This is a genomic window from Gynuella sp. (assembly GCF_050297175.1).
In the GTDB taxonomy this organism is placed as follows: Bacteria; Pseudomonadota; Gammaproteobacteria; order Pseudomonadales; family Natronospirillaceae; genus Gynuella.
In genome coordinates this window covers 230,687-281,261 of record NZ_JBNKSF010000027.1, presented here as the reverse complement: position 1 = coordinate 281,261, position 50,575 = coordinate 230,687, and the positions used below count along the sequence as shown (strand labels likewise).

Annotated in this window: 49 protein-coding genes and 1 riboswitch (1 of these 50 only partly in view); of the genes, 25 read left to right on the top strand and 24 right to left on the bottom strand. The window is 47.2% G+C overall.

Features of this window, described 5'->3' with window-relative positions; genetic code table 11:
• The coding region (locus ACQY6I_RS11075; protein WP_428241551.1) for a nucleotidyltransferase domain-containing protein at nucleotides 1-413 on the bottom strand (413 nt) is incomplete at its 3' end.
• Between the two features lie 455 nt (nucleotides 414-868).
• Between ACQY6I_RS11075 and ACQY6I_RS11070 the strand changes: the two genes are divergently transcribed.
• The 11 genes from ACQY6I_RS11070 to ACQY6I_RS11020 all read left to right on the top strand — a co-directional run bounded on the left by ACQY6I_RS11070 (nucleotide 869) and on the right by ACQY6I_RS11020 (nucleotide 8,098).
• The gene (locus ACQY6I_RS11070) at nucleotides 869-1,642 is read left to right on the top strand and encodes an HNH endonuclease (RefSeq protein ID WP_428241550.1); all 774 of its coding nucleotides are present in this window, start codon (nucleotides 869-871) and stop codon (nucleotides 1,640-1,642) included.
• A gap of 290 nt (nucleotides 1,643-1,932) precedes the next feature.
• Nucleotides 1,933-2,373 carry a hypothetical protein gene (locus ACQY6I_RS11065; RefSeq protein ID WP_428241549.1) on the top strand — a complete coding sequence of 147 codons (441 nt, stop codon included), beginning with the start codon at nucleotides 1,933-1,935 and terminating at the stop codon, nucleotides 2,371-2,373.
• Between the two features lie 98 nt (nucleotides 2,374-2,471).
• Nucleotides 2,472-3,044: a hypothetical protein gene (locus ACQY6I_RS11060; protein WP_428241548.1), complete on the top strand. Its 573-nt coding sequence runs from the start codon at nucleotides 2,472-2,474 to the stop codon at nucleotides 3,042-3,044.
• Between the two features lie 118 nt (nucleotides 3,045-3,162).
• Complete coding sequence (locus ACQY6I_RS11055; RefSeq protein WP_428241547.1) at nucleotides 3,163-3,579, top strand: hypothetical protein; 417 nt, start codon at nucleotides 3,163-3,165, stop codon at nucleotides 3,577-3,579.
• Between the two features lie 93 nt (nucleotides 3,580-3,672).
• A complete protein-coding gene (locus ACQY6I_RS11050; RefSeq protein ID WP_428241546.1) occupies nucleotides 3,673-4,767 on the top strand; it encodes a DUF4238 domain-containing protein in 1,095 nt (364 codons plus the stop codon).
• Between the two features lie 207 nt (nucleotides 4,768-4,974).
• Nucleotides 4,975-5,262 (top strand): hypothetical protein, encoded by a 288-nt coding sequence (locus tag ACQY6I_RS11045; RefSeq protein ID WP_428241545.1) that lies wholly within the window; start codon nucleotides 4,975-4,977, stop codon nucleotides 5,260-5,262.
• 189 nt (nucleotides 5,263-5,451) lie between these two features.
• Complete coding sequence (locus tag ACQY6I_RS11040; RefSeq protein WP_428241544.1) at nucleotides 5,452-5,892, top strand: hypothetical protein; 441 nt, start codon at nucleotides 5,452-5,454, stop codon at nucleotides 5,890-5,892.
• A 95-nt stretch (nucleotides 5,893-5,987) separates the two neighbouring features.
• Nucleotides 5,988-6,536: a hypothetical protein gene (locus ACQY6I_RS11035; RefSeq protein WP_428241543.1), complete on the top strand. Its 549-nt coding sequence runs from the start codon at nucleotides 5,988-5,990 to the stop codon at nucleotides 6,534-6,536.
• A gap of 337 nt (nucleotides 6,537-6,873) precedes the next feature.
• Entirely contained in the window at nucleotides 6,874-7,323 is a 450-nt protein-coding gene (locus ACQY6I_RS11030; protein ID WP_428241542.1) for a hypothetical protein, read from the top strand.
• Nucleotides 7,324-7,353: 30 nt separating this feature from the next.
• The gene (locus ACQY6I_RS11025) at nucleotides 7,354-7,608 is read left to right on the top strand and encodes a hypothetical protein (protein ID WP_428241541.1); all 255 of its coding nucleotides are present in this window, start codon (nucleotides 7,354-7,356) and stop codon (nucleotides 7,606-7,608) included.
• 106 nt (nucleotides 7,609-7,714) lie between these two features.
• The gene (locus ACQY6I_RS11020; RefSeq protein ID WP_428241540.1) at nucleotides 7,715-8,098 is read left to right on the top strand and encodes a cytochrome c oxidase assembly factor Coa1 family protein; all 384 of its coding nucleotides are present in this window, start codon (nucleotides 7,715-7,717) and stop codon (nucleotides 8,096-8,098) included.
• Nucleotides 8,099-8,679: 581 nt separating this feature from the next.
• On the opposite strand, the gene ACQY6I_RS11015 is transcribed toward ACQY6I_RS11020, so the two are convergent.
• Together ACQY6I_RS11015 and ACQY6I_RS11010 are read right to left on the bottom strand one after the other, a co-directional pair.
• Nucleotides 8,680-10,266 carry a sensor histidine kinase gene (locus ACQY6I_RS11015; RefSeq protein WP_428241539.1) on the bottom strand — a complete coding sequence of 529 codons (1,587 nt, stop codon included), beginning with the start codon at nucleotides 10,264-10,266 and terminating at the stop codon, nucleotides 8,680-8,682.
• Nucleotides 10,263-11,051, bottom strand: coding sequence for a response regulator transcription factor (locus tag ACQY6I_RS11010; RefSeq protein WP_428241538.1), 789 nt, complete (start codon nucleotides 11,049-11,051; stop codon nucleotides 10,263-10,265). The genes ACQY6I_RS11015 and ACQY6I_RS11010 overlap by 4 nt, the downstream gene beginning before the upstream one ends.
• 757 nt (nucleotides 11,052-11,808) lie before the next feature.
• On the opposite strand from ACQY6I_RS11010, the gene ACQY6I_RS11005 reads away from it, so the two are divergent.
• On the top strand, nucleotides 11,809-12,903 hold the full coding sequence (locus ACQY6I_RS11005) for a cell adhesion protein (protein ID WP_428241537.1): 1,095 nt from the start codon (nucleotides 11,809-11,811) through the stop codon (nucleotides 12,901-12,903).
• Between the two features lie 226 nt (nucleotides 12,904-13,129).
• Nucleotides 13,130-13,417: a hypothetical protein gene (locus ACQY6I_RS11000; protein ID WP_428241536.1), complete on the top strand. Its 288-nt coding sequence runs from the start codon at nucleotides 13,130-13,132 to the stop codon at nucleotides 13,415-13,417.
• Nucleotides 13,418-13,470: 53 nt separating this feature from the next.
• On the opposite strand, the gene ACQY6I_RS10995 is transcribed toward ACQY6I_RS11000, so the two are convergent.
• The 10 genes from ACQY6I_RS10995 to ACQY6I_RS10950 form a co-directional block, all read right to left on the bottom strand.
• The gene (locus ACQY6I_RS10995; RefSeq protein WP_428241535.1) at nucleotides 13,471-14,568 is read right to left on the bottom strand and encodes a BMP family ABC transporter substrate-binding protein; all 1,098 of its coding nucleotides are present in this window, start codon (nucleotides 14,566-14,568) and stop codon (nucleotides 13,471-13,473) included.
• 653 nt (nucleotides 14,569-15,221) lie between these two features.
• Nucleotides 15,222-15,851 carry a uracil phosphoribosyltransferase gene (upp, locus tag ACQY6I_RS10990; protein WP_428241534.1) on the bottom strand — a complete coding sequence of 210 codons (630 nt, stop codon included), beginning with the start codon at nucleotides 15,849-15,851 and terminating at the stop codon, nucleotides 15,222-15,224.
• A gap of 18 nt (nucleotides 15,852-15,869) precedes the next feature.
• Complete coding sequence (gene rdgB / locus ACQY6I_RS10985; protein WP_428241533.1) at nucleotides 15,870-16,475, bottom strand: RdgB/HAM1 family non-canonical purine NTP pyrophosphatase; 606 nt, start codon at nucleotides 16,473-16,475, stop codon at nucleotides 15,870-15,872.
• A gap of 7 nt (nucleotides 16,476-16,482) precedes the next feature.
• Entirely contained in the window at nucleotides 16,483-16,929 is a 447-nt protein-coding gene (locus tag ACQY6I_RS10980) for a DUF4426 domain-containing protein (RefSeq protein WP_428241532.1), read from the bottom strand.
• On the bottom strand, nucleotides 16,926-17,519 hold the full coding sequence (metW, locus tag ACQY6I_RS10975; RefSeq protein WP_428241531.1) for a methionine biosynthesis protein MetW: 594 nt from the start codon (nucleotides 17,517-17,519) through the stop codon (nucleotides 16,926-16,928). The genes ACQY6I_RS10980 and metW overlap by 4 nt, the downstream gene beginning before the upstream one ends.
• Nucleotides 17,519-18,667: a homoserine O-succinyltransferase MetX gene (gene metX, locus ACQY6I_RS10970; protein ID WP_428241530.1), complete on the bottom strand. Its 1,149-nt coding sequence runs from the start codon at nucleotides 18,665-18,667 to the stop codon at nucleotides 17,519-17,521. Before metX ends, metW begins: the two co-directional genes overlap by 1 nt.
• 14 nt (nucleotides 18,668-18,681) lie before the next feature.
• On the bottom strand, nucleotides 18,682-18,990 hold the full coding sequence (locus ACQY6I_RS10965) for a DUF167 family protein (protein WP_428241529.1): 309 nt from the start codon (nucleotides 18,988-18,990) through the stop codon (nucleotides 18,682-18,684).
• Complete coding sequence (locus ACQY6I_RS10960; RefSeq protein WP_428241528.1) at nucleotides 18,987-19,574, bottom strand: YggT family protein; 588 nt, start codon at nucleotides 19,572-19,574, stop codon at nucleotides 18,987-18,989. The genes ACQY6I_RS10965 and ACQY6I_RS10960 overlap by 4 nt, the downstream gene beginning before the upstream one ends.
• On the bottom strand, nucleotides 19,574-20,404 hold the full coding sequence (gene proC, locus ACQY6I_RS10955; protein ID WP_428241527.1) for a pyrroline-5-carboxylate reductase: 831 nt from the start codon (nucleotides 20,402-20,404) through the stop codon (nucleotides 19,574-19,576). The genes ACQY6I_RS10960 and proC overlap by 1 nt, the downstream gene beginning before the upstream one ends.
• 19 nt (nucleotides 20,405-20,423) lie before the next feature.
• Nucleotides 20,424-21,113, bottom strand: coding sequence for a YggS family pyridoxal phosphate-dependent enzyme (locus ACQY6I_RS10950; protein ID WP_428241526.1), 690 nt, complete (start codon nucleotides 21,111-21,113; stop codon nucleotides 20,424-20,426).
• Nucleotides 21,114-21,274: 161 nt separating this feature from the next.
• Between ACQY6I_RS10950 and ACQY6I_RS10945 the strand changes: the two genes are divergently transcribed.
• From ACQY6I_RS10945 to ACQY6I_RS10935, 3 genes are all read left to right on the top strand, one after another.
• Nucleotides 21,275-22,309, top strand: coding sequence for a type IV pilus twitching motility protein PilT (locus tag ACQY6I_RS10945; protein WP_428241525.1), 1,035 nt, complete (start codon nucleotides 21,275-21,277; stop codon nucleotides 22,307-22,309).
• A 38-nt stretch (nucleotides 22,310-22,347) separates the two neighbouring features.
• Nucleotides 22,348-23,475, top strand: a complete 1,128-nt coding sequence (locus ACQY6I_RS10940) for a PilT/PilU family type 4a pilus ATPase (protein WP_428241524.1) — start codon at nucleotides 22,348-22,350, stop codon at nucleotides 23,473-23,475.
• Between the two features lie 439 nt (nucleotides 23,476-23,914).
• On the top strand, nucleotides 23,915-24,349 hold the full coding sequence (locus ACQY6I_RS10935; RefSeq protein WP_428241523.1) for a hypothetical protein: 435 nt from the start codon (nucleotides 23,915-23,917) through the stop codon (nucleotides 24,347-24,349).
• Nucleotides 24,350-24,395: 46 nt separating this feature from the next.
• Here ACQY6I_RS10935 and hemH read toward each other — a convergent pair whose 3' ends face one another.
• The 3 genes from hemH to glpE form a co-directional block, all read right to left on the bottom strand.
• A complete protein-coding gene (gene hemH / locus ACQY6I_RS10930; RefSeq protein WP_428241522.1) occupies nucleotides 24,396-25,427 on the bottom strand; it encodes a ferrochelatase in 1,032 nt (343 codons plus the stop codon).
• 93 nt (nucleotides 25,428-25,520) lie between these two features.
• The gene (locus ACQY6I_RS10925) at nucleotides 25,521-26,144 is read right to left on the bottom strand and encodes a LysE family translocator (RefSeq protein WP_428241521.1); all 624 of its coding nucleotides are present in this window, start codon (nucleotides 26,142-26,144) and stop codon (nucleotides 25,521-25,523) included.
• Entirely contained in the window at nucleotides 26,141-26,437 is a 297-nt protein-coding gene (gene glpE / locus ACQY6I_RS10920; protein WP_428241520.1) for a thiosulfate sulfurtransferase GlpE, read from the bottom strand. Before glpE ends, ACQY6I_RS10925 begins: the two co-directional genes overlap by 4 nt.
• Nucleotides 26,438-26,605: 168 nt before the next feature.
• Between glpE and ACQY6I_RS10915 the strand changes: the two genes are divergently transcribed.
• Entirely contained in the window at nucleotides 26,606-29,452 is a 2,847-nt protein-coding gene (locus ACQY6I_RS10915) for a TolB family protein (RefSeq protein WP_428241519.1), read from the top strand.
• Between the two features lie 57 nt (nucleotides 29,453-29,509).
• On the opposite strand, the gene ppnN is transcribed toward ACQY6I_RS10915, so the two are convergent.
• Together ppnN and ACQY6I_RS10905 are read right to left on the bottom strand one after the other, a co-directional pair.
• Entirely contained in the window at nucleotides 29,510-30,886 is a 1,377-nt protein-coding gene (gene ppnN, locus ACQY6I_RS10910; protein ID WP_428241518.1) for a nucleotide 5'-monophosphate nucleosidase PpnN, read from the bottom strand.
• A gap of 15 nt (nucleotides 30,887-30,901) precedes the next feature.
• The gene (locus ACQY6I_RS10905; protein WP_428241517.1) at nucleotides 30,902-31,729 is read right to left on the bottom strand and encodes an NAD-dependent epimerase/dehydratase family protein; all 828 of its coding nucleotides are present in this window, start codon (nucleotides 31,727-31,729) and stop codon (nucleotides 30,902-30,904) included.
• 113 nt (nucleotides 31,730-31,842) lie between these two features.
• On the opposite strand from ACQY6I_RS10905, the gene ACQY6I_RS10900 reads away from it, so the two are divergent.
• From ACQY6I_RS10900 to ACQY6I_RS10885, 4 genes are all read left to right on the top strand, one after another.
• Complete coding sequence (locus tag ACQY6I_RS10900; RefSeq protein WP_428241516.1) at nucleotides 31,843-32,757, top strand: hydrogen peroxide-inducible genes activator; 915 nt, start codon at nucleotides 31,843-31,845, stop codon at nucleotides 32,755-32,757.
• Entirely contained in the window at nucleotides 32,729-34,807 is a 2,079-nt protein-coding gene (recG, locus tag ACQY6I_RS10895) for an ATP-dependent DNA helicase RecG (protein ID WP_428241515.1), read from the top strand. The genes ACQY6I_RS10900 and recG overlap by 29 nt, the downstream gene beginning before the upstream one ends.
• A 47-nt stretch (nucleotides 34,808-34,854) precedes the next feature.
• Nucleotides 34,855-36,231 carry an HDOD domain-containing protein gene (locus ACQY6I_RS10890; protein ID WP_428241514.1) on the top strand — a complete coding sequence of 459 codons (1,377 nt, stop codon included), beginning with the start codon at nucleotides 34,855-34,857 and terminating at the stop codon, nucleotides 36,229-36,231.
• A 271-nt stretch (nucleotides 36,232-36,502) separates the two neighbouring features.
• Nucleotides 36,503-36,733, top strand: a complete 231-nt coding sequence (locus ACQY6I_RS10885) for a hypothetical protein (RefSeq protein WP_428241513.1) — start codon at nucleotides 36,503-36,505, stop codon at nucleotides 36,731-36,733.
• 50 nt (nucleotides 36,734-36,783) lie between these two features.
• Here ACQY6I_RS10885 and ACQY6I_RS10880 read toward each other — a convergent pair whose 3' ends face one another.
• From ACQY6I_RS10880 to ACQY6I_RS10865, 4 genes are all read right to left on the bottom strand, one after another.
• Nucleotides 36,784-37,551, bottom strand: coding sequence for an amino acid ABC transporter ATP-binding protein (locus ACQY6I_RS10880; RefSeq protein WP_428241512.1), 768 nt, complete (start codon nucleotides 37,549-37,551; stop codon nucleotides 36,784-36,786).
• A 13-nt stretch (nucleotides 37,552-37,564) separates the two neighbouring features.
• Entirely contained in the window at nucleotides 37,565-38,677 is a 1,113-nt protein-coding gene (locus ACQY6I_RS10875; RefSeq protein WP_428241511.1) for an amino acid ABC transporter permease, read from the bottom strand.
• Complete coding sequence (locus ACQY6I_RS10870; RefSeq protein ID WP_428241555.1) at nucleotides 38,678-39,796, bottom strand: amino acid ABC transporter permease; 1,119 nt, start codon at nucleotides 39,794-39,796, stop codon at nucleotides 38,678-38,680.
• A gap of 307 nt (nucleotides 39,797-40,103) precedes the next feature.
• Nucleotides 40,104-41,117, bottom strand: coding sequence for an amino acid ABC transporter substrate-binding protein (locus ACQY6I_RS10865; RefSeq protein WP_428241510.1), 1,014 nt, complete (start codon nucleotides 41,115-41,117; stop codon nucleotides 40,104-40,106).
• A gap of 467 nt (nucleotides 41,118-41,584) precedes the next feature.
• Between ACQY6I_RS10865 and ACQY6I_RS10860 the strand changes: the two genes are divergently transcribed.
• Nucleotides 41,585-42,721: an amino acid ABC transporter substrate-binding protein gene (locus tag ACQY6I_RS10860; protein WP_428241509.1), complete on the top strand. Its 1,137-nt coding sequence runs from the start codon at nucleotides 41,585-41,587 to the stop codon at nucleotides 42,719-42,721.
• 3 nt (nucleotides 42,722-42,724) lie between these two features.
• On the opposite strand, the gene ACQY6I_RS10855 is transcribed toward ACQY6I_RS10860, so the two are convergent.
• Nucleotides 42,725-43,657, bottom strand: a complete 933-nt coding sequence (locus ACQY6I_RS10855; protein ID WP_428241508.1) for a DMT family transporter — start codon at nucleotides 43,655-43,657, stop codon at nucleotides 42,725-42,727.
• 204 nt (nucleotides 43,658-43,861) lie between these two features.
• Nucleotides 43,862-44,024, bottom strand: a riboswitch (FMN riboswitch).
• Nucleotides 44,025-44,101: 77 nt separating this feature from the next.
• On the opposite strand from ACQY6I_RS10855, the gene ACQY6I_RS10850 reads away from it, so the two are divergent.
• The 3 genes from ACQY6I_RS10850 to ACQY6I_RS10840 all read left to right on the top strand — a co-directional run bounded on the left by ACQY6I_RS10850 (nucleotide 44,102) and on the right by ACQY6I_RS10840 (nucleotide 50,442).
• Nucleotides 44,102-46,408 carry a 7TM diverse intracellular signaling domain-containing protein gene (locus tag ACQY6I_RS10850; protein WP_428241507.1) on the top strand — a complete coding sequence of 769 codons (2,307 nt, stop codon included), beginning with the start codon at nucleotides 44,102-44,104 and terminating at the stop codon, nucleotides 46,406-46,408.
• Nucleotides 46,409-46,488: 80 nt separating this feature from the next.
• On the top strand, nucleotides 46,489-47,802 hold the full coding sequence (locus ACQY6I_RS10845) for a bifunctional lysine ketoglutarate reductase /saccharopine dehydrogenase family protein (RefSeq protein ID WP_428241506.1): 1,314 nt from the start codon (nucleotides 46,489-46,491) through the stop codon (nucleotides 47,800-47,802).
• 708 nt (nucleotides 47,803-48,510) lie between these two features.
• Nucleotides 48,511-50,442, top strand: a complete 1,932-nt coding sequence (locus tag ACQY6I_RS10840; RefSeq protein ID WP_428241505.1) for a DUF6055 domain-containing protein — start codon at nucleotides 48,511-48,513, stop codon at nucleotides 50,440-50,442.
• Nucleotides 50,443-50,572: 130 nt separating this feature from the next.
• On the opposite strand, the gene ACQY6I_RS10835 is transcribed toward ACQY6I_RS10840, so the two are convergent.
• On the bottom strand, nucleotides 50,573-50,575 hold the end of the coding sequence (locus ACQY6I_RS10835) for a GGDEF domain-containing protein (protein ID WP_428241504.1). It continues 1,512 nt past the right edge of the window; the window shows 3 of its 1,515 coding nt (coding positions 1,513-1,515); its start codon lies beyond the right edge, outside the window; the stop codon is at nucleotides 50,573-50,575.

Here is a 50,575-nt window from a genome sequence, read left to right as displayed (position 1 = left end):
GTTGCTGCAAACAACTCAATGCCTTCCTCCCGGATATCCTTAAAGAAATAATGACCCTGAATCAGCCGGTTATTCACATCTTCAAGGTCATGCACAATCAACCCAAGCGGCGCAGAGGTGACCTTTCGGCCGATCTGCTCTTCTGCCCGTTGCCAGACAATATCCTCATCCACAAGAGCCGACTTGTTCACAATCACCAGAATATCGTAATCACTGATATAGCCATTCTCAGGATCGTTCACCCAGGTACCTTTGGCATGGCTGCCAAAGAGAATGATTTTCAAAATCCGGTATTCGGTTTTACTCCCGGTCTTGCCTTGCAGGTAATCCTCCAGGGTATCGCGCAGGATGGTTGAGATACACTGGAGCTCGTGCTGTTTGGCTTCCGGTAGATGATCAAGGCTGGTTTTCATGGTGATAACGACGGATTCTAAAATGCATTTGGGAGGCTTAGTTTGAGGGTTGACCGCTGGAATGTCCATAGACTGGCTGTGAGTGGAAAACCCTGGTTCGTAGGGGAGTCGTGGAGACCAAAACCAGTGATTGAGCCCGTGACAAATCACAGCGCTGTTAATTGTTTTTCGGGTATCGATTGTTTGCCTTTTACACGTCCCTGTCAGCATTATTTCAAGACACAGTATTCATAAACAGTCTGCATAAAATAACACCTGTTTCGTGTAATGAACGCCACAAAAAATCATGCTTTAAGACTCAGTATCCAGCGAGCGAAATTGACAGAAATGGGCGGCTTGCCTATGTTGATGGGGAGTTGATGAGACTGAGTGAGTTTGGCGTCTCAGGAAAAAGCGTCTTCTGGATATTTTGTCAGTGGATGTGGAATAACTGTAGGCACACAATAGGAAAGTTCGTGGATAGGCAACCAATTCCGAAAGGAATACGTTTTGAGGTATTTAAAAGAGACAGCTTTAAATGCCAATATTGTGGCGCAAGTGCTCCCGATGTCTTATTGCATATTGACCACATTAAACCGGCTGCAAAAGGCGGAACCAATGATATTACTAATTTGGTTACTGCTTGCGAAGGCTGCAATCTAGGGAAGAGTGACAAATTACTCAGCGACAATGCTGCTGTCAATAAGTCAAGAAATCAGCTGGAGGTTCTGCAAGAGCGAAGAGACCAGCTCGAAATGATGATGGAATGGCAAGAGGGCTTGCAATCCTTAAAAGAAACTGTGATTCAAAAGGTCATATCAAAATGGGAGAGTGTAGCACCAGGTTTTAGTGTAAATGAAAACGGGCAAAAGCGAATTAAGAAAATCGTCAGGAATTATCCGATTGACGAAATATTCGAGGCTATAGGTATTGCTGCTGAGCAATATTTGGAATATGAAGATGATGGCTCGGTTACGGATGAATCGTGGGAAAAAGGATTTAAGAAAATTGAAGGTATTTGTAGAGTTAGGAAAAATCAGGAAGAAAAACCTTATCTAAAAGATCTCTACTATGCGCGTGGGATATTGCGAAATCGTGTGTACGTCGACGAAAAATACGTTATGGAAATGATGGAGAACGCTGTAATGGCAGGGGCTGAAACTCAATGGATAATTCAAGAGGCGAGAAATTGTAGAAATTGGACGCAATTTCGGGAAGAAATGCATGATTTTATTGAAAGAAATGCCTAACAAACGGCTCTACGCAGACGCCCAAACCTACGCAGTTTTTGTGGTTTCGCTAACACAAAAACCACTCCAGTCTGGCCGCTGGTGAGCCGGGCGTTATGTCTGAGAAGCCGCAAACTGGGTAGGTAATTATGCCAAATTGTGATTGGGGTCGGCCTTGCATCTGTAGTGACTGTAGGACTCGATATCGAACAGAGACTTGTCCTAGTTGCGGCTTCGAAAATGTTGTTGAACTGGAAGGTGCTGGAGAGATACGAACAGATCGAAAGGGTTTATCTTATGCCGACATGATAATGCCAACGGGAGACCCAAAAGAATTGATTTGTTTTAAATGCGGACATGTAATTCCAAGCGTTGAATTCTATACAAGAGTTTCTGTTCATTCGTGCAGGGAAAAAATACAGCAAGAAGAAATTGAAAAGACTTCAACGCCTTGCGATGGTTGCAACGAGAAAATAGAACGCACGATTGAAGGATATGCTCCGGTAAAGCTAACTGAATATGGCGGTCAGAATTTTTGCAAGAAATGCCTTTCAGAACTAGTAAAGAATAATAGCCCTGACCCATCAAATGAAAACGAAAAATATATTTTCAACAATCAAGAACTAAAGTGGGTTATCTCGAAAGAGCGTCTTAAATGTGAGGTCTGTGGAAAGCCTCGCTGGCTTAATTATGAAAACCGCTGGAAGCCAATGTGCTTGGCATGCTACAAAAATGACATAACAAGGCCGTAAACTCGGACGCATTTTTCGTTCGCTGCGCTTACTACAAATGCGCCGGTTACGGCTGGCGTTATGCTATCAATCATAAATAACCCCTCAAGGAGGATTAAATGAAAAAACTATTAGTTGCCGCATCTCTATGTGTGTTGGTTTCAATGCCTGCTTTAGCGCAAAACCTTGAGGACGCTGTGCCAGAAGCCAAAACAAAATTGGAACAGTTTAGCACTAAAACTGGCGTGGTTATTATTCGAGGATTTCACAAAATAGGATCAGTTCAGGGTTTATACGGCACCTCAGTCAATATTGAAGCCAAAGAGTTTACGAACGTAACTGATGGAAAAAAACAATACGGAATAACCATTGAATCTTTTAAAGAGGATGGCCGTTACGATAACAAGCATACATCTTTTATAGATTATGATGAGATTGATTCCCTGATAAAGGGCATTGAATACATTTCCAAAGTAAAATCCAGTGTAACTAAGCTTGAAGACTTTCAAGCAGATTATTCGACTAGAGGCGACTTGAAAATATCAACATTTAGCTCTGGAGATAGAATTATGGCAGCTGTAACGAGCGGCAATATTGGCGGTGTTGCTGCTTACTTTAATATCGAAGATTTAGAAAAGGTCAAAAACCTCATAAAACAGGCAAAAGCAAAAATCGACGAAATAAGAGCATAACAAACAGCTGCACTGGACTCCGCAAACTGTCGCGCTTTTTGCATACGCAAAAATACGCGCCAACTTGCTCAACCAGTGAGCTGGGCGTTATGTGTAAATAAAATGCTACGGAGATAACATGGCGATATTTGGGATTGGTGCTTACTACGATGAAGATGTAAGTGAGAAATTTATTAAAAATTCTATCGCAGGTCCTGGGTGGAATAAGGAAAAAGCGCCTGAATTATTTCAGTATATGGCTTCGTTAAAAGTAGGTGATATTGTCTATATCAAGTCTTGCCCAGCAAGTAGCAAAGACATTCATGTTAAAGGTATTGGCTTCGTTTCCGATCATGAGTTACTGACGGAATTAAAAGACACGAATAACTTAGTTAGTGTAGGAAGGCGTATAAACTGGATAAATACTGAAAAGTTCACAATCCCTAAGCCACAAGAAAAAAACAATGTGCGCTCCAATACTTTATATGAGGAGTTTCACCCAGAAATTCAGAAAGTGATAATGGGTAAGGTCATTGGTGTAATCAAAAACACATAACAATCAGCTCCACAGGATTCGCTCCCTTCGTTCGCTCTCCTGTGAGGTGGGGCGTTAGGCTTACGAAGCTTTGAACTGATTTAAAGGAAATCTATGGCGACAAACAAAAACCAGCATTATGTCCCAAGATCCTATTTGAAAGCGTTTACGTATAATTCGGAGGGGAAAGCTATCAATGTTTTTAATCTTGATAGAAGCAAATGCATATCCATGGCGCCAGTCAGAAACCAATGTTCTAGAGACTACTTTTATGGGAATGATGATAAATTAGAAAGCGCGATTCAGCTTGTCGAGCAAGCCTATGCATCTACATCAAGCGCATTGCTCGAATCTCCTCGAGCATTAAGTAAAAAGCATGAGATTGTTTTGAAACGATTTTGGCTTCTTCAATATTTAAGAACAGAAGCAGCATCTAGGCGTTCAGTCGAAATGTCAAATGGCATTGGTGAAGCAGCAGGTATTAGTGCGACAGAGTATAATCTAGGCATTAAAGAAGCCGTTCTAATGGCAATGAAAACTTATGCCGAGTGCATGGATGTCGTTGATGATTTAAAATTATGCTTGGTGCTTAATAAAACAGAGTACCCGTTCATATCTTCAGATGATCCAGCTGTTTTATCAAATAGGTGGCATTTAAATGATCCGAGAACTAAGTTTAGATCATTTGGCTTGAGAACATCTGGAAATCTATTATTTCTACCTCTCAGCCCAAAGCTAATGTGCCTACTATATGATGGCAGCGTTTATAGTGTCAGTCATAAAAATGGCTTAGTGAGTGTTACTAGAAAAGATGATGTGATGAGCTTCAATCAACATCAAATTTTAAATTGTAGAGCTAATGTTTTTCTCAAAGACATAGAGCATGAAGCATTTGTTAGTGAATCTATAACTGAATGTAAAGCCAATAGGCTTGTCGAAAGGCATCGAACAACCTATGCAATTCTGGAATCTTCGAATGGGGGCTATTCCCGCTACGTAGTAATTGATCCTAAGGTTGCAGAAGAGCATGGAGAAGCAATAATACACTCAGAAACGATACATCATCATCCTACATCGTGGCCTATTATCATTAAATGGCGTAATAAAGGCACTGTATACACTAACGGAACAGGCGTAGGTTACATAAGGAAGCATCATGCATTAAACCAGTCAGAGGGCTTCTATAAGGAGCCCGCCAGGCAAAAATGACCGCCAGCCTAACAAGTGCAAGTTGTCGGACTGGTTTTCCGCTGCGCTACAAACCAGCCGCAAATTGCGGCGCTATGCTTCTGGTGAAAACTAACGAATAGAGATGAAGCGAAAGAAATAATTGCTAGATCTAAGCTCGATTCATTGACGGATTAAAATGTCGTCGAAACTCTTTCTGAGTATTGGTTTTACGATGACGTAGAAGAAGTGAAAGTAGACATAGAAATAGGTCAATTAACCATACTTGGGGAGGAGGCTATCGCAACATTAGTCTCAAAAGCCTCCCCTGATGAATCATATTTTCTCAAGGCCGTTTGTAGTTGCGTTGAAGGCGAGCTGGTATTGGAAATTGGCTGGACACAAATTATGTATGCTTTAACTGTGGAGCTTTTCCCTTTAGAAGGCGACACCGAATTGGTATACGACCGCATGATATTTTCTGAAGATCGAGTTGAGATCTATGGTCACAAGCTAATGAGAATTACTGGAAAATAGACTCTTTTAAAGCTAGGAAGGATCGATAGTATGCAAAAAGATGGAGTTATGAATTACTACATTGGTGAACTGCATGGTGTTTCGTTTAGATCTGAATTACCGAGTAAGCCCAATGCCTAACAATCACAGACAGTCGACGCGAAAAAGCACGCGCAACTGCTGCAAGCGCTAGCTGTCCGAGGAAGAGTCATGGGATACGATTTACACATCACCAGAAAAGAAGAATGGTTTGAAGAAGAAGGTGATCAGATAACGCTTGATGAATGGAATAATTTTGTAAATTCGTCACCAGATATGAGGCTAGACGGATACGCAGAAGCAGAGACTCCCAATGGGGTTTTAAGAGTGGAAAGCGAAGGCCTAGCCGTCTGGACTGGTTATTCTGGTCATGACAATGATGGGAATATGGCTTGGTTTGATTATTTTGAGGGAAACATAAAAGTTAAAAACCCCGATGATGAAATCATAAAAAAAATGTATCAGATAGCTGTTGCTCTCAATGCGAAGGTTCAGGGAGAAGAATGTGAAGTATATGGAGAGGATGGCCAGTCCAACTGGCAAGAGCTAAAAGCCGAAGGTGAAGTAATGATAGTCGCCAGTTCAAAAAAATGGTGGCAGTTCTGGAAGTAGCAGCTAACAAGCCAAGTCAGCAGGACTTATTTTGCTGTCGCTTTGCTCCAAAACGCAAAATAAGCCTCTGCTTGAGGCGTTATATGTAGTCAGCTATGGATGAATTTATATCAATAATACAGTTCCATACAGCCATGCCTTTTGGGTACTTGCTATTTTCATTGCTTTGGTTAGGCGTTGTTGTATGGGCAGTAAAAAATATTGTTAGCAATCTTTTTGCAAAGAGATTTCACGGGCCAAAGATGTATATTGCAGGAGGCCTGCTAATCGTTGCAGTCGGGTATGCATATGCAAGTGTTCGATACTCAGAAAATATTAATATGAACCCGTTTTTTAAAGAGTCTGCCTTAGTTGGCGATTGGACTTATGGCAATTCTAAACTGGTGCTTATGCCAGAAGGTATAGCCGTTATAAACTTTAGTAATTCTCTGCTTGAAAAAATGGGTATAGATAATGGCGAAGGGTATTGGAAAAAAGAGGGAGATTTTAATCTGGTGTTAGGCAGTACCGTAGTTAACTTTGAGTCAAAGAATGGGATACTCCGAGTAATACAGTATGCTGGAAAATATCGTTTAATAATTGAAGATTACGAAGATCCAGATATGTGGGATGGAAGCCTTGGTTTTAAACAGAAAAACATGTAACAAGAGACTGTTGTCGCCGCTGTGCGGCTAGGACAGCCTACACGCCGTTTCGTTATGTTTCGGCTACCTCAAAGCAAAGCGTTAGAATTTTTTCCTCACTTTATAAGTGAACATTCTGCGGCACCGACAAATTCGCGATGGTGCACAGGTAAAGTCAGGTGGCATTCGACTTCAGTCGGTCGTTGAGTGCTAGGTAATCAGGAATTGGATCAGTCCAGTGGCATTTGTTATTTAAAGCTCAGCAGTTTCCCGGTCATGCCAATTCTAAAAATACAAAGCTGCGGACCACTGTTGTGTCCGCAGTTTTAGGCGTTCTGTGTTTTAAAGGAAACTCATCATGAATATCAAACTTGGTGAAGGAGTCGGTCCAGTACAGTTCGGTGTAACCAAAGCTAAAACTATTGAGCTCCTTGGTGCACCAGATAAAGTTTACGAAACTGATTCAGATTGCGAGAGACTGCAATTCAATGACATCATGTTAGAGCTTTCATTCGAACCTGAAAATGAAAATCTGCTAGGGTGGATTGAAGTTCATAATTCAAATGCTGAATTATTTGGCCTTAAACTTCTTGGGAAGACCAAGGAAGATGTGCTAATGCTATTAGCTGGGCACCTTAACTATGCTCCCGAAACAGAAGATTACGGGTCAATGGAATCACTATCATACGATAATCACTGGCTTGAACTTCAATTCGAGTTTAATAGACTCAAATGCATTAATTTTGGTGTACTGTATGACGAGTCGGATGCGCCGATTTGGCCAGCACAGAACCAGCCAAAGCAATAGATGAAGTACTATTTGAGGCGTTAAATTTCTATGATCATATTCGCAGTTACAAAAAATGGATTTCTAGAGCTTGAAACGGTTATCAAATCAGGTCTATATCCTGTTTGGGTCGGAGCTAATGTCTTGAGTGAAGAGGAATTAAGCAACTATAGAGAAATGGATATTGATATTACAAACTTCAGTTATGAAATAGATCCCTCAAACGACGAAGAGCTAGACGATGCCCTTATAACAGTTGCGGAGCATCATCCTGGAGAAAGGGTTTGGCTAGAATGCAAGCCGTAAATTTAACAAGGCCAGACACAATCGCTCCTTCGGGCTGGACCTCCGCACTGCGTGCTCCGGCCGGTGCTGGAGGCGTTAAGCAATATATCGAGTGGATTATTAGTTTATGAAAAAAAACATGAAATGGATTTTATTGGGCGTCCTTGGATTTGTCTTATTTATTGGATTCATTATATTAATTGTAATGTTCGTCATGAAAATGATGAAAGGCGATGCGTATCATCTTTCGCTAGCAGCGATTACAGAAAGCTCCGAGGTGGTTAAGCAATTCGGCGAACCATTACACCCTAGTTGGTACGTACTAGGGAATGTTATTACTAGCGGTGCCGACGGTTCAGCGTCGCTAGAGTATTCAATTGAGGGCTCTCGATCCTCGGGCAAGGTGTATGTCTACGCAACTCGCTCTGTAGGCGAGTGGGTGCTTGATAAAGTAGTTGTTTTAAACCAAGTTAGCGGCGAGCGAATTCAGGTGTTGGATGAGGCAAAATAAATGCATAACAAATGCCACTAAGACGTGGCTACGTCGCTGGACTCGCAACAAGTTGCTCGCCTCTGTGGCGGGCGTTATGAGATGCATGAGCGTTAGATTATGGAGCTAGGAAAAATATATAAAGAGGTTTCCGTTGATGAGTTTCACGTAAAGCGTGAAGGTGATTCATTTCTAGTTTCTTTTACTTTTTTTGTGTCCGCTGAAACTGTTGACGTTAAGTTGAGCGGTGTTCGAGATTCTGACAACCTATGTGAAATATTGAATGCCGACAGGCTGTAGGAAAACCTCAGCGCATTTTTCCGACCGTGCTGTACGTAAAATTTCGAAGAAAGTTAAGGATGAAAGCGATGCAGAATTCACGTAGAAGTGAATTTGGAAGGTCGTATTTTGATCAATTTTAGGGGATGTGAAAATCTCAGAGTTTTTCTATAGCCTCATAAGTATGTACCAAGCATTTTTAAGTCAAAACACACACTAGTGTTGGCGGTATTGGCTTGCGCTGGGAGTACGCGCTGTCGTTACCCTCTCTTTTCAAATTTGATTGACTGACAGGCCTGCCCGCTAACGCAGGCCCTCGATCATTAGCCCAGCTGTTCGAGACCCTTGAATTTCTGTTTGATCTCAGACACTTCTCCGTCCATCTCTGCTTCGTCGGCATTCAGCAGGTCACCATCAAGCCGGGCGGTTGCCGTCGGTAGGCGGATTTCAAAGCGCACTCCGGAAATATCCAGTGGTTTGAAATGGATGTCTGTCTGTTTATGGCTCTGTTTAAGCGTTAACGACCAGCGCGGACAGGCGGGTTGACTCGGATCCGTGATGGTTTTTTTGCTGTCCAGTTCCAGCAAACGATGGGTTTTCTGATCGCTTTGATGGGTAATTTCGATATTCAGCAGTTTATCCTGAAGTTTCCAGTCCAGTTCTTTCTCGGCTTCATCGTGACCGGATTTTCGACACAGTGGTCGATCATCCTCGACCACGAGCTCCAGCACCTCAGTGACCACGGTGCCATCGGCAAGTTCGAAACGTAGTGATAAGACATCGGCTTCATTCAACACGTTTTCAAATCGAACCTTGCCGTCATAACCTTTGACAATTTCATTGACGAAATACAGGCCCAGACCTTTACCATGGTGCTCTTTGACTCTCCGGGTGGAATAACCGAGCTGAAAGATATTTTGTGCGGTCTCTTCATTGATGTGGGGGCCACGATTGTAAATCTGATAACAGATAAATCCCTGTTGTTCTTTCAGATCCACCGCAATGCCAGCATGTTTCTGTTTATAGTCCCGGCGGCTGGAAAAGAACTGGGCATTGTTCAGCAGGTTTTCCAGGACCAGAACGATATGGTTTTCATTGCCGAGAATATTGTCCGTGATCGTAAGGTTCATCCAGGCCTGATCGATGTCATCGACACAAATGGTGCCGCTGCGGGCATCTCCGATGGCGCAGCCGAAGCAACGTTGCAGTGCTTTTTGCACGGCAGACAGCGGGGAGAAGACATTCTGTGCCGGAAACTCACCGCCTTCATGGGTTTGAAATTCAGCCTGAAAAAACTGCTCCTCGCTGTCGCAGACCTGATTGGCGATATGTAGGGCAATATTGTCGGCGGTGGACAGATCCAGTAAATCCCACAAATAAATCAGGCTGTCGAGGGCTTCCTGAGTCTGCTGTAATTGTTCTGAATCGGTATTCTGTAACTGGCTGATTTGCCGGAGCAGGATGGTTTTGATTTTGTCGTAGCTGATCACGCCGTTATGTCGTACTTCAGAAGCGATGCTTTTGAAATGCAGAAACTTTTCATCGTATTCAATATATTCGAGCAGTTTGTCGCTGATGAACAGCTTCAGTTTGTCGGCATGGCTGGCGTAGACATGGGTTTTGGCATGCAATTGTTTTTTATCCGCTAGAACCTCGGCCATCTGCTGCCGAAAACGGGCGATTTCAATTTTCTGGTTGTGACGGCGACGTTGAAACAGCCGCAGTTCTGTCAACAGAATCAGGATAAATACCACGGTGGCTGCAAGCTGGAACTGAGAGGTGGTGACTATGTCCGGCACCTGATAAAAGCTTAGCAACTGTGGTTGACCGAGCAATAAAAAAAAGGCGATCAGCAGCAAGGCGGAAAGACTGGTGAATATCGGATAGGGGGTGGACATTTTTTTCATCATCGGTCTGGTTTCCAACAGTAAGCGCGCTCATCGCCAAAGGTTACGATACCCGTTCCGTTCTGACAGCGTTGAATAAACTCCCCAGGCTGGTTTTCCGCCATATCAAAGGCCATGCGCAGGGTTTTAATGTGTTGGCGGTAGTTGGCATAGGAAAACCGTTCCAGGTCTGCCTCCAGGCGATCGGCGATCTGCTCGGTGTTTAGTGGCCTTGGGCTGCTTTCCACCAGATACCGTAGAATTTTACGTGGTGTCGGGGCTAGTGGGCGTTTGGGGTTATGGGGGTTCATCAGTCGTTTGTTGAGCCAGTAAACTTCCCAGGTAGCCAGGTCAATTTTCAGGCTGCCACTGGTAATGATGCTGGCAGGTGTATCCGGCCCGGACTGGCGTTTGCGCAGTGCTGCTTTGATACGCCAGCACAATACAGCCTCAATGTTACGTTGATGTTTGGCAATAAAATCCTGGGCATTGGCCTGCTCGAATGCCTGCTCTTCGAGGCCGGTACCGCTGTGCTCTGACAGATAGATGATCGGCAGATCCGGCCATTTGCTGTGCAGGGCTCTGGAAACGCTGAAGCCAGCCTGATCATTGCCATTCATATGGGCATCCAGAATAGCGAGATCAGGACGGCTCTGATCATCCATACGGGCAATACGCTGTCGCGCTGCCTCTGGAAATTTGAAGACTTCCAGAGTGTTGTCGCCATCATCAAAATCGGTTTGTATCAAAACGTCACTGAACCGGTCGATCCAGTGTGATTGGTCCTCAACCCAAAATAAATGTGCCATGCCTGCCTGACTCCACTTCGAATGCAGGAAAGCATAGCCTGTTTACAGCGAGATTGGCGTGAACTTTTTCCGATTTGGCCGGCAAAATTTCCAGTCATCGGTGTCTGGTACGGATTTCGCCGATAGCAAACTAAAGGAGGGGTATATTTTCAACGTCGATGATTCGGTTGGTGGGCTGGCCCGAGAACGATTCAGGTCCTGTTGTTTGGATATTTGCACCCGTGTATTTATCTCCGGCGCACCTGACAGTTTTGGATAAAGGTCAAGGGAGATACCATATATAACTTCGCCGGTGCAAATATTGTTCACCCGAAAAGCATGATGCTAGCAGGAATATCGCGTTTCCCGACTTTTGGCACATAGTCGTTGTCGATGTTCGACGGTTTTTCTGTTCTGCTGCTATTCTCAACATGTTGTCTTCATAAATAAAAATAATAACTGGAAGAGACAATGGGGTGTCCCAAATATAGCAGGGCAATGACGTGTGGAGAGTCGGTTGCATACCTCTCATCTAAACGATGACTGGAGTGAGGGCGGGCTGTCTGCATCGTTGCTTTATTCTTTCATGTCTGTCTGATTTGGCAGTATTAATCTTTGCGTCAGGGATATTTGTTGATATCAGCTTTTATGCCGGTGATCTTATGATTGCTCTTATTGATTCCGTGTCTGTGTGAAATTTTCCTTGTGCCGATCAGTTGAATCCACTGCATCAAAAAGGGTCACCAAAAAAACAAAAATAACTCAAAAGGTGACGTTTATGTCCAAGAAAATGATAAACCTGTTATGTCTGCTGTGTTTGCTGGCGGGAGGTGCGCAGGCAGACTTCCTGGATTATGGTCTGTATTGGTTTGGCAAGGGTCAGGCTTCAGAAAAATTTACCGGTCCCGGCAACCGTTATTACGATGACAGCAGACCAACGCTGATTTTTGTGCATGGCTGGCAGCTTGGCACCAGTAAAGATAATTATTGGCGGCCTAACTTTAATTTCCTGAATAATGTGCCTGCTCATGGGTACGATATCGATGAGGCGGCGGCCTGGATTGATCAGGGCTGGAATGTTGGTATTTATTATTGGAATCAATTCGGTGATGAACTGGAAGTCAAAGATGCCGAAGCGAAAATGTGGACCGCCACGGGTCTCCGGGGTATGCGTTACCGTCAGTCAGATGGCCGCTACAGTACGCTTCAGGCTCCGAATAAAAGCATTTCAGAGCTGATGACGGATGCGGTCGCGGAGGCCTTGAAAGACAATCGCAATGGCTATCTGTTGTTGCATGGTCATTCATTGGGTAGTCAATTGGCCATTTCCGTGGCTTATCAGCTGACCCGCCGGGCAGAGCAGGGGATCGTACCAGCGTCGCTGATTCCTGAGCGGCTGGTATTGTCTGATCCATTCTGGTCGAAGTACGGCAAGAGCTATCTAAATGGCGCCTGGACCGGGGAAGTCTCCAGAGCTTACGCTCGTTACCTGATTGATTATTATGATATCGCCCTGGAAATGACGCGTTCATCGGGGATTTGTGATCTTTGGATTGGTGATTGCAATGACGAGATGACTAGGATGGCTGCGTTTCAGCGGTTACGTTTCTGGTATAGCGATTGGTGGGAGATCGATCAGAAGCACATCATGGCGTATGACTGGTGGATGTTGTCGAGGACATATCCGGCACCTCTGGAGGTGGATTATAACCTTGAGCCGACAGGAGAAGTCGCACTGTCAGCGTCGACGTCTGATCAACGTATCAAGGCCATGATGGGGGGGCAGTATGAATGGGATCAGGTGGATGGTCTGTATACACCGATACCCGCAGATGATCGTTTTGAGGTGATTGAATTATCTGTCTGGCCATAAAACAGCTTTATTTTATGGGGCCATTAAAGCAGTTGGGATAATCTATTAGGTGGGTTTAAAAACTGTCACTATCGTAATCTCACCAAACAGTTGTCATGATAAATTCTATGAAGAAGGCCACGGTATGCCAGGCTTTCTTCATTGTGTGATGATTGAGAAATGACAACATGCTGCGGTCGCAGGTGTCCACATCAATGGTCCTATAGCGGCTTGTTGAAGCGATTGAATGAAGACCAGCCGACAAATCCGCAGCTTTTTAGGTTCGATAGGGCATCGCAAAACCGGAACAACCGGTTCATGCCAAACACCCGCGCAATACGGCACCCTCCGTGTAAAACCCCAGCCCGAACATGCAGATACCCGTTACCACCTTAATGACAATGACTGGTTTGTTGTGGGCATCGATGATCAAAGTTCGGTTATTATTACTATTGAAAGTCATGCTGCCAGACTTTATTGGCTGGAGAGAAAGGCCATTGAGGGTAACGACAACACAGGAAGGGCAACCAATTGATGTACATCCCTGTACAAATGCTTCAAGTGGTTTATCAGTTTCCCTGTTAAAGATTAACTGGCAAACATTCCTGTATCGACCGGGCAGGTCTGGTCATTGCTGTAATCGTATACTTTGACGTCACCATCAATGACTTCTTCTTTAAGCTCATCAATTTTATCGATCCATTCGGATTTCACAGATTTATTGCGGTTGAACATATCCAGGCTCCATGACACACCCCCTTCTTTCAGACCCAGCACTTTGGTCCCGGCGGTCCATTTTCCGTTGATGGCTTCTTCCATGGATTGGTAAGCTGCAAAACCAACTTCTTTGAGCATGGAGGAAATAATCGTCTCACCGGTAAAACGCCAGTTCTGACTGGCATCGACAGCAATCGCCCGGTTACCGGTTTCAAACGCAGCCTGATATACACCTTCACCGGAACCACCTGCTGCGGCAAAAATGATATCCACTCCGTTTGTGAACATTTGAGTTGCGATTTTCTGTGCCTTTTTAGGATTGGCAAATGCTTCGGTCGTTGTGCCAAGAGTCGTGCTGGTCAGACGGATATTCGGGTCAACCGCTTTGGCTCCCTGCGCAAAACCGCATCCGAATTTGTGGATCAGGGGAATATCCATGCCACCGACAAAACCGACTGAATGCGTTTTGCTGGCCAATGCTGCGAGTGCACCCACCAAATATGATCCTTCTTGTTCTTTGAAAATAATAGACTGGACATTAGGACCCTTCACTACAGAGTCGATGATGACAAACTGCAGGTTTGGGTATTCTTTGGAGACAGTGGCGATGGCGTTGCTATAGGAAAAGCCTAGACCGATGATTGGTGAATGGTTTGCCCTTGCCTGTTCTCTGACCACTTCCGTCAGATTTCGTGTTCCTGGCTCCACTTCGGTCACTTTGGTGCGGTAGTTATACTCGAACTTCTTAACACCATCTTCGTAAGCAGAATCATTAAAGGCGTAGTCCCCTTTTCCTGCTCCGTCATACAACACAGCAGGGTGGATTGTGCCTGCAACCTTTCCCACATTTTGTTTGGAGAGCAGCGACTTAACGTATAAACCACCAAAGACTGCAGCACACACAAGACAGAGTGCCAAAACGGAGGAGAATACCCATTTGGTAATTGGGTCGCGCTTTTTCATATTCATAAGTCAGTACACCTGTATCAATATTGAACTGCTAACATGCAAATTTTTTCGCAAAAAACGGGATTTTTGAATATCCATTCAGACACATGTTCCGGTGTCCCGGAAAATTGTTTATAAGGAGAATTATGCTTCGAAAACTGCAAAAAATTATCTGCGGTATGGTGAGTAAATAAAAATTTCATAAAGATGTCTATAACAAACAGAGTACTTTTTTAACTATTTTGTTAATACCCTGAATATTTTGTTATATATGAATAATTGAATAAACATTTCAGAGTTTTGGGAGTCACGCAGCATCCGTTTTACTTCGCTGTTTTGACCGAATAGGAAGATGGTTTGGCTGCTAAGAAATCTCTGAAAAATGACCTGTTTTTGTGCAGGGTATTGTTAGCATCGACCCTCTCTAACTGTCGTTTAGGCCAATAAATTGCGGTTTAATCAGCGCTGCTGGCTAGCCTGCATCAAAACTGTTCCGGTTTTCCAGAGGTCTCTTAACTGATTAAACATTAAAGTATTTTTTAAATACTTACCGAAAGAACTGTATATCCATGGGATGAGTGGGAGAACAGCCGGATGATGGCAGGATACGAGAAATCGTTTTACCGCCTGCTGTTTTACCGTTCAGGCAGGCGGTCTTTTGGTTAGCTGGCCTATTATTTGGTGCCGAAAATCTTATCGCCCGCATCACCCAGGCCGGGGATGATATAACCGTTCTCGTTTAAATGATCATCAACCGCTGCAACATAAATATCCACATCTGGGTGTGCCTCTTGGACGGTCTTGATGCCTTCGGGGGCAGCAACCAGAAATAGTCCCAGAATATTCTGACAGCCTTTCTGCTTTAGCAGATCGATCGTGGCAATTAACGTACCGCCAGTGGCCAGCATCGGGTCGATGATCATGGCTGTTCTCTGAACCACGTCTTCGATGATTTTGTCGAAGTAGGCAACTGGTTGCAGGGTTTCCTCATTGCGATACAGGCCAACCACACTGACCTTGGCACTGGGGATCAACTCAAGTACTCCATCCAGCATACCCAGTCCGGCGCGCAGGATAGGTACGACGGTAATTTTTTTGCCTTTGATTCGTTTGACAGTCATTGGTGCACCGGTCCAGCCTTCTATTTCCACTGATTCGGTTTCCAGTTGTCGGCTGGCTTCATAAGTGAGCAGGGTTGCTACTTCACCAGCCAGGGCCCGAAAGTTTTTGGTGCTGATGCCATTCTCACGCATCAGGCCGAGTTTATGTTGAATCAAAGGGTGCTGAATCGCGTGCAATGACATAGGGTCTCCTTAAATGAATTACAGATTGAATTGTTGCTGCCACCAGCTTTTCAGCAGTTGCATCGCCTGGCCACGGTGGGAAATCTGATTTTTCTGCTCAGCCGTCAGTTGCGCGGCACTGATATCAAATCCGTTGGGTATGAACAATGGATCATAGCCAAAGCCGTTGTCTCCTGACTGTTCTGTGGCTATGTGGCCTTCCCAGGTACCCGTGCAGATCAACGGTGTAGGATCGGCAGCGTGGCGCATAAATGCCAGTACACAGCGAAAACGGGCACTGCGCTCCGGCACCTCAATGCTGGATAGACGATTGAGCAGTTTGGTATTATTGGCAGCATCGCCCTGGCCGTCGGCATAGCGGGCAGAATAGATACCTGGCTCACCATTGAGAGCATCCACTTCCAGGCCGGAATCATCGGCCAGTGCAGGCAGGCCAGTATGATGACAGGCATGGCGTGCTTTAATGATGGCATTCTCGATAAAACTGAGACCGTCTTCGACGGCCTCAGAGAGTTTGAAATCGCTTTGTGGTAATACCTCAACATGGAATTCACCCAGACAACTTCTGAGTTCTTTTAGTTTTTTGGCATTGCCACTGGCCAATACAATTTGACTGATAGACACGTTCTGGTTACTCAAAATACATTTGTTGCTGATGACGAACCGTAAATGGTCGGTCCTGTCCCGGTTCCGCTTTGACATCAATTTCGAAGCGATAAATGTCTTCATCGTCAAAATTGAAGTTACCGACATAATAAATGCCGCCTTGTTCCTGAATTTCCCTGAGTTCGATGTCCCGCTCCTGACCGATCAGGTTTTTGATACGGGCGGAAACCATCGCTGGTACTGCGTGGGGAAGGTCTTCGCCTTCCTTATTCTCCAGCACGCTCACCATCAAAAAGCCCAGTTTACCACTGCGCTGTAATTGGTAGCTGCGGGCAATCTCGGCAGATAACGTGGTGGAGTTCAACATCATATAGTGTACTTCATAACGACCGAACACTTGTTTTTGTTCACCGGCGGCCTGAACGGATAAGGAGGCACACAGCAAAGTCAGAATAGTCAATAAATGCTTCATAGTGCGGTTAACCTATAGATAGCAATTTCACCCAGCAGGTTGGGCATCAGATTAATGAACCAGCGGCTCTGGTGCAGTGAGTCAACCACCAGCCGGTCCAGGATTTTAACACTTCGCTGGCGACAAAGTTCTTCAAAATCCCTAAATGTACAAAGATGGATGTTAGGCGTGTTATACCACATGACGGGTAGTGCTTTACTCATAGGCATTCTGCCTTTGAGACCAAGATAGCCGCGGGCACTCCAATGAGCAAAGTTTGGAAATGTAATAATCGCTTCCCTGCCAACCCGCAACAGTTCGTCGAGCACCTCATCAGGTTTGTCCATCTGCTGAAAAGACTGGGTCATTACCACGCAGTCAAAACTTTGGGAGCTGAAGTTGTGCAGTCCTTTATTGAGGTCCTGTTTCACAACGGACACGCCTTTGCGCACGCATTCAACGATTTGCGGATGTTCGATTTCCAGACCCAACCCCCGAACCTGCTTTTCTCGGCCCAGGTAAGCCAGCAGTTCTCCATCACCACAGCCCAAATCGAGAACTTCTGAGTTGGCTGAAATCCATTGTTGGATAATGTCGAGATCCGGACGCATTAGAATCCCCCCTCTTTGGCTACCCGGTCGAGATAGGTCGACAACAGGGAAAAATAATCGGGAATCGGAAACAGAAATGCATCGTGTCCCTGAGGCGCATCGATTTCCATGTAGGTAACTTTCTTCTTGGCTTTGATCAGGGCCGTGACGATTTCCTCACTGCGTTCCGGGGCAAAACGCCAGTCAGTGGAAAATGAAGCCAGCAGAAACTCGCAGTGGGCCTGGCTCAAGCAGGCGGCCAGATCGTGATTGTGATCGGCGGCCGGATCGAAATAATCAAGTGCTTTGGTCATCAGCAGGTAAGTATTGGCATCGAAACGGTTGGAAAAACTTTCGCCCTGATAGCGTAGATAACTTTCCACTTCGAAATCGACTTCATAATTAAAATTTAGCTTACCACTCTTCAGGTCGCGGCCAAATTTCTCTCTCATGCTGTCATCGGACAGATAGGTGATGTGACCGAGCATGCGTGCCAGCGCCAATCCCTGCGCCGGATAAGTATTATGATCAAGATAACGGCCTTCGTGAAAGTCCGGGTCGCGAACAATTGCCTGACGAGCCACTTCATTAAAGGCGATGTTCTGCGCCGATAATTTGGGCGCAGCGGCAATGATAATGCAATGACGTATCCGGTCGGGATAGTCGATACTCCAGCGCAATGCCTGCATACCACCGAGTGAACCGCCAACGACTGCCGCAAACTGCCGTATGCCCAACCGGTCCGCCAGGCGGGCCTGACTTTTGACCCAGTCCCGAACGGCCATAACTGGAAAGTCCGGACCATACGGTGTGCCGGTTTCCGGATTGATGGATTGTGGGCCGGTACTGCCATCACAGCCGCCGAGATTATTCAAGGCAATCACAAAAAAGCGTCGGGTATCTATGGGTTTGCCCGGTCCGATGGCAGAATCCCACCAGCCGGGTTTAGTGTCTTCTGGGCTGTGAAAACCGGCGGCATGGTGATTACCGCTAAGAGCATGACAGATCAATACCGCATTGGAGCGGTCTTTATTCAGTTCCCCATAGGTTTCAAAGACAAGTTCGTATTCGGAAATTTCCCGACCACAGCGCAGGGGCAGTGGTTCACTAAAATGGGCCCGCTGAGGGCTCACCAACCCCACAGAGTCGGATGGATAAGATTTGGACATGGAGTATTCCTGGTCTAATTCGGCGGATCACTAATGTTCAGTAAATCCGGTATCTGTTTCGGCTGAGTGATGCTGACGCGTTTTTGTCGGCTCAGTTCACCACTCAGAATTTTGACCTGGCTTTTGCTGACCCGGAAGGCCTTGGCCAGAAACTGAATTAGCCCCGCATTCGCCTTGCCATCCACAGCTGGTGCGGATATGCGAATTTTATATGCCTGGCCATGTAAACCACAGAACTCATCCTTCTTGGCATTCGGTTGAAGATGGCAAACAAGAATAAGGCAATTGCCATCCCAACGAAAGGGGGTACCGGTAGAATTCATAGACCGATAAAAAAGCCCCCGCCATATCCCAGCGTCTTGGCAACACTCAACAAAATAATATTCTGCAAAATATAAAGTACCAGAACCGCCACCATAAAGGACAAATCCAATACTCCCACCTGCAGGCCCAGACGGCGGAATGGACCGACAAACGGTTCTATCATCTGGGCGATGAATCCCAGCAGTGGATTATAACTGCCGGCGGATACCCAGCTGGCAATGGCCACTATCAACATGGACCAGAACAACACCATGAAAAATACCCCGGCTACACCCAAAACCGCAAACAGCGCAAGCTGACCGATGTTGTAATAACCACCCGCAAGGGTCGAAATGATAAAACCATACAGCAGCTGTACCAGATAAATGGCCAGCAGACTGGCATTATCGATACCGCCGTATCCGGGAATGATTTTGCGCAGTGGCAGAATGATCGGGTTGGTGATTTTGACCACGGTTTGAGCCAGAGGATTATAAAAATCCGCCCGGGCCAGCTGAGCCAGGAACCGTGCCACCAGTGCAATCAGATAAATACTGAAAGCTGTTTTTAGCAGTAAAAAAACAATCTCATACATCGCGCCCATTATTGATCTCCACTAGCAAGTTCTTTGGCCATTTCTTCGCTGCGATCCGCGCAGGCAATCATCGCCTGCTGTACTGCTGCCCGCAAACCATCCTGTTCGAAACTGCGAATGGCCCGCTCAGTGGTACCGTTGGGCGAGCAGACTTTTTTACGCAGGGTTTCTGCTGAATCTCCACTGTTCAGCACCATCTGGGCCGCCCCCAGAGCGGTCTGGCCGACCAATTTGGCAGCGACGTCGGCGGGTAGCCCCAGGGATTCGGCGGATTTCTGCATGGCTTCCATAAACATGAAAAAATAGGCTGGGCCGCTGCCCGAGGTAGCCGTTACCGCATGCAGGTGATGCTCTTTCTCTACCCAGATACTGATGCCGACGGCATTAAAGACTTTTTCCGCCAGGCTTTTCTGGTCATCACTGACCCGTGGGTTGGCGTACAGCCCTGAGGCACCGGTTTGTACCAATGCCGGAGTGTTGGGCATACAGCGAATCACAGCCAAGTTACCGCCCAGCCACTGTTCAATGGTTTCGGACTCCAGCCCGGCGGCAATGGAGATAATCAGTGGTTTGGATTGCTGTACCGTTGCCATCAGTCCCTGGCAGACTGATTTCATGACCTGTGGTTTAACCGCCAGGATCACGACATCTGCACCACTGATACCTTCGTTGTTGTCTGTGGTGGTTTGAATATCAAGCCCGGAGGCCAATTGATTCAGTTTGTCCTGATCAGGGTCGGTTGCAGTGATCGGACCCGTGTAGCCGCTCTGCAGTAGTCCGCTGATAATGCTGGTGGCCATGTTACCGGCACCAATAAAGACCATTGAGGCTTGCGCCATTGTATTCACCCTTGGTTGCTTATCTGCCAGGCCGGCTGCCGAAAATGGCGGAACCGACTCTGACCATGGTGGAGCCACATTCGATGGCAATATCCATATCACCGGACATACCCAGTGACAGTTGATTGCATTCCGGGTATTTGGAAGTTAGCCCGGTTAACAGTGTATTCATCGCTCTAAATTGGCGACGTAGTTCGGATTCTTCAAGGTCAATGGCCGGAACGGCCATAATTCCACGTAGTGTGAGTCTGGGCATTTCTGCCACCTGGGCGGCCAGCTGTTCCAGTTCGGCAGGGACAATGCCCTGCTTGTTGGGATCCTGACTGATGTTCAGCTGCAGGATAACGTTCAGTGGCGGCAATTGCTCCGGGCGCTGGTCATTGAGTCGACGGGCGATTTTTTCGCGATCCACTGAATGTACCCAGGCAAAATGCTCTGCAATCTGACGGGTCTTGTTGGACTGAATCGGGCCAATAAAATGCCATACTGCCGCTAATCCGGATAACTGTTGGATCTTGTCCACTGCCTCCTGAATATAGCTTTCACCCAAATGCCGAGCGCCGGCGGCGACAGCCTGTTCTATACTTGAGGCTGGGCAGGTCTTTGACACGGCAATAATCTCAATGTCTTCAGGCTTGCGGCCGCAGGCTGCTGCGGTTCTGTGGACGCGCGCGCGGATCTGCTCAAATCGCTGTGATATGGTACTCATAAATTTTGGTGCTATTCTCGTTGCCCGGTATATATGGGGACGATATTGTAACGATACATGGTGTTGCTTAACACATAGGTATCTTCAGTTCACAGCATATTTTCAGCCAATTTTTCGGCTGGTGTGTTTAGGCGACCGTTTAACATCCGACGAGGCTTTTCATGGATATCACTGAATTATTGGCTTTTAGTGCCAAACAAAACGCATCTGACCTACATATTTCGGCGGGGTTGCCACCGATGATCCGGGTTGATGGCGATGTTCGTCGAATCAATTTGCCGGCTATGGGGCATAAAGAAGTGCATGCGTTGATTTATGACATCATGAATGACAAACAACGTAAAGACTATGAGGAATTTCTGGAAACCGACTTCTCGTTTGAAGTACCGGGAGTTGCTCGTTTCCGGGTGAACGCATTTAACCAGAACCGTGGCGCTGGAGCGGTGTTTCGGACCATTCCCTCAAAGGTTCTGACCATGGAAGATCTTGGCATGGGGCAGGTTTTTAAGGATGTTTGTCACAATCCACGAGGCCTCATACTGGTGACCGGGCCAACCGGTTCTGGTAAATCCACCTCTCTGGCGGCGATGATTAACTACATCAATGAAAACCGTTATGAGCACATACTGACCATTGAAGATCCAATAGAATTTGTGCATGAATCCAAAAAGTGTCTGGTGAATCAGCGGGAAGTACACCGGGACACACACGGATTCAGTGAAGCATTGCGTTCGGCCCTGCGGGAAGACCCTGACATTATTCTGGTGGGTGAGCTGCGGGATCTGGAAACCATTCGTCTGGCGTTGACCGCGGCAGAAACCGGCCACTTGGTATTTGGTACTCTGCATACCACCTCGGCGGCCAAGACCATTGACCGGGTAATCGACGTTTTCCCGGCAGAAGAAAAATCCATGGTACGGTCCATGTTGTCTGAATCCCTGCAGGCCGTTATCTCGCAGACGCTGTTGAAAAAGAACGGTGGTGGCCGGATTGCTGCCCATGAAATTATGATCGGTACACCGGCCATTCGTAACCTGGTGCGTGAAGATAAGGTCGCGCAGATGTACTCGGCCATACAAACGGGCGCCAGTGTTGGTATGCAGACTCTGGATCAGTGTCTGAAAAATCTACTGCAACGTGGCATGATTACCCGGGAAATTGCACGTGAACGGGCCAAACAGCCTGAATCCTTATAATGGCTCAGAGAGCTTAAACACACAACGGAACAACGGTTATGGAATTCGATAAGTTACTGCGGCTGATGGTTGAAAAAGGCGCATCGGATCTGTTTATTACGGCGGGTGTTGCACCGAGCATGAAAATTCATGGTCAGGTGGTGCCAATTACCAAGAACCCTCTGTCGCCGGAAAAAACCCGTGAACTGGTATTGTCGGTCATGACTGAGCGACAAAGAGAAAGTTTTATCGACACGAATGAATGTAACTTTGCCATTTCCGCTCGGGGCATTGGTCGTTTCCGGGTCAGTGCATTCTTTCAGCGCAACCTCACGGCAATGGTACTTAGGCGTATTGAGACCCGTATTCCGCGGACAGAAGAGCTGGGTCTGCCAGATGTGCTGAAGCAAATGGCCATGACCAAGCGCGGACTGGTGATCTTTGTAGGGGCGACTGGTACCGGTAAATCCACCTCGCTGGCGGCCATGATCGGGCACCGTAACCGGAATTCCAAAGGCCACATTATTTCCATCGAAGATCCGATCGAATATATTCACCAGCATGAAGGTTGTATCGTAACCCAACGTGAGGTTGGTATTGATACTGAGTCGTTTGAAGTGGCTCTGAAGAACACTCTGCGGCAGGCACCGGACGTTATTATGATCGGTGAGGTGCGGACCAAGGAAACCATGGAATATGCCATCACATTTGCGGAGACCGGACACCTGTGTCTGGCGACATTGCACGCCAACAACGCCAACCAGGCGCTGGACCGGATCATGCACTTTTTTCCGTCGGAACGACAACGGCAATTGTGGATGGATCTGTCATTGAACCTGCGTGGTATTGTGGCGCAGCAATTGATTCCAACCCCTGATGGAAACGGGCGTCGGGCTGTGGTTGAAGTGTTGCTGAATTCGCCTTTGGTTCAGGATCATATCCGTAAAGGTGAGGTGCACCTGTTGAAGGATCTCATGGCCAAATCCAATGAGCTGGGTATGCAGACCTTTGATCAGGCATTGTTCCAGTTGTATACGAGCGGCGAAATTACCTATCAGGATGCTCTGGCGCATGCTGACTCCGCCAACGATCTGCGTCTGATGATCAAACTGGATCAGGAAACCGATTCCGGTCACCTGGACGATAACTCCAGTCGTTTTACCATTCAGGACGGAGACAACTACTAACCCATAGCCCTGTGTTTATGGCGTTAAGAAAGAAATCCGGGCATATACCTTTCTATGTTCGGATGCTCGCGTGATATCTGTGTTTCGAATATTTCTGATTGATTCAAGTAGCACGTCATTAGAGGGGGCTGGTCATTTTTCCACGGCTGGCACCCATCCCACCTGTCTTTGTTAAGCGGATATTAAAACTGTACAAGAGCCCGGATAATGGGTTTTTTTGGAGTTTATTTTATAACAGACTTTTTCCGTCCTATCACTTCGTGATATCTAGGTCAATAATCCTTGTATATGAGTTTGATTTTCCATTTATAAGGTAATATACCGTCAAAAAATAAAAACAAAAAACTGTTCTGAACCAAGTTTCTCAAAACTACCTGTAGCGGTTTGTTTGGTGATGCTGTGCTGCCAACATATAACACGAGTGTATGGAGGAAGTCGCATGCCTAATTCGGTCAAATTGAAACGAATACTCCTGAATTGCATTGTTTCTGTCGTTTTTATGGGAGCGTTTTTATCCCCATGCTCCGTAGCGGTAGTTGATGTGACTTACTCGACAGACTCGGAACCGATTTATTCTGCTCAGCAACAAAAAATCAGCAAAAAAATAGCGACGGCTTTAGTGCCAACTTCAAATGGAATGCAAGTGGCTGCCTGGTATCAGAGCGATGACGTTGTGGAAATGGATCGTCGTATTGCCCTTCACCATGATCAGTCTGAAAGACCATCTGTACAGGTGTACAGCGAGAAGCAATCATCTATATGGGTATTTGTTGCCATGATTATTATTTGTTTGATGCTATTTTTTTTGTTCGGTTACTGTACATGGCGACTGAATATGTTGGTAAGGTCTCTTCTTGCTATGATTTTCTTATGAGGGTAAGTGTATTCCACTTTCCCTCCCAAAAAAGTCGTTGTCTGTTTTAGCGTTTCGCCTGCCGAGATGCCAAAAGATAAGGTTGGATAATTTCCAACAAAGCCTGAATATGTTCCGGTTTATCATTCAGGGCCGGAATATAATTAAAACTCTGGCCGCCGGCTTCAAGGAAATATTCCCGGTTTTCCTGATCAATCTCTTCTATGGTTTCAAGACAGTCGGATGAAAAGCCGGGGCAGAACACCTGAACGGATTTTACTCCGGATGACCCCAACTGCATCATCGTTTTATCGGTATAGGGCTGTAACCATTCGGCTTTGCCAAAGCGGGATTGAAACGTTGTCATGATCTCGCTATCTGCAAGCTCCAGTGCCTGCTGCAGTAACTGGCTGGTCTTCATGCATTGATCATAGTAAGGGTCGCCTTTGTCCCGGTAGGATACCGGCGTACCATGATAAGACAGAATCAGTTTGTCGGCCCGGCCATGTTGTTTCCAGTAGTTTTGAATATGTTCTGACATGGCATTTATGTAGGCGGGATGATCATGGTAGTTATGAATAAAGGTCAGATCCGGTACCGTGCGGGAGCTTTGCAGAAATTGACCCAGAGCATCAAACGTCGACCCGGATGTTGAACCGGAGTACTGCGGGTAAAGCGGCAGTACGATGATATTACGTATCCCCTGTTGCAACAGAGCGGAGAGCTTGTCAGACATGCTGGGGTTACCGTAGCGCATGGCAAAATCCACCACGACGGGTTCCTCAGACTCTTTGCTGACGAGCGCTTGTAACGCTCTTGACTGATTGCGGGTATAGATCAGCAGTGGCGAGCCCTGTTCCGTCCACACCTCCCGGTAGGCGGCCGCTGATTTACGAGGCCGGGTATTTAAAATAATACCGTTCAGTATCAGCCACCATAACCAGCGTGGCGCTTCGACCACTCTGGGGTCGGATAAAAACTCCTTCAGATAGGTCTTCAGTGCCTTTGGAGTCGGGGCCTCGGGGGTGCCGAGATTACAAATGAGTACAGCTGTGCCAGGAGCATTGCTTGGTATGTCGGTAAAACCCTGATAGTTCATAAAAATCGTGACCGTTGATTAAATGTGATTGGGCAAACTGTCATATTGCGCCTGTATTGCGAGGATCCAAATTAAAAAAAACAATGATGCTCATTAACTCAGCATCAACCAGATACCCACACCTGCCATCAATGACCCGGCGATACGATTCATCAGTTTCAGGTTAGCGGTATTTTTGAGCAGCGCGCCCAGAGATTGGCCTCCGCTGGAGTAGATCATCAGGCACGTCCATTCCAATATTAAAATCATCAGTATCAGAACGGGCAGTTGCGTCAGTAATGGGTAATCCGGAGAAATAAAGGGTGGCAATAATGCGACCAGGAAGGCCCAGCCTTTTGGGTTGGCAACTGCAGTGATGAATCCCTGATACATTAACTCCCGACGGCTCAATTGCTTATGAGGTGCATTTTGTTCTGTTAAGGCCAGCTTACCTTTGGAGCGCCAGAGAGTATAACCAAGATAGATGAGATAAGTGCCGCCAATGATTTTCAGCACCACGAACAACATTGGAAAACGCAGCATGATTGCCGCCACACCAATGGCTGCGGCAATTGCCACGGTCGCGACACCGGCCAGTTCTCCAGCCATCATCCACAGGGTTCGCCGGACCCCGATTGTCATCCCCAGAGACATGGCCAGCGTCATGCACATACCAGGGGTAATAGACACAAAAAAGAATGTCGGAATGAATGCAGCCAGTAATGCCATACTGATCATGATGGTTCCGCCATTGCCCAGGCTTCATAACCACCGTCGAGTGAATAAACGTCCTGAAATCCCTGTTCAAGTAAGAAACTGGCTGCATTGATACTACTAATACCATGATAACAACAGACCACGACGGTTTGCTCCCGAGGCGTGTTGGTCAGAAACTCAAATGCGTTCTCGTTGGTCAGCTGAATGGCGTTTGGAATGTGACCTGCATTGAAAGACTGGTCGTCACGAATGTCGACCACCAGGCAGGACGATTGCAGGGCTTTTAATCCGGCCGGATCGATATGCTTTACCAAAACAGGCTCCATTGTAAATTGATTCAGGAAATAATGGATTCTATTGACTGTTAGCAGGAATGCAAAGTACCTGATCAGAGTCAGGGGGTACCACGGAATAAAATTTCCATTTTGTCCGAATCTGGTATATTCGCCGACCTTCACAAGCCAGAAAATAAGGACGTAAATATGCGATTTTGGAGCCCGGGCAGCTTGATGGTTGCTGTAATTTGGTTGTGGTCAACGTGGGTTATTGCCACAGAGCAGCACGCCCCAATGACTCGCTGGCAGAAAATTGATTTGCCGGATTATCGGATTGTGTTTGAACCGGAGCTGCGCAGTGAGGCCGAACGCATTGCCTCTTATCTGGAGTTTTATGTTCCCAGGATGGAGCAGTCCATGCCTGTGACATTGCGGCCGAAACGTATTCCCATCTTGTTATCCTCCAGTTCTCATGAAAGTAACGGCTATGTGGCGACGTCCCCGTTCCGGTCAGTATTTTTTAATCAGCCTTCGGCATTTGCAGCGGAAGACTGGTTAAAAACACTGAGCATTCATGAAGTTCGCCATACTATCCAGGCGCTGCAGCCGTTGGATACTAATAGTGGTCGGATTCTGACGGCCTGGTTTGGGGAGAACGGCAGTGCATTTTTAAATGGGATTTTTTATCCAGCCTGGTTTTTGGAAGGGGATGCCGTGCTGGAGGAAACCCTGCTGTCTAATGGTGGTCGTGGCAGGGTGGCGTCCTTCGATCTCTGGCGTCGCACTCATGAATTGAGTCAGCCGCGTTATGATTATTTCCGCGCATTTCTGGGCACCGGGTATGACAGCTATCCATTCGCGAATCATTATGAACTTGGTTATTTTCTGACGACTTATCTGCGCAAGACCTATGGTGACCGGATTCTGGATAATATCCTGGAAGGCACTGGAGAATTCGGTCTGACCATTACATTTGATGGTAACACCCGCAAGCTGACCAAGGATTCGCTGCCGGAAACCTATGAGCATGCCATGAACGAGCTTCACCAGCGCTGGCAGGCTCAACAGCAGGCCATGACGCTCACCGATGTTGAGCCGCTGTGGGCACCCGGTCGCAAGGCCTGGCGCAGTTATTATCCGTTTGCCAGCTCTGGTGACACGACCTGGGCTATACGTCATGGGGTCATGGATGGCACCTGGTTGGTCAGTATCGAACATGGCCGCGAAGTTCGCATTCGGCAAATACGAAACACCGTTGCCAGCAGTCTGCGAGGCACCGCCAAACAACGTTCCATCAGCAAGGGTGATGACCAGGTTTGCTGGATTAACTATCACGCTAATGCGCGTTTCAGCCTCCAGTCCTGGGGCGATATAGATTGTTACTCACTCAAAGAAGACCGGTTACAGCATTTAACCCAACTGCAGAAGTATACCTCCGTTGCTGTCAGTCCAACGGACCGCTATTACGCAGCCGCAGAATTTACTGAAACCCGTGATGCGAGTATTCACATCCTGGATACCAATGGTGCAGTGATTCAGCATTTTGCTTTGCCAAAACATGCGTTTGCATTTGATCTGGCCTGGAATGCGGATGAGCAGCAGCTGGTGTTTGTACAGTTGGATGACGAGGGCTTTTCCATTCGGGAGCTGCAACTGGCATCAGGAGAGCAACAGATACTGATGGCAGCCAATCATGATCAGGTTCCCCGTTCGCCGGTGTTTACTGATCAGGGGGTGGTGTATAGCAGCGATTATAGCGGCACGGATCAGTTGTGGCTGTTACCCGATGCAGGGCAGCCGCAACTGATCGTTCAACGTCCTTACGGGGCATACTTTCCCAACTGGAATGCCCCTCTTAAAAGCATCGTTTTTGCCGATTACCAGGCACATGGGCAGGATGTTGTTATGGTGCCTGTGGCGAATTTGTCCGGTACTGAAAAAGATCAGGTGGTGCCAGTACGAACCGATTATTTTGCGCCGTTGCAGGCACAGCGTAACGATAACCCCTTGCTGGCAGACATCACTCCGCCGGAACCTCAGGATCATGAGGTCAGTCCGTATTCCCGTTGGGGTAATTTGGTGAACATTAATAACTGGTCATTGCTGTTTTCCGGTCAGAGCGCTTCGGCGACAGTGAACAGCAATAATCTGTTAAATACGCTGGGTATGTCGGCATCAGTGATTCAGGATTTCAAGCATCATGAAACCAGTGGTTTGTTTTCTCTGGCCTATCGACGCTGGTACCCGGTTATTACGGCATCAGTGGCGTCGAATTTCTATGCGCAGACTGACAAGCATGATGTGGAACGACAGTGGCGGCAAAATACTCGCAATATTGGTGCCTACGTACCGTGGTCGTGGCAACAGGATTACCAGCAGTTTCAGGCCGTGGCCGGTGTGAATCTGAGTTTTTCGGATATTGACGATATACCGGTGCGTGATGATATCGATAACCAGCCTTCGGGCGCACTGGCATTGTGGAAATCCTATGTTGGTTTCAGCCAGCAGCGGGAAGGTGCTATGCGGGATGCTGCAAGTCGCCATGGTTGGGTAGCGGAATTGGGCTTCAATCAGTCCGTGGATGAGTGGTCAGATTTTGACAAGCAACAGTATTGGGGATCGTTGAAGCTTCATTTTCCCGGCTTCTGGCTGACCCATTCGATCGTTGCCGAGGCCGAATATGAAGGGCAGCGGGGGGATGATGATTTTCTGCTACCGAACCAGTTTGAACCGGCACGGGGTTTTCTGGATACCTTGACCAAAGATCAGGGCGGTCGGGTTGGTTTGGAGTATGTTGCGCCGGTCGGACCATTGTCCTGGCGTCTGGGACGGGTGTTGTACCTTAAGAGCTGGCAGCTCAGTTTGTCGGCCGACTATGAAACTGCCGAGTATCAGGATGATTTTGAGGATCGCTGGTCCACCGGTGTGACGGTTGCCTTACCGAGCCATCTGTTCAGCAATCTGTCTCTCCAGGTCAATCCTTACGTGAGTACTTATTTGGTGGATGGTTATAAAATGCAGACTATCGTCGGGGTGGGAGTGAGTAACCAGTAGGTTTTACGGAGCTGACATCAAACGTGCCCGTCGCCGTTTGATGTCAGTGCATTGCTGTTATTTCTTGAGCCGGTAGCACGGTTCATATTTGGCCCCGGGTAGTTTCATCCGGTGCTGTTCTACAAAAGCCTGCAACAGCCGGTCGAGGGGTTCCATAATGCGGGGATCGCCGTTGATCTCAAATGGTCCTTTTTCCTCGATGGTTCTAATTCCCTGTTCTTTCACATTGCCGGCGACAATGCCGGAAAATGCCCGTCGCAGGTTCGCTGCCAGTGTATGGACAGGTAACTTATGGCTCAGTTCGAGTTTGGCCATGTTCTCGTGGCTGGGTTCGAATGGCTGCTGAAAAGCTTTGTCGATGGTCAGCAGCCAGTTAAAGTGAAAGGCATCTGCCATCTTGATCCGGAACTCCCTTACATCGTGCAGTCCCTGAGCCATTTCCCGTGCCACCTGGGCGGGATTGTCGATGACGATCTTATACTTCTGCTGAGCCTCAAACCCCAGTGTGGTATTGATGAACTCGTGCAGCTCCTGGAAATAATCTTCTGACTCTTTTGGGCCGGTCAGAATCAGCGGAAATGGAATTGAGATGTTATCCGGGTGCAGCAGAATACCCAGTATATACAGCAATTCTTCGGCAGTGCCGGCGCCGCCTGGAAAAATAACAATACCATGACCGATCCGGACAAAGGCTTCCAGACGTTTTTCAATATCCGGCATGATCACCAGCTCATTGACGATCGGATTGGGCGCTTCGGCGGCGATGATGCCCGGTTCGGTAATACCGAGATAGCGGCCACCCTGAACGCGCTGCTTGGCATGGGCAATAATGCCGCCTTTCATCGGCCCTTTCATGGCACCAGGACCACAGCCGGTACAAATGTTCATACCTCTCAGACCGAGTTCATGACCGACGTTTTTGGTGTATTTGTATTCGCGGTTATTGATTGAGTGGCCGCCCCAGCAAACTACCAGATTGGGCTCGCGGCCGGGCGCAAAAGCGCGGGCATTCCGCAGGAAGCGAAACACATATTCGGTAATGTCTTTACCACTTTTAAGGTTGTCGACGTGGGTGTCGATACCACTTTGACTGTAGACGATGTCGCGCAGGGCACTGAACAGCATTTCCCGGGTTGATGAAATCATGTCATCGTCGACGAAGGCTTCTGCAGGCGCATTTTTTACGATCAGTTTGATGCCACGATCCTGTTGTTCAAGTTCAATGTCAAAGTCTGGATAGGCTTCCAGCAGGGTTTTGGCATTATCGACATCAGACCCGGTGTTCAGGATGGCCAGTGCGCATCGTCGAAACAGCTCATGCATACCGTTCTGACCAGTGGTTCTAACTTTGGCCACTTCCTGCTGGGACAATATTTCGAGGCTTCCTCTGGGAGAGAGGGAAGCACTTTTGACTGCTCTGGTCGTATGACTCATGTTCTTTTCCTTACATTAATACCGGGGCCGGTCCTGCAGTAGCGCAGCATAACCGGTTTGGAAATCCGGATAGCGAAACTGAAATCCTGCCTGCTGCAGCCAGCTGCTGCGGCAGCGTTTCCCCTTTGACATTGTCAGTTTAGCTGATGCCTGCTGATCGACATTGATTTGCCGTTGCAGCCAGGCCAGAACCTCATTTTGAGTGGCACCCTGACCATCGCAACCAAGAACAATTTTGGGGTTCGACTGACCGGACCGCCAACGGTTACATAAAAAGCTGATCAGCGCCACAGCATCTTCAATATGTATACGATTGCCGAAAGCGGTCTGTTCCGTCCAGCTCCCCTGGTTCGCCAGGCGAATCATCCGGGTACGCAGGGGCCCATAAATACCAGCCAGTCTGACACTGCAGTCCTGGCCTTTGAGCAGTTGTTCGGTCTCCCATAGAACTTGCCCTTGAGGATCTGCCGGGTTTGATGGTGACTGCTCATCGACCCATTCGCCCTCATTCTGGCCATAGACCCGGGTTGAGGAAACAAACAGGCAGTGTTGATGGGTAATGGTTGCCAGAGCCTGCTTAAGGCCATGGTAATAACTTTGCCGGTACCCGATAACACTGCGGTCAGAGGCAGCAACACAGTAAACCATAATGTCGCAGGCATAATCGGCCAGCTGTTTAATGTCGCTGGTGAGATCCAGGTATTTCATGTCGTAAGGCCTGGACGTGTCATCCCGGCTGCGTTTGATGGCCAACACCGACAGATTATTCTGCTGGGCCTCCAGGGCCAGCCGGGAACCCAGATCGCCTGCGCCAAGGATGATCAGCGAATAGTGTTTCGTCATATGCAGAGTCTTATTCCAATAATTTTTTGAGCTGTATGTATTTTCAGTCTTGTGCTATCGGTCCGTGGCTGAATCGGTATAATCGAGCCAGCTTTAAATGCGAATTATCCCTTATGATGACATTGAATGAACTGAAATACTTGGTGGCTTTGTCAGAGCTGAAACACTTTGGCCAGGCTGCTGAGCAATGTTTTGTCAGCCAACCAACGTTGAGTGTGGCCATTAAGAAGCTGGAAGAAAAGCTCAATGTGGCGTTATTTGAGCGTCGCAACCAGCAAATTGATGTGACTCCCATTGGTATGCATATCGTGCAACGGGCCCGCAAGGTACTCCAGGAAGTCAGTGATATACAGGCTATCGCCCAGAATTCCCAGGATCCGCTGCAAGGCGAAATCCGTCTCGGGGCTATTTTTACGATTGCTCCATACCTGCTGCCGGTTGTGATTCCTGAATTGCATCAGCGGGCTCCACAGATGCCTTTGTATATTGAAGAAAACTTTACCGCCAGTCTGCGCAAACAATTGATTGCTGGCGATATTGATGCGGCGGTCGTAGCCATGCCCTTTACCGGTACGGATCTGGTAACCCGACCGCTGTATGACGAAGAGTTTGTAGTGCTTGCACCGTATAGTCACCCGGTCGCACAAATGGCCAGTGTATCGCAGGAGCAACTGGCAGATGAAACCCTGCTGTTACTGGGTGATGGTCATTGTGTGCGGGATCAGATCATGCAATCTTGTCCGGCCATTCAGCAATCCACGTTGGAAAAATCGTCACCGATGCGCTCGCTGACGTCCGGCAGCTCCCTGGAGACTTTGAAATACATGGTGGCATCCGGCATGGGGTTGACCATATTGCCGGGTTCTGCTGCCAGACCGGGACAATACAATCCCAATCTGATCAAAGTGGTGCCGTTTGCTGACAATCCGCCCACCCGTACCGTAGCACTTTCCTGGCGGGCCACTTATACCCGACCAAAAGCCATGGAGTTAATCGCCAGTGTCATTAAGCACAACCACGACACTTAAACTGACCAACCTCAAAGGCGTCGGCGAAAAACTGGTTGAGAAGCTCAATAAAATCGGCGTTTTTCAACCACTGGATCTGCTGTTCCATCTGCCATACCGTTACCAGGATCGTACCCGGATTGCACCGATCGGTGGTTTGCGTTTTGGTCAGGCAGTGGTGGTGGAAGCAGAGGTTCGTGCCGCCCAGGTGGTGTTTGGCAAGCGTCGGTCTCTGGTGGTGCGGGTACAGGATGGTACCGGTACGCTGACTCTACGATTCTTTCATTTCAGTGCTGCCCAGAAAAATCAATTTGTCTCGGGTAACCGGGTCCGTTGTTATGGAGAAGTTCGTACCGGCAGTACCGGTTATGAAATGTATCATCCGGAATACAAGCTGCTGAATGCTGCCACCGCAAGTCCTCTGGAAAACTGTTTGACCCCCCTGTATCCAACGACTGAAGGGTTGAATCAGACACGCATACGGTTGCTGGTGGATCAGGTGCTGCCACATGTTCGGCAATTGCCGGACTACGTGCCAGAAGTGCTGCTGCAGAAGTTCCAGCTCCCAACTCTTGCTCAGGCGGTTCAGGAACTCCATCACCCATCCACCGATACCCGCCTGGATCTGTTTGAACAAGGGCAGCATCCAGCCCAGCGACGGTTGGCACTGGAAGAGCTATTGGCCCACAACCTTAGCCTCAAACAGCTCAAACAGCAGGCGCAATTGGAACCTGCGGTGGCCATGCCGTTACATGGGCATCATGTAGAGGCATTGAAGGCCCGGCTGCCCTTTCAGTTGACAGCTGCACAGCAGCGGGTGTTTACCGAGCTCAGTGCGGATATGTGTCGCAGAGTACCAATGATGCGGTTGGTTCAGGGGGATGTCGGCTCAGGTAAAACCATGGTTGCGGTCTTGGCAGCATTGCAGGCGGTGGAAAACGGTTTTCAGTGTGCGCTGATGGTGCCCACGGAGATCCTGGCAGAGCAGCATTTTAATAATATCTGTCAGCTGGTAAATCCGTTGGGGCTGGGGGTGGCCTGGCTGGTTGGCAAACACAACAAAAAAATCCGTGAACAACAGCTGGCGGAGGTTGCCGAAGGACGCGCCACGATTGTCGTTGGTACTCACGCGTTGTTTCAGGAATCGGTCCGTTTTCATCGTCTGGGGTTGATTATTATCGACGAACAGCATCGATTTGGGGTGCACCAGCGATTGGCGTTACGGGAAAAAGGCCAGAGCAGTGGTCAGATTCCTCATCAGTTGATTATGACCGCAACTCCGATTCCCAGAACCCTGACCATGAGTGCCTACGCTGATTTGGATTGTTCCATTATCGATGAATTGCCGCCGGGGCGTAAACCCGTGGTGACGACGACTATCAGTGATCAGCGCCGGGTTGATGTGATTGCCAGGGTAGCCAGTGCCTGTCAGTCTGGCCGGCAGGTTTACTGGGTGTGTACGCTGATTGAAGAATCAGAAGAGCTGCAATGCCAGGCGGCCGAAGATACTGCGGCAGATCTGGCGTTGGCATTGCCGCAGTTGCGGATCGGTCTGGTGCATGGCCGTATGAAAGCGACACAGAAGGCCGAAGTGATGGAACACTTCAAAAAAGGGGATTTACATCTGCTGGTAGCCACCACCGTCATCGAGGTTGGAGTGGATGTGCCCAATGCCTCTGTCATGATTATCGAGAATCCCGAACGTTTGGGGTTGGCTCAGTTACATCAGTTGCGTGGGCGTGTTGGTCGGGGGGATCAGGAGAGCTTCTGTGTGTTGGTATATGGATCCTCATTATCGCAGCAGGGCAAGGAGCGTTTGCAGGTGATGAAGGAAACCAACGATGGCTTCAAAATCGCAGAAAAAGACCTGGAATTGCGTGGCCCAGGGGAGGTTTTGGGGACCCGACAAACCGGACTCATGCAATTTAAAGTGGCAGATCTGCAACGTGACGCCGGCATGCTGGATGATGTACAGTGGCTGGCAGAACAGCTTCTTACATATTATCCGGAAAATGTAGAGCCGGTCATAAAACGATGGATTCCCGATGGCGAGAAATACGGCAAAGTCTGATGAACGTTCTACACTAAAGGAAGATCGCAAAACATTGGGTACCCTCTATGTCTGATTTACCTATTTTGGTCCAGCAGTACTTATCCAATCACCATCTTTCTCATCATGTTTTATCCACGCCTACGTTTGAATTACCGGTGACTGTTGAGGTCACTCTGTTGGAGGATGAGAGTGGTCGGGTACAGCTGTTTTCATCATCCAACTGTTTGCTGGAAAAAAGCCGACTAAAAGCAGTAACCGGCCGTGACTTGAAAGCTGTCAGTCTGGTAGAGCAACAAAAACTCAAGCATAAGCTCGGCTTGTCGAATTTTCCGGCGCTCGATGGCTTGTTGCCTTATGAAACCTGGATAGACAAAAGCGTTTTTTTGAGCGATCCGATTTATATCCGGGCTGGTAATGAAGAAAAGCTGATCAGTCTCGAGGATGTTAAAAAGCTATATTTGAGCGAACGGGTGAAAGAGGTTGATCTGTGCCGGAGAATTCCTGTGACAGAGATCGAGTACCACCTGGGAGTCGAGCAGGATCAGAATGAGATCCACAGTGCTATTCGTAATCTGACGTCATTGCGCATTAAAAAGCGAATTGAGGAAACCCTTGATATTCCGCCTTTGTCAGAAACAGCAGAAGCCATTATCCGGCTCAGAGTCGATCCCGATGCGGATGTGAACAAGCTGGCAGGCATTGTCGAACGCGATCCTCCGTTGGCGGCTCAGGTCGTCAGTTGGGCGAGTTCATCCTATTATGCCGCGCCGGGTTCCATCCGGTCAGTACAGGATGCCATTATTCGGGTACTGGGTTACGATCTGGTCATGAACCTGGCACTCGGATTATCCCTTGGCAAGATCCTGAATCTGCCAAAGAATGAGGCCGAAGGCTGTTCTCCTTACTGGAAGCAGGCCGTATACATGGCCGCGACGGTGATTAAGCTCAAAGATCTGATTCCACCGGCATTGCGACCAGGGTTTGGACTGATCTACCTGAGCGGGCTGCTGCATAATTTCGGTTATCTGGTTCTGGCGCATTCATTTCCACCCCATTTTGATCAAGTCATTCAGCACATGGAGCTGAACCCGCATTTAAATCCCATGCACATTGAACGCTATATTCTGGGTATTTCCCGTGAGCAGATCGCAGCGACACTGTTAAAATCCTGGAATCTGCCGGAAGAGGTGTGTGTAGGGATTCGTTACCTGCAGGAGCCTGATTATTCCGGGGTTTACAGTGACTATGCTCATCTGAATTACCTGGCTCTGAGGTTACTCAGGAAGTATCGCCTGTTGTCTGGGCCGGATGAACAGATCGATACATCCATCTTCAAGAATCTATATATGGATGCTGAAGGAATACCAGCCGTTATGGAGGCAATTGTTGCTTCTCAGGCGGACTTGGATGCCATCAGTCAAAGCCTGAGTGGTCCGGTATAGATCGTGCGCAACAAATCGCTGGGCGCCAATAAAAATAATATGAGTTAAGCGGTTTGGTGACATATTTTGAACTATTGACAAAAAACAGAATATTAAAATATTTTTTATTTGAAAATATTATAAAACAAAGTGATTTGAATACCGCTTTTGCCATACGGACCGAGATATCTGGTCTATAAATATATCTCCACAATTTTGTAAGTATGTGTTGTTTTTTATAGGGCTTTGTAACGACACATATGAGTGATGTTTTAATTCTGGAGATGGAAAAATGTCTAATACATCCAGCAGTTCACTTCATCAGATTGATATCAATCAACTTCAGGATGAAGATCATAACCATGCGAGAAGTGTAACATCTAGAAGTCGTGTTCGTGAGGCCGTGGCAGCCGATGTGGAGAGCTTCCTGAAAAATGGAGGTTCTGTGACTGAGGTGCCAAAAGGATTGCGTGCGGATCCGCCCAAAAAACCCGGCAATGCCTATGGCTCCAGGCCCATCTAGCAATACACCGGCACATGGAAGCCCATGTCGGGCTTCCAGTTTGTTAATGGTTAGTGGTTAAGAATCTGTGACAGGAATAACTGGGTCCGTTCGTTTTGCGGATTACCAAAGAACTCTTCAGGTTTGTTTTCTTCAATGATCTCGCCACCGTCCATAAATATGACCCGGTCGGCAACTTTCCGGGCAAAGCCCATCTCATGTGTTACGCACAACATGGTCATTCCATCCTTGGCCAAAGACGTCATAACGTCGAGAACCTCGGCAATCATTTCCGGGTCCAGCGCACTGGTCGGCTCATCGAACAGCATGATTTCCGGTTGCATACATAGTGATCGGGCAATGGCCACACGCTGTTGCTGACCACCGGAAAGCTGGCCGGGAAATTTTTTCGCCTGATTGGAAATCTTAACCCGCTCCAGATAATGCATAGCCAGTTCTTCAGCTTCTTTTTTAGAAGTCTTGCGCACCCAGATTGGGGCCAGGGTCAGATTATCGAGGATGCTCAAGTGCGGAAACAGATTAAAGTGCTGAAAACACATACCTACTTCGCGTCGGACTTCTTCGATGTTTTTAACATCATTGGTCAGTTCAGTGTTCTTGATGATGATGCGGCCCTGCTGGTGTTCTTCCAGGCGGTTGATGCACCGGATCATGGTTGATTTCCCTGAGCCTGAGGGGCCACAGATGACAATCCGTTCGCCTTTTTTAACTTCCAGATTGATGTTCTTCAGTACGTGAAACTCTCCGTACCACTTATGCATGTTTTGAATACGGATAACAACTGCATCCGACAGGAACTGATTCTGTATATCACTCATGGTAGAGAATTCCTTAACGTTTATGACCGGTATTCAGCAGTCTTTCCAGACGCTGCGAGTAACGGCTCATACCGAAACAAAATACGAAATAACCAAAGGCAGCAAACACATATCCCTCGATCGTAAAGGCCAGCCACTCTGGATTGGTGGATGCTGATTGTGCCATACCCAGCAAATCGAACAGGCCAATAATCAATACCAGAGTGGTATCTTTAAATAGTCCGATAAACGTATTAACGATGCCGGGGATTACCAGCTTCAGGGCTTGTGGCAGTATCACCAGCAGCATGCTTTTCCAGAAGTTAAGTCCGAGGGCGGAGGCGGCTTCGTACTGACCTTTGGGAATGGCCTGCAGACCACCACGTATCACTTCAGCCATGTAAGCAGATGAAAACAGTGCTACTCCGATCAGCGCGCGAATCAACTTATCTGGATTCAGATCGTCCGGGACAAACAGCGGAAACATGACTGAGGCCATGAATAACACTGTAATCAACGGAATGCCACGCCAGAACTCAATGAAGGCCACGCATATTGCACGAATAATTGGCATGGTGGAACGGCGTCCCAATGCCAACAGAATACCGATAGGCAGAGAGGCAACAATACCCGTTACGGCAATAACCAGGGTCAGAAACAGTCCACCCCACAAAGGAGTTTCGATTACTTCCAGACCCAAGCCGCCATAAAACAGGAAATAACACAGGATCGGGTATACGAGCAGTAGGAACCCTACAATAAACGCTTTAACTTTTCCCGGGACGATGCTGAAGAACAATGGAATGGCACTGGCAACACAAAGCACATAGGCCAGCTCTATTCGCCAGATCTGATCACCTGGAAAGCGGCCGAACATCAGTTGCTGGAACCAGACTTTGATAAAGACCCAGCAGGCCCCTTCACGACTGCAGGCATCCGCCGAGTTGCCAGACCAGTCTGCAGAAATAATGGCCCAGTCGAGGAATGGTGGAACCGTAATATAGAGTAGCAATAAGGCCAGTAACGTTAATATGCTATTGACCACACCGTTGAATAAATTGTTCTTGATCCAGGCAACAGGTCCTATCAGGTTTTTAGGAGGGGGCAGATTGGGATGTTGACCGGGTTGATAAGTTTGATTCGTCATCTATCGCTCCACCAGTGCCATACGTGCGTTGTACCAGTTCATCAGTGTCGAAATCAGCAGACTCAGCCCTAAATAGACTGACAACGTCATGGCCATGATTTCCACCGCCTGACCAGTTTGGTTCAGAGTGGTACCGGCAAACACCGCCACCAGGTCAGGATAGGCAATAGCCGCCGCCAATGATGAATTCTTAGTCAGATTCAGATACTGGCTGGTCAGTGGTGGAATAATCACCCTTAATGCTTGCGGAATGATAATCAGGCGGGTGGTCAGATTTGGCCGTAGCCCGAGCGCATGAGCGGCTTCTGTTTGTCCTTTGTTAACCGCCATGATGCCCGAACGGACAATCTCAGCGATAAACGAAGACGTATAGATGGATAAGGCAAACAGCAGGGAGCAGAATTCTGGAGTGAGGACCATCCCTCCTTTAAAGTTAAAGCCTTTAAGTTCCGGGAAATCCCAACCCATTGGAAAACCGGTAATGATTGCCGCCAATAATGGCAAGCCGACGATAATACCCAAAGAGGTCAATAATACCGGGAATTGTTCGCCAGTTTTTTCTTGTCTTTTCTTGGCCCAGCGACGGATAACAAATATGCTTATGATCGCTACAACCAGAGCGCTCCATATCAGCCAGAAGCCGGATTCGAAGATTGGCTTTGGCATGTAAAGGCCTCGGTTGGATAGAAAAATGCTGTCAAACCAGTCGATAGCGGCTTTTGGTTTTGGCAATGGTCGAAGTACTGCGAAATACCAGAAAAACAGTTGTAGCAGTAATGGGATGTTACGAAGAGTATCCACGTAGATCATCGCTATTTTGGCGACTATCCAGTTAGAGGACAACCTCGCTACCCCCATGATAAATCCCATGACAGTGGCCAGAATGATTCCCAGACAGGAAACCAGCAGGGTATTCATTAAGCCTACCCAGAAAACCCTCCCGTAGCTTGAGCTTTCATCGTAATCAATCAGGGTTTCTGAGATGGAAAACCCGGAACTCGTGGAAAGAAAATCAAAACCTGATGCAATACCCCTGGCTGCAAGGTTCGTCATGGTATTGTCTATCAGCATATATATTACATACAGAACAAGCCCCAGCACGAGAACCTGAAAATACATGGCAGTGATGTTTGGGTCACGCCAGGCTGGCGGTTTTGCCGGTCTGCTCGAATCGATTTGAGCGCTCAAAAAACCATCTCCTAGTTTTTTAAATCTGTGCTGCCGGATATATGCTTGTCCGGCAACAACAAAAAAATCATAAATGAGTACACGACAGTGTGATGTATGAAAAGGTGACAACATCAGAATGTCGTGGAAACGAACTGAAACTGAAAGCAGTTTGATTCCTATTGAACGAAACCAAAACTTGCTGTGTCTGGGATGTTCCCGACACAGCTTTTTTGTTATTTGGCTAAGTATTTAATGATTAACGCAGTGGTGGTGAGTACATGATGCCGCCATTACTCCAGAGTTTGTTGATGCCTCTGGGGAGTTCCAATGGTCCAATATTACGATCGAAAATTTCGCCGTAGTTACCTACTTCGCGAATAATGTTGTAAGCCCATTTCGCATCCAGGCCCAGGTTCTGACCCAGTTGACCTTCTTTACCGACAAAACGAAGCTGGTCCGGAGTGGCGGATGGGTTGGTCAGTACCTTAGAGATATTGCCTGAGTTCAGTCCCATTTCCTCTGCTTCAATTGTGGCATAGATGGACCATTTAACGATGTCAAACAGTTCGTCATCACCTTGCGCAACAACCGGGCCTAAAGGCTCTTTGGAAATGGTTTCCGGTAAAACCATATGATCAGCTGGTTTTTTCAGTTTGGTGCGCTGGGCAGCCAGACCGGATTTATCAGTTGTATAAACGTCACAACGGCCCGCGTCATAGGCAGCAACCACTTCGTCGGCTTTTTCAAATACAACCGGCTCGTAAGTCATGCCATTTTTGCGGAAGTAATCGGCCATGTTCAACTCAGTCGTTGTTCCCTGGTTGGTACATACAGATGCACCGTCCAGTTCCATCGCACTCTTAACACCCAGGTCTTTGCGAACCATGAATCCCTGGCCATCATAATATGTAGTAGCGGTGAAATTCAGACCCAGAGATGTATCGCGGGTTTCTGTCCAGGTGGTATTACGTGACAGGACATCAATTTCACCTGACTGTAAGGCGGTGAAACGTTCTTTAGCAGATAGCGGAGTATATTTGACTTTGCTGGCATCACCAAAAACAGCAGCGGCTACTGTACGGCAAAAATCCACATCAAGACCACTCCATGTACCGTCTTCGCTTGGGTTTGAAAAGCCTGGCAGGCCCTGACTCACGCCACACTGAATGAAACCTTTCTGTTTGATTTTGTCCAGTACTGGACCAGCGACGGCACTACTGGCGACTGTTACTGTAACAGCAGTCGCCAAGGCGAGTTTGATTAATTTCATTATTGCTCCTAAACCGGTTAGAACGGTTGATGTTTTATTATTGTAAGTCCCATCTAAGGTTCTGCTCTTTGATTCGAGCTGGTGCATAGTATTACCTTATTTTTTTCGGTAATGCTACTTTGGTGCCCACTTCAGACAGACTCACACTCGCTGGATGAAGTTAGCAACCGTTATGCCAGTTGGAAAACATAGCCGGTTGTTAGCCGAAAAAGAGCTTTTTTTCGTTATTTTGAGGGGAAAAAGCCTGTATTTGTTCAGTTATGAACCACTGGTCCCAAGGTTGAAAGGCCGTTCTTTAAAATTGATAATTTTTGTTAGTCCGTTTTGGTGCAAAAGAAGTCGCGCGCAATTCCAAATATGTGCATAAACGTATCAAACAATGAGTAATCATACTATCCGTTTAGTAAGTTATAAATTAGTAGGTGGTCTTGGCAGCATTTGTGAATATGATGTTCAATGATGTGAATATGAATGATCCTATCGGTATCGTCGTTATGAAAAATCTGAATATGTCGCTGATTCTTAGAAAAAATGGCCTTCGCAATTGCATGTTGTCCATGGTAATGCTCTTTCTCGTTGCATGTGACAGCAGTTCTGAATTTGGCGGTAACTCTTTGGGTTCATCGGGTACCAAGGTTGCTGTTCAGGGGGATGGCACTACGCTTGCCGCCATCCGGCAGCGGGGACATATTCGTTGTGGTGTCAGTACCAGTCTTCCCGGATTTTCGGCACCGGACAGTCAAGGTCACTGGAGTGGTCTTGATGTTGATTTTTGCAGGGTACTCTCAGCGGCCATTTTTGCAGACCCAAGCCGTATCGTTTTTATTCCCTTAAATGCCAAGGAACGTTTCGATGCATTACAGGCGGGGGAAATTGATATTTTGTCCAGGAATACCAGTTGGACCTATACGCGTGATATTCCACAGCACTTAAATTTTGTCGGCATTACGTTTTATGACGGTCAGGGATTTCTGGTACGTGTGGATTCTGGTATCAACACTCCAGAAGATTTAAATGGAACGGCTATTTGTGTGAAAGGAAATACAACATCAGAGCAGAATCTGGTGGCTTATTTTCGACAGCGAAACATGATTTATCAGCCGGTCATCTTCGACACTTCCGACCAATCTCTCAGTGGGTTTGAGGCCGGGCGATGCAGCGCCTTGTCGGCGGATCGTTCAGCACTGGCGGCAATGCGGCTGAATCTGAAGACGCCTGGCAGTGCGGAGTTGTTGCCAATGGTGATCTCCAAAGAACCTCTGGGGCCTGTGATTCGAGAAGGAGATAATCAATGGCATAAGATTACCCGTTGGACTTTTTTTGCCATTCTTAACGCTGAAGAGTTTGGTATTACCTCAAAAAATATCGATAGTTTTAAATATTCTAACAACCCAATGATCAGCCGGTTAATGGGAGAGGAGGATAGTCTGGGTCAGAATCTTGGATTGGATAATCTCTGGGCCTACTATGCCATCAAGTTGGTGGGTAACTATGGGGAAATTTTTGAGCGAAATTTGGGAATGAATTCACCGATTAAAATCAATCGGGGCGTCAATAATCTATGGACCAACGGCGGGCTACAGTATGGCCCGCCGTTGCGTTAATGTTCAGGCTTTTTGTGGTTGCAGTGACTCTTGCTGTTCAGAGTCTTTCAGACGCAGACCAAGGTTGCCAGCAATCAGAATCAAGGCGCCTGCGATTTGATACAGGTTCAGCGGACTATCCAGGAACGCCCAATTAACAACCACTGCTGCAACGGGAAATGTCATTTCCGCCAGTGTTGCCACGCGTGCTCCCACTCTTCTGAGACCTTGATAATACAGAGCCATGCCAGCCAGGCCGCTGATGAGTACCATGCCAAGAACTTTGCCACTCAATGACCAGTTGATGTCAATTGTGGAGTGGTCTTGTAACAACCAAATAGGCAGCAGGACAATAAACCCAGTGGTAAATCGTCCGGTCATGATTTCCTGTGGCTTCAGTCCTTGCAGGGATAAATACTTGCCAAAGACTGTGGCGCTCCCCCATGCCAGTACGGCAACCAGCGTCAGGGCATATCCAAGCAATATCATTGAAATCTGGTCGTTATAATGAAGTACGGAACCAAAGAGTGTGCTGATATCGGGCCAGATCATGATAAAACTGCCAGCAAAGACAATCATTGCCCAGAATGCGAAGCCTTTCTTGATTGGTTCTTTAAGCCACAGATAAGCCAGGGTTATAGCGACGATGGGCTGCAGTTTTTGAAGTAGAATAACCACTGTGGGGTGCAGAAACTGGAAGGCCTGGGTAAATGCCAGGTTGCCAATAGCTGAGCCAAATCCACCAATCACAATAAAGCCTAGCCATTGGGTTGGGGACAGACTGAGCCAGCGTTTGCGGTATAGCCAAAGCAGAGGGCTAAACAGTATGCTGAGAAACAAATGCTCCAGCATCACAATCTGTAAAGTATTATATCCCTCACCGAGTAATGGATAGCGGATCAGCGTATCCAGAGCCCAGGTCAGGCATGCCATCATAATAAAAAAAGATCCTGTCATCTTAATGCTCCAAAAAAACAAAGAGAGATGAACAGGGGTGATGAACAGACACGTCCACAGGAACATATAATCCTGTTCCAGTTTAATTGGTCCACAGGTATGCTCTGCGCAGGACTGCGGTCATTAACTGGAGAGAAATAACCTGACCATGCATTATGCAGCCGAAGAGGCAAACACAGGCTTGAGATGTATTTCTCTGATGTGGTCGATCTTCTTTCATCCGGACTATAACCGTCGGCTCTGGAGTTTCACCAGATCTGCTGACCCTGAGTGACAATGTATCATCAGGCGCTCGCGGGCTTTCCAGGGAGGTATTGCTGTCTGGATTACCGCCGGTGGGGAATTTCACCCCGCCCCGAAGTTCGATTGGCTCTATGCCAAGTGGCGAATATATATTAAGTTGGATTATAAATCGAATGATAAATGAGTAGGACCGGTCAAAGGATGTACACTTTTTTTCAGGCATTGCTTAGGGTGTATGGCAGGATCGTATTCGCCTTGATCGTAATGGTCTTTATGGCAGTTGATGTCCTGGCACTGGACCTGATGGGAAATCAGGCTAATCATAATCTGGTGCCTTACATGGAATATCTTGAGGACAGTAGCCGGGCAGAAACTCCATTCTCTGTCATTTCCAAGGCCAGGGAATCATCCTGGAAATCATTTGATGAGCAAATCGTCAACTTCGGCTATACGCGCTCCAGCTATTGGTTACGAATCACGCTGGATACCTCGTATACGCGTTATAAGCATTGGAATCTGATTCTTGATAATCCACTGCTTAGTGTCGTAAATGTTTATCAGGTGCAGAACGGTATTCCCAAAACCATTACCCGAACGGGAAGTTCCAGGCCATATTACCGTCGTCAGGTCAACCATCGTGGTTACATTGTACCTCTTGATATATATGAGCCCACTGAAATACTGATTATGGTTGAAGCAGACACCGGCCTGTCCACAGGTGTTAACATTTGGGCGGGTGAAAGCTACTGGCCGCATTTGTTGAAGATAGACCAGGTTACCTTTCTGTTTTATGGCATTACCCTGTTTTTGATTTTTTATAATCTGATCAATTTCTTTTTTGTGAGAGATCCCGGTTATATCTACTACGTTATTTATGTAGCGCTGTTCACAATATATGCAGCAGGTGTGGACGGGATCGTTTTTCAGTATCTATGGCCTGACAATCGGGCATTTAACCCACACTTTTTACAGTTTATGTCCCTGGCCATTCTGATTTTTGCCATTCTATTCGGTCGACATTTTCTGCAAATCAATCGGGTCAGCAATCCGAAGGTCAACACACTGTTGTGGGTATGTATTGGCATTTCAATGTTATCTGCTGTTGTCATTCTGTTCGTCAATTTTGTTGTTTCCTCTTTCTTGATTTTGTCTCTCGCGGTAATGGCATCAACTCTGGCTGTCGTTTTGTCCATTTTGGCGATAAATCATGGTTTTCGGCCGGCATATGCTTATTTTGCAGCCACTACGGGCTTGCTGTTGGCGTTACTGCTATTCGCAGCCTATAAGATTGGCGTGATATCGTCCTATCCAATGTTATATCTGGCTCTTAAGGTCGCTATCGTATATGAGGGAATCATTCTCTCTGTGGCGTTGGTTCAGCGCCTTAAACTATTGCGAATCGTTGATGAGGAGCAGCAGAGTCGGGTGATGGCACAAAGGAAATTCTTTTCCCATCTCAGCCATGAAATCAGAAATCCGCTGTATGGCATTATTAGTATGATTGAACTGTTAAAACAGACCCGGCTGGATACAGATCAGAACAAATACCTGGAAACTCTGACGATTTCGAGTTCGGCGCTATTGGATATTGTGAATGAAGTGCTGGAGCATGCGAGAGTAGAGTCCGGCCATATTGCACTTGAATACAAGTTTGTACCGTTTGCTGATTTTGTTTCCCGCAGTGTTTCAATTGTTTCTCCCGGAGCGGAAGCCAAAAACCTTCAGTTTAGCTACGAAATCGCAGACGATATTCCGGAAAATGTCCGCATTGATCCGATAAGAGTGCGACAGATTCTGATTAATCTGTTGGGTAATGCGGTCAAATATACTGAGGCAGGTTCGGTGCATCTGAAAATTTGTGCCATACAGAGAACCCACCTGCGGTTTGAAGTATCGGATACCGGTATTGGCATCTCCCGAAATGAACAGAAACGATTGTTTGAGTCCTTCACTCGAAGCAAGAACGATGATTCCGGTGTTGGTCTGGGATTGGCGATCTGTAAGCAATTGATTGAGCTGATGTCAGGGGCAATTGGTGTTCAGTCAGAGTTGGCTCAGGGGTCCATTTTCTGGTTTGAAATTCCGGTTAACCTCGATTCCATCGATGTGTCGGAAGTGATGACCCGGCCGATGGTGAAGATTCTGCTGGTGGAACCGAGCCGTGTCGATCAGGATGTGTTTCGGGCCATGCTGGATAAGCTTGGTTATGATGTTACGCTCTCCCCCAGAGCTGAAAGTGCTCTTGATCAATTGATACTGGAACGCTATGACCTGGTATTGATTGCCGATGAACTGCCGGATAAAAATGCTGTTGATACTGCCAAACTAGTACGTCGCCAGGAACTTCAGGATGGACGCGAACCGGTGCCGATCATATGTATCAGTGCCACTGCAACACCGGAATTTCGCCAGGAATATATTCAAGCGGGTATGAATGAATTGTTGAGTAAGCCGATAAAGCTGAAAACTCTGTCAGATATTATTCAGAAAGTCCTCAAGGCCGACTGACTTTTGATGCAAGGGTGCAATCTGTGTCATCAATGCGATAGGCTTGTTGGTCGTATTAACTCTCTGTGTTTGGATTTGCTATGAAAAACTGTTTTGCCATCCGTGCTGAAGACCCCCATATTTTTGAGCAACGATCACCACTGACCCCAGACCAGGTTCAGATGCTGATACAACATAATGACCTGAATGTCATTGTGGAGCCATCGGATAAGCGGTTTTTTAAAGATGATGAATTTCGTGCTGCCGGAGCGGTCGTTACTGCAGATACCACGGATGCCAATCTGATTCTCGGGGTTAAGGAAATACCGGTTGGGGATTTGCCTGTTGATAAGGCCTGCGTGTTCTTTTCTCATACGATTAAAGGGCAGGCCTATAATATGCCGTTATTGCAGGCAGTGCTGGACCGTCGCGTTACGCTGATTGATTATGAAAAAATCGCCGACGGTGATGGTCGCAGACTGGTGTTTTTCGGCCCATTTGCCGGTTTGGCTGGTGCCATCGATGCATTATGGATACTGGGTCGGCGACTCGAGTATGAAGGCATATCCAACCCCTTTAGCCAGATTCGTCAGGCACTGGAGTATGGCTCGTTAGCGGAAGCCAAGTCTGCTGTGAAAGCAGCAGGGGAGTGGATCAGGGATAATGGTCTGCCGGAGACTGGTAAGCCTTGGGTTATTGCTATGACCGGTAACGGTACAGTCGCCCGCGGTGCGGGAGAAATTATTGACCTATTGCCGGTGACTCATATTTCCCCGGCTGAATTCAAACAGTTGCAGGCCAATAATGCTCTTGATCTGCAGCGACTCTATAAAGTGGTTATTGATTGTGATCACTTCGTCAAACCGATTGATCCAGATGCATCGTTTGAATGGCAGGACTATTTCCAGTATCCGGAAAAATACCAGGCTGATTTTGAAGGATATTTGCCAGATATTACCCTGTTAATCAACTGTATATATTGGGATGTACGTTACCCGAAACTGGTAACCTGTCAGGATCTTAAAAGACTATTTGCTGATAATCAGTCTTCTGGTTTGAAAGTCATTGCGGATATTACCTGTGATATCGGTGGTTCCATAGAATGTAACCAGCGTGCGACCTCTTCCGCGAATCCATGCTATGTCTACGACCCGGAAACCGGGGTGGCCAGTGATGGCGTCTCCGGTAAGGGGCCTGTCATACTGGCGGTGGATAAACTGCCGACGGAACTGCCTGCTGAGGCATCCGCTTTTTTTGGTCAGGCACTGATGCCATGGTTGTCGGAGATGACTCAGGTTGATTATTCCCAGCCATTCGAGAAACTGTTATTGCCGGCGGAGATCAAAAAAGCCGTTATCGCCCATCATGGGTCTTTGACTCCGGATTATCAGTACCTCCAACGTCATCTGGACTGACACCTTTCTTTTCCCACTTTTCTGTGCGGTACATTTCTGTACTGCACTGACTTCATTCCTTCCTTACTGCTCATAAAGAACTTGAAATGGACGACATTTTTTCAGCACGCTTGCTGCGTGGATGAGGCATTCAAGACCATAGAATGAATCTATATAGGTAGTCCTGGACAACATTTATACAAGGGAACCTCTGAAAAATGGCCTATTTTCGAGCAGAACGTTGTCAGCCCCAGTCTCACATCCTCATTTATGCCAGTAAGTTGAGGAGTTGTTTCCCCGCCTGCATCAAAACTATTTCGTCTTTTCAGAGGTACCAAGTTTTATCTTTGGTTTCATATTTGCCGTATTAAAGTATAAATTCTATACCGGACATTTTTGAAAAATAACTCTTATCTATAAAATAAAAATAGAAGGAATGTTTCCGGTCATATGCATTTCTAACATTTATTTGTAATGAAAAGTATCTGGTTGTGACCCTTGTTTTGAAGTTTTGGTCATGGCTCATTCATAAGTATGAAGCTGTTGTTGGAATAATCTGGTCCAGTTAACAATTTGATTTAAAGAAGCCCGTTAATATTCGAAACATGTGAGCTTGTTAAGTATTGTGAGAAAAGATTTCTAGTACTTTAGAAAATGTTTCGTATGTGGCCGGGTTGGTTTGATGGTTTTGCGGCTGGAAATTCTCAAGAAGGTTGAGGGGAATATAATATGAGTAATCCGTTGTGGATGAAAAAATTTCATGCGGTGCTGCGTGGATGTGCCGTATTTGTGCCGTTGGTGATTCTCTCTGTCGGTCAGGCTCAGGCTGGTAATGAAAGTGATGTCGCAGGTAATGATCTGTTAGTGGTCAGCAGTGTTACTGGCTCGGCAGCATTGATGGGCAAAAGTAATACTGAATCTGCCCAGAAGCAGCTGGTAGTCAATATTGCACCTCAGGCAATTGCGACAACGTCATATGTTTCACCCTGGGAAACGTTGGATGCTGTGAATGACAATAGTATCCCGGCTCACTCCAACGATAAGAGTCACGGTGCTTATGGTAACTGGAATAATCCGAATTCAATTCAATGGGTGCAATACGATTGGGATCAGACTCACAGCCTAAGCAGTACCGACGTATATTGGTTTGATGATAATGGTGGTGTACTCGTACCAACCACCGCATATCTGCAATATTGGAACGGTAATGGCTGGAACACGGCCGGATATATTCCGTTGGAAAAGGACACATTTAATACTTTGTCTCTGGATGGAATTGTTACCAACCGGATCAGAGTGTCCATGTTGAACACTTATCAGTCGACAGGCATCCTGGAGTGGCGGGTTTATGGAGCGACAGACGGAGATGATGGCTCGTCAGATAATGTGAGTTATCCCCCGGTTACCAATGAATACGAGTATGAAGGTATAAATACTCGCAATGCTTTGTATGTCGATTCCGACCACTTCCGTATCTATTATGGTGGTAACGGCCGTTACGGTCCTAAGGGTAACCTGGGTCAGCATTCCAGTCGGCAGTTGCAGATGGCGCTGGATTTCCTGGAAGGCGCCTATGATTACTACGTCGTTGAGCGCGGTTTTCGGTCAGCGGGATTGCCAATAAATTCCAGGCTTCAGGGGCCTTATAAGCTGAACGTTTACTCCGTTACTGACCTTGATGCCGGTGGAGTGATGGGTTTTGATGCTTATTCAGGGTTGAGTTATCTGGTCGTAAATTCCAACTATTTGGATTCTGAAGAAATCTATGTTCATGAGTTCGGCCACTCACTGACTTTGTCCGAGTATAATTGGGTAGATAAAGGCAACACGGGCGCCTGGTGGGAAACCACTGCTCAATGGGTGGCAGATACTTTTATGGGGAGCGCTCAGCATGCTGCGGTAGCTAGACGTTATGGGCGTTCGACTAACCAGAGTATCCTGGACCCCTATGTTGTCATTGGTCGCTCTTATCTTTCCATCATTCATGCAGAAAACCGATATGCCAACTGGCCGTTCCTGACCTATCTCAGTAATAACCCTGATGGTTTGACCGGATTGAACAGTAACGCTGTACAACAACTGATTCGTCAATATCAGGGTCAGGAGACACCGATCCATACACTTAATCGAATGGTGTCGCCTGTGACTGCACAAACTGTAATGGCTTACTATAACGCCCATTTGGCGTACATGGATGTTGGCCGTCCAGCGGTTCAGCGACGGCTGTTTGATGTCATTAACTACGGTCCTTTCAGAGACCAGGCATACCGCAATCTCTATGCTACCGGCAATTCTGTTTATCGTGTTTATAACGAACGTAAACCTATGTATGGCGGTAGCAATATCATTCCTCTGACGATTACTGGTAATGGTTCTGTTTACATTGAGGTCAGCAATTTGGGTAACGGTCGTCGTGATAGTGCATTTACTGCCATCGTTGCAATACGTTCTACGACTACCGGGGCTATCAGGTATCAGCTATGCCCGAATGGCCGGGCCACAATTTCTGTTAATAATCGCGAGGAGGCGTCGTTGGTTGTCACCAATACGCCCACGGCCTTGTATACCTATGATGCTTTCCGTAGCCAACCGGGTGACCCTGAACTGGTGGGTTTGAACTATCAGGTTCGTCTGAATGGAGCAATGCCCAGGGATCTTTGATTTTCTGATTACGGCCGCTAGGGGATTTCTGAAATGTAGGTCTTTTTTTCAGAGGCCCCCTAGGTAAAACCGGCTTCAAAATGCTAGAGCGAGCACTATTTACCCGGGGTAATCCCGGGTTTTTTTTATGTCA

Bases quoted from the DNA above. Each gene is read 5' to 3' on its own strand.
- ppnN (WP_428241518.1), bottom strand. From the start codon at position 30,886: ATGAGTCATACGACCAGAGCAGTCAAAAGTGCTTCCCTCTCTCCCAGA.
- ACQY6I_RS10905 (WP_428241517.1), bottom strand. From the start codon at position 31,729: ATGACGAAACACTATTCGCTGATCATCCTTGGCGCAGGCGATCTGGGT.
- ACQY6I_RS10900 (WP_428241516.1), top strand. From the start codon at position 31,843: ATGATGACATTGAATGAACTGAAATACTTGGTGGCTTTGTCAGAGCTG.
- ACQY6I_RS10925 (WP_428241521.1), bottom strand. From the start codon at position 26,144: ATGATCAGTATGGCATTACTGGCTGCATTCATTCCGACATTCTTTTTT.
- hemH (WP_428241522.1), bottom strand. From the start codon at position 25,427: ATGAACTATCAGGGTTTTACCGACATACCAAGCAATGCTCCTGGCACA.
- ACQY6I_RS10855 (WP_428241508.1), bottom strand. From the start codon at position 43,657: ATGACAGGATCTTTTTTTATTATGATGGCATGCCTGACCTGGGCTCTG.
- ACQY6I_RS11020 (WP_428241540.1), top strand. From the start codon at position 7,715: ATGAAAAAAAACATGAAATGGATTTTATTGGGCGTCCTTGGATTTGTC.
- ACQY6I_RS11010 (WP_428241538.1), bottom strand. From the start codon at position 11,051: ATGGCACATTTATTTTGGGTTGAGGACCAATCACACTGGATCGACCGG.
- ACQY6I_RS10850 (WP_428241507.1), top strand. From the start codon at position 44,102: ATGTACACTTTTTTTCAGGCATTGCTTAGGGTGTATGGCAGGATCGTA.
- ACQY6I_RS10890 (WP_428241514.1), top strand. From the start codon at position 34,855: ATGTCTGATTTACCTATTTTGGTCCAGCAGTACTTATCCAATCACCAT.
- proC (WP_428241527.1), bottom strand. From the start codon at position 20,404: ATGGCGCAAGCCTCAATGGTCTTTATTGGTGCCGGTAACATGGCCACC.
- ACQY6I_RS10840 (WP_428241505.1), top strand. From the start codon at position 48,511: ATGAGTAATCCGTTGTGGATGAAAAAATTTCATGCGGTGCTGCGTGGA.
- ACQY6I_RS10870 (WP_428241555.1), bottom strand. From the start codon at position 39,796: ATGTATTTTCAGGTTCTCGTGCTGGGGCTTGTTCTGTATGTAATATAT.
- ACQY6I_RS11055 (WP_428241547.1), top strand. From the start codon at position 3,163: ATGGCGATATTTGGGATTGGTGCTTACTACGATGAAGATGTAAGTGAG.
- ACQY6I_RS11040 (WP_428241544.1), top strand. From the start codon at position 5,452: ATGGGATACGATTTACACATCACCAGAAAAGAAGAATGGTTTGAAGAA.
- ACQY6I_RS10935 (WP_428241523.1), top strand. From the start codon at position 23,915: ATGCCTAATTCGGTCAAATTGAAACGAATACTCCTGAATTGCATTGTT.
- ACQY6I_RS11005 (WP_428241537.1), top strand. From the start codon at position 11,809: ATGTCCAAGAAAATGATAAACCTGTTATGTCTGCTGTGTTTGCTGGCG.
- ACQY6I_RS10915 (WP_428241519.1), top strand. From the start codon at position 26,606: ATGCGATTTTGGAGCCCGGGCAGCTTGATGGTTGCTGTAATTTGGTTG.
- ACQY6I_RS10880 (WP_428241512.1), bottom strand. From the start codon at position 37,551: ATGAGTGATATACAGAATCAGTTCCTGTCGGATGCAGTTGTTATCCGT.
- ACQY6I_RS11050 (WP_428241546.1), top strand. From the start codon at position 3,673: ATGGCGACAAACAAAAACCAGCATTATGTCCCAAGATCCTATTTGAAA.
- ACQY6I_RS10875 (WP_428241511.1), bottom strand. From the start codon at position 38,677: ATGACGAATCAAACTTATCAACCCGGTCAACATCCCAATCTGCCCCCT.
- ACQY6I_RS10960 (WP_428241528.1), bottom strand. From the start codon at position 19,574: ATGGGCGCGATGTATGAGATTGTTTTTTTACTGCTAAAAACAGCTTTC.
- metX (WP_428241530.1), bottom strand. From the start codon at position 18,667: ATGTCCAAATCTTATCCATCCGACTCTGTGGGGTTGGTGAGCCCTCAG.
- ACQY6I_RS10860 (WP_428241509.1), top strand. From the start codon at position 41,585: ATGAATGATCCTATCGGTATCGTCGTTATGAAAAATCTGAATATGTCG.
- ACQY6I_RS10940 (WP_428241524.1), top strand. From the start codon at position 22,348: ATGGAATTCGATAAGTTACTGCGGCTGATGGTTGAAAAAGGCGCATCG.
- ACQY6I_RS11030 (WP_428241542.1), top strand. From the start codon at position 6,874: ATGAATATCAAACTTGGTGAAGGAGTCGGTCCAGTACAGTTCGGTGTA.
- ACQY6I_RS10945 (WP_428241525.1), top strand. From the start codon at position 21,275: ATGGATATCACTGAATTATTGGCTTTTAGTGCCAAACAAAACGCATCT.
- ACQY6I_RS10885 (WP_428241513.1), top strand. From the start codon at position 36,503: ATGTCTAATACATCCAGCAGTTCACTTCATCAGATTGATATCAATCAA.
- ACQY6I_RS11025 (WP_428241541.1), top strand. From the start codon at position 7,354: ATGATCATATTCGCAGTTACAAAAAATGGATTTCTAGAGCTTGAAACG.
- ACQY6I_RS10865 (WP_428241510.1), bottom strand. From the start codon at position 41,117: ATGAAATTAATCAAACTCGCCTTGGCGACTGCTGTTACAGTAACAGTC.
- ACQY6I_RS10980 (WP_428241532.1), bottom strand. From the start codon at position 16,929: ATGAAGCATTTATTGACTATTCTGACTTTGCTGTGTGCCTCCTTATCC.
- ACQY6I_RS11035 (WP_428241543.1), top strand. From the start codon at position 5,988: ATGGATGAATTTATATCAATAATACAGTTCCATACAGCCATGCCTTTT.
- ACQY6I_RS11060 (WP_428241548.1), top strand. From the start codon at position 2,472: ATGAAAAAACTATTAGTTGCCGCATCTCTATGTGTGTTGGTTTCAATG.
- ACQY6I_RS10995 (WP_428241535.1), bottom strand. From the start codon at position 14,568: ATGAATATGAAAAAGCGCGACCCAATTACCAAATGGGTATTCTCCTCC.
- ACQY6I_RS11065 (WP_428241549.1), top strand. From the start codon at position 1,933: ATGCCAACGGGAGACCCAAAAGAATTGATTTGTTTTAAATGCGGACAT.
- upp (WP_428241534.1), bottom strand. From the start codon at position 15,851: ATGTCATTGCACGCGATTCAGCACCCTTTGATTCAACATAAACTCGGC.
- ACQY6I_RS11015 (WP_428241539.1), bottom strand. From the start codon at position 10,266: ATGATGAAAAAAATGTCCACCCCCTATCCGATATTCACCAGTCTTTCC.
- ACQY6I_RS10950 (WP_428241526.1), bottom strand. From the start codon at position 21,113: ATGAGTACCATATCACAGCGATTTGAGCAGATCCGCGCGCGCGTCCAC.
- ACQY6I_RS10845 (WP_428241506.1), top strand. From the start codon at position 46,489: ATGAAAAACTGTTTTGCCATCCGTGCTGAAGACCCCCATATTTTTGAG.
- ACQY6I_RS11000 (WP_428241536.1), top strand. From the start codon at position 13,130: ATGAAGACCAGCCGACAAATCCGCAGCTTTTTAGGTTCGATAGGGCAT.
- ACQY6I_RS10965 (WP_428241529.1), bottom strand. From the start codon at position 18,990: ATGAATTCTACCGGTACCCCCTTTCGTTGGGATGGCAATTGCCTTATT.
- metW (WP_428241531.1), bottom strand. From the start codon at position 17,519: ATGCGTCCGGATCTCGACATTATCCAACAATGGATTTCAGCCAACTCA.